Annotated in this window: 54 protein-coding genes (2 of these 54 running past the window's edge); 21 read left to right on the forward strand and 33 right to left on the reverse strand. The window is 42.9% G+C overall.

Going from position 1 to position 57,671, the window contains the following annotated elements:
* The 7 genes from F9Y84_RS00515 to F9Y84_RS00545 all read right to left on the reverse strand — a co-directional run.
* Nucleotides 1-1,154, reverse strand: partial view of a GumC family protein gene (locus F9Y84_RS00515; RefSeq protein WP_147388771.1) — the 5' portion only. It extends 238 nt beyond the left edge of the window; the window shows 1,154 of its 1,392 coding nt (coding positions 1-1,154); its start codon is at nt 1,152-1,154; its stop codon lies off the left edge, out of view.
* A gap of 12 nt (nt 1,155-1,166) precedes the next feature.
* A complete protein-coding gene (locus F9Y84_RS00520; RefSeq protein WP_128730894.1) occupies nt 1,167-2,441 on the reverse strand; it encodes a polysaccharide biosynthesis/export family protein in 1,275 nt (424 codons plus the stop codon).
* A 308-nt stretch (nt 2,442-2,749) separates the two neighbouring features.
* Nucleotides 2,750-3,772: a glycosyltransferase family 2 protein gene (locus tag F9Y84_RS00525; protein ID WP_128730895.1), complete on the reverse strand. Its 1,023-nt coding sequence runs from the start codon at nt 3,770-3,772 to the stop codon at nt 2,750-2,752.
* Nucleotides 3,773-3,791: 19 nt separating this feature from the next.
* Nucleotides 3,792-5,033, reverse strand: a complete 1,242-nt coding sequence (locus tag F9Y84_RS00530) for an oligosaccharide flippase family protein (protein ID WP_128730896.1) — start codon at nt 5,031-5,033, stop codon at nt 3,792-3,794.
* A 203-nt stretch (nt 5,034-5,236) separates the two neighbouring features.
* The gene (locus F9Y84_RS00535) at nt 5,237-6,691 is read right to left on the reverse strand and encodes a sigma-54-dependent transcriptional regulator (protein WP_147388772.1); all 1,455 of its coding nucleotides are present in this window, start codon (nt 6,689-6,691) and stop codon (nt 5,237-5,239) included.
* Between the two features lie 359 nt (nt 6,692-7,050).
* Nucleotides 7,051-7,572 (reverse strand): hypothetical protein, encoded by a 522-nt coding sequence (locus F9Y84_RS00540; protein ID WP_168756737.1) that lies wholly within the window; start codon nt 7,570-7,572, stop codon nt 7,051-7,053.
* A gap of 9 nt (nt 7,573-7,581) precedes the next feature.
* Entirely contained in the window at nt 7,582-9,213 is a 1,632-nt protein-coding gene (locus F9Y84_RS00545) for an LruC domain-containing protein (RefSeq protein WP_147388774.1), read from the reverse strand.
* A 348-nt stretch (nt 9,214-9,561) separates the two neighbouring features.
* Here F9Y84_RS00545 and F9Y84_RS00550 point away from each other — a divergent pair, with 348 nt between their 5' ends.
* From F9Y84_RS00550 to F9Y84_RS00580, 7 genes are all read left to right on the forward strand, one after another.
* A complete protein-coding gene (locus F9Y84_RS00550; protein ID WP_147388775.1) occupies nt 9,562-10,296 on the forward strand; it encodes a hypothetical protein in 735 nt (244 codons plus the stop codon).
* A 186-nt stretch (nt 10,297-10,482) separates the two neighbouring features.
* Nucleotides 10,483-11,724, forward strand: a complete 1,242-nt coding sequence (locus F9Y84_RS00555; RefSeq protein ID WP_147388776.1) for a WecB/TagA/CpsF family glycosyltransferase — start codon at nt 10,483-10,485, stop codon at nt 11,722-11,724.
* Between the two features lie 2 nt (nt 11,725-11,726).
* Nucleotides 11,727-12,413: a sugar transferase gene (locus F9Y84_RS00560; RefSeq protein ID WP_147388777.1), complete on the forward strand. Its 687-nt coding sequence runs from the start codon at nt 11,727-11,729 to the stop codon at nt 12,411-12,413.
* A gap of 293 nt (nt 12,414-12,706) precedes the next feature.
* Nucleotides 12,707-13,846: a polysaccharide pyruvyl transferase family protein gene (locus tag F9Y84_RS00565; protein WP_147388778.1), complete on the forward strand. Its 1,140-nt coding sequence runs from the start codon at nt 12,707-12,709 to the stop codon at nt 13,844-13,846.
* On the forward strand, nt 13,803-14,720 hold the full coding sequence (locus F9Y84_RS00570) for a glycosyltransferase family 2 protein (RefSeq protein ID WP_167508206.1): 918 nt from the start codon (nt 13,803-13,805) through the stop codon (nt 14,718-14,720). The genes F9Y84_RS00565 and F9Y84_RS00570 overlap by 44 nt, the downstream gene beginning before the upstream one ends.
* Nucleotides 14,721-15,086: 366 nt before the next feature.
* Nucleotides 15,087-16,463, forward strand: a complete 1,377-nt coding sequence (locus tag F9Y84_RS00575) for a diguanylate cyclase (protein WP_244297215.1) — start codon at nt 15,087-15,089, stop codon at nt 16,461-16,463.
* A 147-nt stretch (nt 16,464-16,610) separates the two neighbouring features.
* On the forward strand, nt 16,611-18,416 hold the full coding sequence (locus F9Y84_RS00580) for a sensor histidine kinase (RefSeq protein ID WP_147388780.1): 1,806 nt from the start codon (nt 16,611-16,613) through the stop codon (nt 18,414-18,416).
* Between the two features lie 263 nt (nt 18,417-18,679).
* Here the strand turns inward: F9Y84_RS00580 and F9Y84_RS00585 are convergent, their stop codons facing one another.
* The 7 genes from F9Y84_RS00585 to F9Y84_RS00615 form a co-directional block, all read right to left on the reverse strand.
* Nucleotides 18,680-20,512: a DUF885 domain-containing protein gene (locus F9Y84_RS00585; RefSeq protein WP_147388781.1), complete on the reverse strand. Its 1,833-nt coding sequence runs from the start codon at nt 20,510-20,512 to the stop codon at nt 18,680-18,682.
* A gap of 82 nt (nt 20,513-20,594) precedes the next feature.
* On the reverse strand, nt 20,595-21,731 hold the full coding sequence (gene hemW / locus F9Y84_RS00590) for a radical SAM family heme chaperone HemW (protein WP_147388782.1): 1,137 nt from the start codon (nt 21,729-21,731) through the stop codon (nt 20,595-20,597).
* The gene (locus F9Y84_RS00595) at nt 21,728-22,321 is read right to left on the reverse strand and encodes an XTP/dITP diphosphatase (protein ID WP_125250549.1); all 594 of its coding nucleotides are present in this window, start codon (nt 22,319-22,321) and stop codon (nt 21,728-21,730) included. The genes hemW and F9Y84_RS00595 overlap by 4 nt, the downstream gene beginning before the upstream one ends.
* 5 nt (nt 22,322-22,326) lie before the next feature.
* Entirely contained in the window at nt 22,327-22,761 is a 435-nt protein-coding gene (locus tag F9Y84_RS00600) for a DUF4426 domain-containing protein (RefSeq protein WP_128730909.1), read from the reverse strand.
* 9 nt (nt 22,762-22,770) lie between these two features.
* Nucleotides 22,771-23,304, reverse strand: a complete 534-nt coding sequence (locus F9Y84_RS00605; protein WP_125250547.1) for a YggT family protein — start codon at nt 23,302-23,304, stop codon at nt 22,771-22,773.
* Between the two features lie 10 nt (nt 23,305-23,314).
* Nucleotides 23,315-24,136, reverse strand: a complete 822-nt coding sequence (gene proC, locus F9Y84_RS00610) for a pyrroline-5-carboxylate reductase (protein WP_125250546.1) — start codon at nt 24,134-24,136, stop codon at nt 23,315-23,317.
* Nucleotides 24,137-24,149: 13 nt separating this feature from the next.
* A complete protein-coding gene (locus tag F9Y84_RS00615; protein WP_147388783.1) occupies nt 24,150-24,833 on the reverse strand; it encodes a YggS family pyridoxal phosphate-dependent enzyme in 684 nt (227 codons plus the stop codon).
* A 30-nt stretch (nt 24,834-24,863) separates the two neighbouring features.
* On the opposite strand from F9Y84_RS00615, the gene F9Y84_RS00620 reads away from it, so the two are divergent.
* From F9Y84_RS00620 to F9Y84_RS00630, 3 genes are read left to right on the forward strand one after another with little or no spacing between them, the layout of a single operon-like run.
* A complete protein-coding gene (locus tag F9Y84_RS00620; RefSeq protein ID WP_125250544.1) occupies nt 24,864-25,910 on the forward strand; it encodes a type IV pilus twitching motility protein PilT in 1,047 nt (348 codons plus the stop codon).
* Nucleotides 25,911-25,924: 14 nt separating this feature from the next.
* Complete coding sequence (locus F9Y84_RS00625; RefSeq protein WP_147388784.1) at nt 25,925-27,046, forward strand: PilT/PilU family type 4a pilus ATPase; 1,122 nt, start codon at nt 25,925-25,927, stop codon at nt 27,044-27,046.
* Nucleotides 27,024-27,899, forward strand: a complete 876-nt coding sequence (locus tag F9Y84_RS00630; RefSeq protein WP_225740753.1) for a hypothetical protein — start codon at nt 27,024-27,026, stop codon at nt 27,897-27,899. Before F9Y84_RS00625 ends, F9Y84_RS00630 begins: the two co-directional genes overlap by 23 nt.
* Before the next feature lie 21 nt (nt 27,900-27,920).
* On the opposite strand, the gene F9Y84_RS00635 is transcribed toward F9Y84_RS00630, so the two are convergent.
* The 7 genes from F9Y84_RS00635 to F9Y84_RS00665 form a co-directional block, all read right to left on the reverse strand.
* Nucleotides 27,921-28,958, reverse strand: coding sequence for an alpha/beta hydrolase family protein (locus tag F9Y84_RS00635; RefSeq protein ID WP_147388785.1), 1,038 nt, complete (start codon nt 28,956-28,958; stop codon nt 27,921-27,923).
* A 301-nt stretch (nt 28,959-29,259) separates the two neighbouring features.
* Nucleotides 29,260-29,709 (reverse strand): Holliday junction resolvase RuvX, encoded by a 450-nt coding sequence (gene ruvX, locus F9Y84_RS00640; RefSeq protein ID WP_147388786.1) that lies wholly within the window; start codon nt 29,707-29,709, stop codon nt 29,260-29,262.
* A 34-nt stretch (nt 29,710-29,743) separates the two neighbouring features.
* Nucleotides 29,744-30,301: a YqgE/AlgH family protein gene (locus tag F9Y84_RS00645; protein WP_147388787.1), complete on the reverse strand. Its 558-nt coding sequence runs from the start codon at nt 30,299-30,301 to the stop codon at nt 29,744-29,746.
* 19 nt (nt 30,302-30,320) lie between these two features.
* The gene (gene gshB, locus F9Y84_RS00650) at nt 30,321-31,280 is read right to left on the reverse strand and encodes a glutathione synthase (RefSeq protein ID WP_147388788.1); all 960 of its coding nucleotides are present in this window, start codon (nt 31,278-31,280) and stop codon (nt 30,321-30,323) included.
* Nucleotides 31,281-31,337: 57 nt separating this feature from the next.
* Nucleotides 31,338-32,072, reverse strand: a complete 735-nt coding sequence (gene rsmE / locus F9Y84_RS00655; RefSeq protein ID WP_147388822.1) for a 16S rRNA (uracil(1498)-N(3))-methyltransferase — start codon at nt 32,070-32,072, stop codon at nt 31,338-31,340.
* Nucleotides 32,073-32,193: 121 nt separating this feature from the next.
* Nucleotides 32,194-32,709, reverse strand: a complete 516-nt coding sequence (locus F9Y84_RS00660) for a hypothetical protein (protein ID WP_128730916.1) — start codon at nt 32,707-32,709, stop codon at nt 32,194-32,196.
* An 11-nt stretch (nt 32,710-32,720) separates the two neighbouring features.
* Complete coding sequence (locus F9Y84_RS00665) at nt 32,721-33,614, reverse strand: DUF350 domain-containing protein (protein WP_147388789.1); 894 nt, start codon at nt 33,612-33,614, stop codon at nt 32,721-32,723.
* A gap of 78 nt (nt 33,615-33,692) precedes the next feature.
* On the opposite strand from F9Y84_RS00665, the gene glnE reads away from it, so the two are divergent.
* Nucleotides 33,693-36,488, forward strand: a complete 2,796-nt coding sequence (gene glnE / locus F9Y84_RS00670) for a bifunctional [glutamate--ammonia ligase]-adenylyl-L-tyrosine phosphorylase/[glutamate--ammonia-ligase] adenylyltransferase (protein WP_147388790.1) — start codon at nt 33,693-33,695, stop codon at nt 36,486-36,488.
* On the opposite strand, the gene F9Y84_RS00675 is transcribed toward glnE, so the two are convergent.
* The 3 genes from F9Y84_RS00675 to tolC all read right to left on the reverse strand — a co-directional run bounded on the left by F9Y84_RS00675 (nt 36,485) and on the right by tolC (nt 39,490).
* Entirely contained in the window at nt 36,485-37,096 is a 612-nt protein-coding gene (locus tag F9Y84_RS00675; protein WP_125250534.1) for a TcpQ domain-containing protein, read from the reverse strand. The genes glnE and F9Y84_RS00675 overlap by 4 nt on opposite strands.
* Before the next feature lie 19 nt (nt 37,097-37,115).
* Nucleotides 37,116-38,039 (reverse strand): LpxL/LpxP family Kdo(2)-lipid IV(A) lauroyl/palmitoleoyl acyltransferase, encoded by a 924-nt coding sequence (lpxL, locus tag F9Y84_RS00680; RefSeq protein ID WP_147388791.1) that lies wholly within the window; start codon nt 38,037-38,039, stop codon nt 37,116-37,118.
* A 104-nt stretch (nt 38,040-38,143) separates the two neighbouring features.
* Nucleotides 38,144-39,490, reverse strand: coding sequence for an outer membrane channel protein TolC (gene tolC / locus F9Y84_RS00685; protein ID WP_147388792.1), 1,347 nt, complete (start codon nt 39,488-39,490; stop codon nt 38,144-38,146).
* 247 nt (nt 39,491-39,737) lie between these two features.
* Here tolC and F9Y84_RS00690 point away from each other — a divergent pair, with 247 nt between their 5' ends.
* The 7 genes from F9Y84_RS00690 to parC all read left to right on the forward strand — a co-directional run bounded on the left by F9Y84_RS00690 (nt 39,738) and on the right by parC (nt 47,505).
* Entirely contained in the window at nt 39,738-40,352 is a 615-nt protein-coding gene (locus F9Y84_RS00690) for an NUDIX domain-containing protein (RefSeq protein WP_147388793.1), read from the forward strand.
* 11 nt (nt 40,353-40,363) lie between these two features.
* Nucleotides 40,364-40,819 (forward strand): DUF1249 domain-containing protein, encoded by a 456-nt coding sequence (locus F9Y84_RS00695; protein WP_147388794.1) that lies wholly within the window; start codon nt 40,364-40,366, stop codon nt 40,817-40,819.
* Nucleotides 40,806-41,570 (forward strand): metallophosphoesterase family protein, encoded by a 765-nt coding sequence (locus tag F9Y84_RS00700; RefSeq protein ID WP_147388795.1) that lies wholly within the window; start codon nt 40,806-40,808, stop codon nt 41,568-41,570. Before F9Y84_RS00695 ends, F9Y84_RS00700 begins: the two co-directional genes overlap by 14 nt.
* Nucleotides 41,555-42,118: a YqiA/YcfP family alpha/beta fold hydrolase gene (locus F9Y84_RS00705; protein ID WP_125250528.1), complete on the forward strand. Its 564-nt coding sequence runs from the start codon at nt 41,555-41,557 to the stop codon at nt 42,116-42,118. The genes F9Y84_RS00700 and F9Y84_RS00705 overlap by 16 nt, the downstream gene beginning before the upstream one ends.
* Nucleotides 42,119-42,195: 77 nt before the next feature.
* On the forward strand, nt 42,196-44,085 hold the full coding sequence (gene parE / locus F9Y84_RS00710) for a DNA topoisomerase IV subunit B (RefSeq protein ID WP_125250527.1): 1,890 nt from the start codon (nt 42,196-42,198) through the stop codon (nt 44,083-44,085).
* A gap of 1 nt (nt 44,086) precedes the next feature.
* Nucleotides 44,087-45,196 carry a PQQ-dependent sugar dehydrogenase gene (locus F9Y84_RS00715; RefSeq protein WP_147388796.1) on the forward strand — a complete coding sequence of 370 codons (1,110 nt, stop codon included), beginning with the start codon at nt 44,087-44,089 and terminating at the stop codon, nt 45,194-45,196.
* Nucleotides 45,197-45,204: 8 nt separating this feature from the next.
* The gene (gene parC, locus F9Y84_RS00720; RefSeq protein WP_125250525.1) at nt 45,205-47,505 is read left to right on the forward strand and encodes a DNA topoisomerase IV subunit A; all 2,301 of its coding nucleotides are present in this window, start codon (nt 45,205-45,207) and stop codon (nt 47,503-47,505) included.
* A 94-nt stretch (nt 47,506-47,599) separates the two neighbouring features.
* Here parC and gltX read toward each other — a convergent pair whose 3' ends face one another.
* The 4 genes from gltX to proB all read right to left on the reverse strand — a co-directional run bounded on the left by gltX (nt 47,600) and on the right by proB (nt 51,872).
* Complete coding sequence (gene gltX / locus F9Y84_RS00725; protein ID WP_125250524.1) at nt 47,600-49,087, reverse strand: glutamate--tRNA ligase; 1,488 nt, start codon at nt 49,085-49,087, stop codon at nt 47,600-47,602.
* An 82-nt stretch (nt 49,088-49,169) separates the two neighbouring features.
* Nucleotides 49,170-49,535 (reverse strand): glutaredoxin family protein, encoded by a 366-nt coding sequence (locus tag F9Y84_RS00730; RefSeq protein ID WP_125250523.1) that lies wholly within the window; start codon nt 49,533-49,535, stop codon nt 49,170-49,172.
* A 167-nt stretch (nt 49,536-49,702) separates the two neighbouring features.
* Nucleotides 49,703-50,671, reverse strand: a complete 969-nt coding sequence (locus tag F9Y84_RS00735; protein WP_147388797.1) for a GGDEF domain-containing protein — start codon at nt 50,669-50,671, stop codon at nt 49,703-49,705.
* 88 nt (nt 50,672-50,759) lie between these two features.
* Complete coding sequence (gene proB, locus F9Y84_RS00740) at nt 50,760-51,872, reverse strand: glutamate 5-kinase (protein ID WP_147388798.1); 1,113 nt, start codon at nt 51,870-51,872, stop codon at nt 50,760-50,762.
* A gap of 199 nt (nt 51,873-52,071) precedes the next feature.
* Between proB and F9Y84_RS00745 the strand changes: the two genes are divergently transcribed.
* Entirely contained in the window at nt 52,072-52,293 is a 222-nt protein-coding gene (locus F9Y84_RS00745) for a hypothetical protein (RefSeq protein WP_125250520.1), read from the forward strand.
* Nucleotides 52,294-52,326: 33 nt separating this feature from the next.
* Here F9Y84_RS00745 and F9Y84_RS00750 read toward each other — a convergent pair whose 3' ends face one another.
* On the reverse strand, nt 52,327-52,827 hold the full coding sequence (locus tag F9Y84_RS00750; RefSeq protein ID WP_125250519.1) for a DUF1543 domain-containing protein: 501 nt from the start codon (nt 52,825-52,827) through the stop codon (nt 52,327-52,329).
* A 316-nt stretch (nt 52,828-53,143) separates the two neighbouring features.
* On the opposite strand from F9Y84_RS00750, the gene F9Y84_RS00755 reads away from it, so the two are divergent.
* On the forward strand, nt 53,144-54,784 hold the full coding sequence (locus F9Y84_RS00755) for an amidohydrolase (RefSeq protein WP_147388799.1): 1,641 nt from the start codon (nt 53,144-53,146) through the stop codon (nt 54,782-54,784).
* Here the strand turns inward: F9Y84_RS00755 and F9Y84_RS00760 are convergent.
* Nucleotides 54,781-54,993: a YgjV family protein gene (locus F9Y84_RS00760; protein WP_125250517.1), complete on the reverse strand. Its 213-nt coding sequence runs from the start codon at nt 54,991-54,993 to the stop codon at nt 54,781-54,783. The genes F9Y84_RS00755 and F9Y84_RS00760 overlap by 4 nt on opposite strands.
* Nucleotides 54,994-55,433: 440 nt before the next feature.
* On the opposite strand from F9Y84_RS00760, the gene F9Y84_RS00765 reads away from it, so the two are divergent.
* Entirely contained in the window at nt 55,434-56,090 is a 657-nt protein-coding gene (locus F9Y84_RS00765; RefSeq protein ID WP_128732651.1) for a Crp/Fnr family transcriptional regulator, read from the forward strand.
* A gap of 91 nt (nt 56,091-56,181) precedes the next feature.
* Here F9Y84_RS00765 and F9Y84_RS00770 read toward each other — a convergent pair whose 3' ends face one another.
* The 3 genes from F9Y84_RS00770 to F9Y84_RS00780 form a co-directional block, all read right to left on the reverse strand.
* Nucleotides 56,182-56,745: a phosphoribosyltransferase gene (locus tag F9Y84_RS00770; protein ID WP_125250515.1), complete on the reverse strand. Its 564-nt coding sequence runs from the start codon at nt 56,743-56,745 to the stop codon at nt 56,182-56,184.
* Nucleotides 56,746-56,950: 205 nt separating this feature from the next.
* Nucleotides 56,951-57,373 carry a MarR family winged helix-turn-helix transcriptional regulator gene (locus F9Y84_RS00775; protein ID WP_147388800.1) on the reverse strand — a complete coding sequence of 141 codons (423 nt, stop codon included), beginning with the start codon at nt 57,371-57,373 and terminating at the stop codon, nt 56,951-56,953.
* Nucleotides 57,374-57,671, reverse strand: the 3' portion of a protein-coding gene (locus tag F9Y84_RS00780) for a glutathione peroxidase (protein WP_147388801.1). 182 nt of this gene lie beyond the right edge of the window; 298 of the gene's 480 nt are visible here — the last part of the coding sequence; its start codon lies beyond the right edge, outside the window; the stop codon is at nt 57,374-57,376. It abuts the gene before it with no gap.

Below are 57,671 nucleotides of genomic sequence, written 5' to 3' on the forward strand. Positions count from 1 at the left end.
GCTAAGTCAAACTCTCTTTCTAGCCGATCTAATTCAGCGGCTTCACGTGCATATATTTTGATTTTCTCACTTAATAATTGTGCTGAATTTTCGAGTTCAGAGCGCTTGGCTTCGATGCCTTTTTTGGCAGCAAAAGCGCTTATAAGATCAGCAAACAGTTGCGCTCTATTTGGATTGCTCTCAAGATCCATTGTTTGGAAAGCATGTGCCGCATGTGGGCCTACCAAACCCTCTGAACGTGTGCGAAGGGCTTGTTTTGACTGCTCAAACCTAGCAAGTTCTGCTTTTACTTTTGGGTGTCCTTCATCCCAGCGAGAGCGGTATTCACTTAATTGTGATGAGGACTCTGTAAGTTCAGATAGGTAGGCTCTAAACTCACCATCGGATTGTAAAGCGAAGGCCTGTCCTGCCATAGACGGTGAGACACCAAGGTCAACGCTTAATTGCGTGACATAATATTCAGAGCGGCCAATCTCTGCTTTTGTTATAACAATTTGTTCTTTGAGGTTAGCAAGGGTGCCAATATGTTGTGTTAGCTGGTCTTTGGATACAAGTAAGGAGCGCTGTTGGAAGTCTGTAATATTATTTCTGGCAATGTTAAGGCGCTCTCTGTATTGATCTAACACAGCTTTAATGCTCTCGTCTCTGCGAGATACTTCATCAGCTCTTAAAAATTTAAGTTGCTCCTGCAGTGCGTTGAATAACGCCCATGCTTTTTGCTCTGCCAGCTTGGCTGACGAGGCGCTTATCTCGACATTTAGAATTGACGTTTGCTCAGTAAGTCTCACTTTTGGTCGACCAAAACTTTTTACGTCCATGCTGAGTGATGTTGCTGCACTTTCAAGTAAATTTCTGCTCATCAACATTTCTTTGTAATTGACTCTAGGGTTGTAACCTTTTCCAAAAGGAGCGCTGGTGGATGAAACGACTTGACCCACTTCATCCAGTGACACATTACTATTTGCACCTGTACCGGGTAAAACCATATCTAAATCACTGCTGTATTTTGGGGGCTGTTGTAAATAGAACAAAACCAGCAGAGTGATCACGCAATAGCTGATCAGACAAGTCACCAGATATGGTCTTCGTAATGTGCGATAGATTGATGCTCTAAAGCGACTATATGGAGTCGTAGTTTGTAAGTGGTTACTCATAACAAGTCCCCCTTAATTTAGAGCCGAAAACGGCGCGATTAAGTCAAGTAGCGTACCCGCGATGTCTCTAAGGTTAGTAACATCAGAGTCGTAGCAAGCAATGGCATCATTTGGCATGACATAGGGGTTAATTAAATCCCGATATGGCATTCTCATTAACTGTTCAACAGAGCGCTCTATTACTTGAGTTTGACCTGTAATTGGGTTATTGCTCACCAACGCCACACGTCGAGGGGCATTAGTGTAGGCTTTGCCACCAACACAGTTTGCAGAGATAGCAGCTTGAAGTAAACGCGTTCCATAGGGTAGGTTGCTAGAAAAACGTCCAATAGCTGCATTGGAGTTGCTCATTGCTGAGTCAATTAAATTTGACATAAACACCCTGAATCCTTTTGGTGTTATTTGTGACGGTCTAACTAAGTGCGGTTGAAAGCAACCAGTACTTGGCACTATCACTTGATCGCCAGCAATCAACGCATAATCTTTAACAGGTTGACCGGTTAGTATGCCGCTGAGGTCAGCTTCAATCTGCCAGCCTTGTCTGATTAGTATCACTTGATCAAGCTTTGCGTCAGGACGGATCCCAGCCGCAGCTCGGATAGCTTCAGACAGCAAGCGTTGGTTAGAATAATCACCAGAGGCACCAATGCGCTCTTCCATTACTTGCTCTGGTAAAGCAGAGTTAATAGTCACTCGTCCGGGTTGAAAAACAGCACCGGACACAGGAACTTCTATTGCTGCCCAATTTAACACTTTAACGCTGACATCAATGGTATAAGCTTTGAATATTTTTGCTTTCGTTAGGGTCAACTCTAATTTTTGTGCTAACTGGTGACTAGTTAAGCCCGACGCTTTTACTGCACCTGCGACCGGCAAGAAAATGGAACCCGTAGTATCGAGAATATAACGGCCGTTAAAGCCCTCACCATACTCCATGCTCAGTTCTATCAAGTCTCCAGGGCTTAAGGGGAGAGACTCTGATGAAAGTGAAGTGGTGATGGCATGTAGCATTTGTTTTGAGTCAGGTAAGAGTAATGGTTTGTCGACACGAAAATTAGTGGGGGCGGCGAATTGTTGTGCATCAACACAATCAATATTTGTGGCAAACACGGAACTTACGGCTTGGTGTTTGATTGCTTTACCTGTAGCGTTTGGATAGCCATAAAACTGCATATCGTCATCTTCAAGCTCCACTAATGCAGCGTTGTTAGCGCATCCCAGTAATATCCCACTCACAAGGGTAACTGTAAGTATCTTTATCCATGTGGCTTTATGTACATGTTTCATAGTGGGCTCCTTGTGGATGCGTTCACTTTGGTTGTTGCATTAATTAGACCAAGTTAATGGCTTGATACAATCAAAACCCAGTTGTATTACCACCATGTTGTTACTTCACCATTTTATATTAAATAAAAACAATAATTTATTAGTAGTTTGCTGCTAAAGGTTATGTGTAGTGTGCCTTTACGAGTTGCAACTAAGCTGCTGCGCTGAGAAGCCCACTTTTACTTCTATATTAGTAACTATATGCGGCATTTTGAGATTTGCATTGCAAAATGAAAAAGGCCAGCTGAGCTGGCCATAAGGTCGAGGGCTTATGCGGTAGTGCGTTTTTGTAATAGTCCGATGGTGCGCATCGTTAGTCGCTCAATGGTGGAATAGACTTTATTGGGCAGAATGCACAGCAGTGAGCAACACCAGGTTAATGTAGTTCTGGTTGGTTCTTCTGTGAGTATTCTCCAGTTAGTCCAAATCGCTTGATGAATAAGTTTTAATGCTTGGAATTTATTCCGTGACTGCAATGCTCGGCGGCTGAGATATCTAAGTTGATAGGCCTGAGCTAAAGAACCAAACTGCTCAAAAAACCAAGCATGTTTTTTACTATTTTTATTTATAGCGTACTGCCAGCTTTTGAATTGATTTGTTAAATTAGCAGACAAACCAGATGCGTTTACACGATAAAAAGTCAGTGGTTCTTCAATACCTTCAAATTTCCATTGCGTGTTTAGTGCTATGCGCAGCCATGTCTCGATATCTTCTGACTGTTTTAAATTTTCATCGAAATACTGGCGCCAGCTTCGTTTTCCATCATTAAATGCGATCTGGCTAAGTACATCTTTTCTAATGACAGGCGCAGAACCATTGCCGATAGGATTTCTACATAGTATGGTTTTAGCATTGATGTGCTTAAGTGATGGAAATTGTCCAATACCTAATGGTTTGCTCTGCTCATCGACAAATAAAGAAGGGCAGTAGCTAACCCCTAACTCATAATCACGATCTAAGTGATATACGTGCTTTTCAAGCTTTCTAGGATCCCAAAAGTCATCAGCATCAAGAAACGCAATATATTTACCACGTGCAACACGGATCCCAGTATTTCTAGCCCCGGAAAGTCCTCTATTTGGTTGGCGAACAATTTTTATCCGTGCGTCTTTATAGTCAGTCAAATAGTTCAATGTATTGTCTGTACAGCCATCATCGACACAAATAACTTCAAAATTCTTAAAGGTTTGATTCAACACCGAGCAGATACACTCATCAATATATTTTTCGACGTTGAACATCGGGATAATGACACTTACTTTTGGATACACCTTATTTTTTGAACTTTTCATAGTACTCTCCGATAAGATTTTAAGCTGGATCAGGCTGTAGATATCTTGATGTGATATCAGCCAAAGGAAATAGAAGCCAAACTATGCTGCCGCCTAATAAGGTAACAGCAAGTTGAACGGGTGAACTGGGCATGACAATTGCGACGCTAAGTAACGATACGACTAATGCAAACACGCAAAAGTGGCAATCTCGCTTGTACTGTGCTTCGCTTCTTAGCACTGTGGTGTAGGTGTCGACCCATACTGAGCTTACCGCCACAAGACACAGTAACGATGTGGTATCAAAACTGCTTTGCCATTGTGACGAAAATAAAATTGGCACGTATACTGGCACTGCTAGGGCTTGAATCATAAATATGCTTGATACTGCAAACGTTGTTATAAAAATAAGTTTTTGACTATTGTGGTCGCTGTTGTTTTGCAGTGCACGGCGGCATATAAACGGATATAGCGCGCTGGTGTAGGCTTGACTAATCGACATCGCCAGCCCAATTCCTGCGCTTTTTGCAAAACTGTAGATTCCAAATAACTCCGGCGTTAATAACCGTGCTGCGATAAAGGTATCCATGTTTATTCTTAAAGACCGCAAGATTTCGCTGATGGCGAGCTGCGATGAGGACTTAAGTAATAAACGAAAGGTGTCTTTGTGATAACTCAGTTTGTGTGAAAGGCAAGGTACGAACGAAAAACACGCGAGCCACAGAAGGGCGAAACACCACTTGGCTATGACTACAGCCATCATGTGCGCATCAAAGTAAAGAGCAACAGCAATAGTGACATTTTCAACAATAATGCACGCGCTACTTATTAGGCTAAATAAGCCCATTCTGTTACTACGTTGAAGAAGAAAAACACGGGTACTTACTGCGGGAAAGGCAAGATATGTGAGTGCCATTAAAGCAACTAAAGCGAATATATCATGCTCTGGAAAAGCCCATTGTGCACTCCATCCTATGGCAATTTGAATGAGACACAGCGACGTACAAAGCAGCCATTGTATCAACAAACCATTTCCTAAAAATAATGGGAGCGACTCATCCGAGGCGCGAATTATTTGCACGCCAGCGCCAGAGCGAAGAAGTAATCTAAGTACTTCATGGATGGTGAGAGCAAGCATCACTGCACCATACTCTGTGGGGGTGAAATACACCGCCATGGCCATGATGCTAAAAAGTCGAGAACCTTTTGCAACGATTTCAGCACCAACCAAATATGAGGTGTTGGATACAAGAATACTTGATGTGCTTTTTGGATTACTCATAGCAGGCGGCCTCTAGAAACTATCGGTATACAGTTCCAAGAAGCATGCCAAATGTAGGTTAGATAGTAACTTTTCTTATTCTATTGATTTTTATTGGTTTTTATTTTTTTCAGGATGGTGAAGCAAATTTGGAGAGGAAAATCGCACTTTGCGAATTTTATCTTTTGCAAAGTGCAATTCATTTTACGTGTACTAAATTAATGCTATGAAGTCGCCTCTGACCATTGTTGTATCTTTCTATATAAGGTAGAGGGGCTAACTTCTAATAGGCTCGCTGCTTTTACGACATTGTCATCACATAAAAGCAATGCTTGTTCAATGGCAACACGTTCAACTTCCGCTAAGGGCGCTACGTTTTTACTCTCTTTTTGAATGCTAGTGGAACCTTGTCCTATCGGTGGAATGTCAGCAGCCTTTGGGTTCGGTTCGGTTTTAGTAACCAAGGGGGTTGGGGTATCACCAGGAAGGTGCGCTTGAACAACATCATAATCTATTAATGGCCCGTCTGACATCACAACAATGCTATGCACAAAGTTTTCTAGTTGGCGCACGTTTCCTGGCCAGTCAAACTGTAATATGAGTTGCTCTGCACGGTCAGAAAACCCAACAAAAATTTTATTCTCTAATTCGCTAAATCGTTGTAAAAAGTGTTGTGCCAGTAGTAAGACATCCCGCCCCCTATCATGCAGTGGCGGTAAATCGATAGAAATAACATTGAGCCGATAATATAAATCTTCCCTTAGGTGATTATCTGCAATAGCTTGATAGGGATCTCTGTTGGTAGCACAAACAAAGCGCACATCGACTTTTTCAGTTTTTGCACTGCCCACTTTTTGAAACGAACCAGTTTGCACAAAACGTAAAATTTTAGCCTGTAAAGCAATATCCATTTCTCCTAATTCATCAAGAAACAGAGTACCACCATCGGCTTCGGAAGCTGCGCCATCACGATTGGCAATTGCACCAGAGAAGGCGCCTTTGATATGGCCAAATATTTCAGATTCCATAAGATCTTTAGGGATCGCGGCGCAATTCAAGCATATAAAAGGCTCATTACTGCGTTCACTTGAGTGGTGAATGGCCTCTGCTGCAAGTTCTTTACCCGTACCGCTTGGTCCCGTGATGAATACATTTGCTCTACTTGGTCCTGCTTTTTCTATTGCTCTATATACGGTTTGCATGGCGATAGAATCACCAACAAAGCGATGAAACCCTGTGCGGTATTCGCTTTTGTAGCGTGCAAGGCTAGAGCGTAGCATATTGCGCTCGGCAATCAGCATCTTAGTCTGTATCGCCTGTTCTATCGTTAATTTAATACTATCAACTTCGAATGGCTTTTGTAAGTAGCCCCAGACTTTTCCTTGGTTAATGGCATGGATCAACCCATCTAAATCTGTATATGCAGTAAGCATAATACGTAAAGTATCAGGATATCGTTCTGCTACTTCACCCAGGAACTCTATCCCTGACATATTGGGCATCATTTTATCTGAAATGACCACATCAATTGGGCGCTCCTCAAGTAGTGCAAGCCCTTCCTCACCACTGTTTGCAGTAAGAACTTCGTATGGCTCGTCTCTCAACGCCCTGATCAGGGAGCGAAGTATAAGCGGCTCATCATCTACAAATAGTAGCGTAATATTGTGTATTGGCTCCATTAATCTCTCACTACTTTGGCTTTCCTGTAACTTATTTATAGCAGCTCAACGGCTATCTAATCAAAAAGAAGTGCTGTTTAATTACACATATTGAATTATGGTCTATCTAAACCGAAAAAGCTGCACTTCTACTCCAGAAGCGCAGCTGTCATCGGGGCGAGGGATTATTGACCAGAGTTTTGCAGAATTAACGCGGTTCTGGTGACCGTCTTCTGTGCCAAATCACGTTAACACTATGCTCTTCGGTCAACTAGTGATGTATAACTTCATCAAGTTATCCCCAAAGCGCCACTACTGAGCAATAAGTTGATGAGAGCTTTAACACAATGCGTTACCTCATTCTTAACCTCCCTCGTTTATCAGTAAAACTGATGGCTAATCGTCGATTGCTTTTCTACTGGTACTAGTAAGTGATTGTTCTCCAACATGCCATCAACACTGATCAACAGGGTCTTATAGTGAGCAGGAACATCGAGGTTAAGGCCAAGTTGTCCTGCTGAGTTAAATCGGGTAGTCGCTAACAATGACTTTTCCACCATAGCTTGCTCATCGTACTGGCTTACGCGACTCTTTAACGCATAGACTTTTACTGTTTTAGTTGCCAAAGAGGCACCAAAAACATCATTGCCACTTAAATCTAACGTAACGGCACTACTGGTTTTAAAAGCAAACTTAGGTTTGACATGAAGCTGCTTGGATGTTGCTGCGGTCGAGCTTAGCAGCATGGGATCCGGCTCATACTGGTTGGTTTTAATTTGAGAAACAGGTTGAGATGCTGTTTTCATCTCAGTTTCGTTGTTTGTATCGCCGTCACTGCATCCAAGTAGTGCCAAGCTTACGAGCATAAATAATTTTGTCTGTTGGTTATGTATTTTCATCATAGCCTCCGATTACTGTTCACTATACGTATGTGTTGTTCTTTCGTTGGTGAGATACCAATCTTGTGCCTGTTCACCATTACTCTCGACCCACTGCTCATAGTCTGGATAAGCCCAAACAACATCAATATATTCTCTTGGGTAATTCCAGTCTTCACTGATCATTAATCCCCAAGATAGGTTTTCAGCTGTTCTAAAGTAGCGACCACTGGCAGCATCTGAGGTATCATCTTTTCTACCAAGTCGACTATCGTCAAATAAGTCAGTTGGTGGATAATCAGCCATATGTACTTCCCACGAGCGATCCCAACTGCGATATAAGAAAAAGTCGAAGTCTGCCAAAGCCAAAGCGGAAATGCTGTAGTCGAACTTTACATCTAGTGTAAATGGTACTGGGCTGAAGTTGTCACAGCTCATGACCGTATTAAAGTGGGAGCAACTGCCTGATTGTCCAGTTGTCGTAAACACATGAGTATTGCGCCAAAGTGTAATAACTGCATTTGATTGATATTCTTCTGCGCGTTTTTCATAAGTTTGCCCATCTATTTGGATACTTGCTTCTCCAATTAAACCTGGCTCTGAATCCATCAACCTCAACCCAAATCCGTTATTGTTAGCTGCCCCTCTGGCTGTTATAAAGCCATTTAAAATAAAGCCGCTAACTTGATTGTCAGCATCATAAGTTATACGGATTTGCTGTTTAACCACTAAATCGTTGAGGTCATGATCGCCGCGATTTGGCCAATTATCTTCAAATGCGAAAGTTGCTATACCCGATTCTGATGGGAAATACTGGCTGGATACACGATCATAATCGTTTGGAAATTCATCTTGGTCATCAGGCACGCCATCTGCATCACTGTCGTTCGACTCCGGCATGGGGTTTAGATTTGTGGCAGCAATAGCACTAGCGGGAGAGCTTTTCACACTGAACAGAGCGTCGTTAAAGTCGTTGTCACCCCATGTTCTTGGTAAGTCTTCAAAGCCTATTACGACTTCATCCTGCTCCTCGTCATAGAGTAACACACAGTGCTGCTTGAGAGACTCATCAGCTTCTGGATTTAAGTTAGATAAGGAGTAGTAGTAGGGAACCTTGAATGGTTTAACTCCAGTGTAATACCAAAAGCCATTAGCAGCGATAAAAAAGCCAATACTAGTACCGGCAGGAAACTCACCAATACTTACCCGGTGTCCATTGGTTAAATGTGGATAGCTGAGGTTGGGAAAGACGATGGTTTCTTGCACTTCTTCCGGTGACTGTGGTGGATTCTCAGGGTCAAACGTAAAGTAGCCGAATGAGTTTTTGTAACCAGCGCCTTCGTGGATGAATGTGATAAATACTTCTGCATCCTCAAATAGGTGGATTGTCGAGCCCTGGTCGCCAGTGATAAAAGCCTCGTTTACTCGGCTTTCAGGAAGTGCATTGGCGATCCGCTGAAAAAACTCCGGCGTATATTCCCCGCGGTTGTAGGTAAGTTGATCAGGCTTTCCGGTATTTTGGTTATAGCCTAGTGGCCAAGGTTGGCCAGAGTTGAATTGCCATACGTAGTTACCGCCTTGCTGCTCTACTGCAAGAGACGCTGTGCTCAAGCATAGTGTGCTTGCTACACACAAGGACTGCGGTAATAAAGACTTGTTTTTCATAATTGCCTCCGTGGGCACAAATGGAGATACGACTCACAACGCAGTTATCATGCCAAAATGAAAAGCTTATAATTATTAGGCGTTTACCTCTTCTAGTGTGCTTGTAATCTGAATTTTTCGCATTTTGCAGCGCAGTGTGGTTTGCACAATGGTGAAAAAGATTAGAAAGTCATGAAGAGTGTCAATTAGCTTTCTGTATTGCGACTCTAGTTATTGAGTTTGTTTGAAGTCAGAAATAATAAAAGTATTTTAAATCAGTTTGTTACTGTATTTTGTTTTGTTCGAAAGGTTTGTTATTGGCAGCTGGAGTGGTATTTGCATACCTTTATATCACCTTGGAGGTGATCTATGACAAACGACAACATACTAATATTCAGCATAGCTTTGAATGGTTATCAAATTCGATACCGCCGCCATCTTGCAAGCCAGCGGCGTTACGCTGAGCGCATGGGGTACGACTACACTGTGATCACAAAGCCTTGGGTGACAAATCTTGGTGCGGAGTGCTGCTGGTTAAAGCTGTATCTATTACGCTCAGCGCTGTCGGCTGGCTATGATTATGTGTTGTTTGTCGATGCCGACGCTTACATTCAAGACTCTTGCCCCAACCTATCGAGTGTTATTAAGCCTGATAAGTTTTTGTTTATGGCAAATGGTTATAGCGGCAGGCTAAACTCAGGGGTGATGTTAATGAAGGCCTGCCCCGAAGCGTTGTTGTGGCTCGATAGTATTATCAACGCTATCACTGAGCCTGTTGTCGATATTGAGTCAGTAGGGTGGGGAGAAAATGGTCATGTCATTCACTTTGCGAAAAATTGTGATGGACTTGAGCTATTAAACGAAAAATGGAATAACACTAAAAGCCCACAGTGTTCAGACTATATTAGACATTATAATTACGGACCGATGAAAAATTCAGTAGTCGACCGATTATTTCACAAATTAATATTTAAGCTTTCAAAGCTATTGCTCCACTGCAATTTAAATAATAAGTCAGAAATGCCGCTTAAATTAAAAACGGTAAAAGAACGCATTCCGATATTATTCCATCGTGTCATTTCCGAGTACAAACACTTTTCCTGAGGCCCTATAGGCCTCTTTTGTTATCTGGTATTTGTTTTTTAATTTCATTTTTTAATTCGGAATTGCTTTTGCATTTTGCAACAAATTTACTCTGATATTTATCTATTTTTATTTATAAACAATGAGTTATAGGTTTGGCACGGTAATCGCAAAACTAAGACAAAGCAAACCACACTGAGGTGGATTATGAAAGTCTTAGATTTTGAAACTCAAGTCTCTAGTTCAAAAAGCACACGCATACTCGCGGTGATGATAGCTTCTTTGCTACTGGTACTCCTTATGCCTCTATATGCCGTTAATGTGGTCATAGCGGTTTTATGCTTTTGTGCACCGATAAAGAAAAGATCTTGGATGGACATAAGTGGATGTAGGGTAGAGTTGTACCAGTGGAGTAAAGGCATATTTGCTGATAGCGCTGCATTATTTAATGTCATCAAAGGAGACATTGAGTTCGTGGGAAACCCGTTGGTGAGAGACAATGTTTCTATCCCAAAAGTAGATAACTTCCGCTCGCCGTGTAGCAAATCAGGATTATTTGATTATCTACAGCTTCATAGCCTTACCGGATTAAAGGCCGAAGACCCACAGGCACTGCTTAATAAGCAGGTACAACAGAGTGTCTTGGCCGACCTTGTCATGGTGTTTAAGATTCTCATCTGCCGACTGCTTTATTCAGGCAAGACACTTGACCACACGTCGCGTCCCGTTTTTGGTCTGTCATTCAGTAATTGTCAGATGGAAGAGGCGGTTTCTTGGGTACTTGACAGCACGGCATCGCAAACTTGTCGTACCGCGTTTTTTATCAATGCGAATTCTATCAACCTTGCGGCCGAAAACTCTGCGTTACGCTCAGCGTTGAAAAGCAGCAACCGTAATTTTATCGACGGCTCGGGTATGCGCTTAGCTGTAAGAAAAGTTGGAGTGCAACTAGCTGATAATTGCAATGGTACAGATATGCTCCCGCAACTTTGCGAACGCATGGAAGCGTCTGGAAAATCAGTATTTTTACTTGGTGCAAAACCCGGTGTTGCTGAAAAAGCGGCGCAGTCCCTACGTCAAACATATCCCAATTTGCGGATCGTAGGGTCACACCATGGCTACTTTGACGACGATGAAGCTGTCATTGCGCAAATCAACCAAAGTAAAGCTGATATCGTGCTGGTGGCATTAGGCTCCCCTCGTCAAGAGATATGGGTAGATAGCAACAAACATAAGCTTGAAGCCAGCTGTGCGCTAGCGGTTGGTGGATTATTTGACTTCTTTTCCGGTGATGTTCCAAGAGCACCACTTTGGCTGCGTGAGCTAGGACTTGAGTGGGTTTGGCGATTAATACAACAGCCTAAAGCTAAGTTTCACCGCTACGTTATTGGAAATCCGATATTTTTATTCCGTGTTTATATTCTGAATCAGGCATTGAGAGGGCTTTAATCATGACTACTATCAAAAAATTATCAACCAATATGGCATTTTCTCAAACTGCAACCGCGCCCGACTCAACCTCTGTGCGCGACGGTCGTCACCACGGTATCCCTGTTATGCTACAAAGAGCAATAGCTGGACTCGGTATGCTATTTATCTCACCATTACTTTTACTGGTGATGTTGCTGATCAAACTAGAAAGCCAAGGGCCATGTGTGTACAAGCAAGTGAGAGTGGGTAAACTCGGTCGTCGCTTCACTATGTATAAGTTCCGTTCTATGTATATGGCAGATGACCCAAAATTCAAAGCGCCAGATCCAAGCCAAAGTAACCGTGATGGCGTATGTGCAAAATTTCATAATGATCCTAGGATCACGCGAGTAGGGCGTTTTATTCGTAAGTACTCGATTGATGAATTACCACAGTTATTCAATGTTGTATGTGGGGACATGCTGCTAATAGGTCCACGACCAGCGCTAGAAAAAGAAGTAAGTGCTTATCAAGTGAGAGAGCTTACGCGTTTAAACTGTGAACAAGGGCTTACAGGTCTCTGGCAGGTAACTGGGCGCGCTGACACTACTTTTGAGCAGCAAGTTATGTTGGATAAGCAGTATATAGATAACCAGAGTATGGTTCAGGATATTAAAATTATATGCAAAACAGTTCCATGTGTATTAGGAGCTCGCGGTGCATACTAGTGCGTAACTGAGACTATTGACACTGGTAGTCTGTGTATCACAGCAGCAGTATTCGAGCCGACAGTAAAGCGTTTCATCTGCCTCAGCTTAGACTACATACTGCTCGTCAAATAAAACATCACCTAAACAGGGCGACCGGTTATCTCGGTGGCCCTGTTTTCATTTTAATAATATGCAATGCAATCTGCGAATAACGCCAAGTGAAATGCAATATAATTCTTTAAAATCAATATCTTAAATTTTGGCATGCTAACTGCAGTACCAAGTTATCTTCTTGAATCGGTGGAATTAGCATGATGAAAAATTTGGACGCGTATCTAGTCGGGTACTACGGCATGAGAAACAGCGGTGACGATGCCCTCATGCAAGCAACAATGCTAGGTGCTAAGACATTTCTTGGCAGCGCTTCGATTGCGGTGAATGCCCCAATCAATAATCCCATAGTACGAGAGTCAGGATGTATAGGCCAAACTGACGTAGTATTTCGCGGTCATCAACGGCTTAAACATTATCACAGATCGCTACACTCAAAAGCGGTGATATTTGGTGGCGGGTCGGTGTTACACAGCTGTCGCGATATCGCGCAGAAGCGTCATATGATAGCACTTGCCGGCGCTAAAAATTCAATGGCGTTAGGTGTAGGGATTGAAGGCTTTAGTGATATCAATGCTGAAAGGCAGTGTAAGAAGTTTTTGAATGAGTGTGGACTTGTCACTGTCAGAGACAAGCAAAGCTATGAGATTGCGACTTTACTAGCGCCGCATGCCAATATTAGGCATACATTTGATCTAGCTCCGTCTTTACTACATTACTTCGCTGATAGACTAAACCCGGTTGAGCGCCAAGGCATCGCTTTTAATTTTTGTCCAAAAGTGATCACACCATTTGGTGATGTTAATGAGCAAGCAGAAGCCAACCGTGTCAACAAAGCTGCCAAGCTGATCACGGCAACTTGGGAAGCCACACGAGAGAAAATCTATTTGATTGAGCTGAATGATCAGCCGCTGATAAGCGATAGGTTAGTTCACGACAAAATTATGGCTGCGCTGCCCAGTTGGGTGGAAGTCCAGCGCATAAGTTATGTTGCCAACCCATTAGCGACACTTAAATGTATCTCCATGTTCAAAGCCCTGATAGGGATGCGCTTACATGCGCTGGTTTATGCTTACATGATGCAAACACCTTATCTTAGTCTTGAATATCACAATAAATGTGCACAGTGGTGTATGCAAACAGCAACGAGTACTGACAATCGTTTTGATGCCAATGAGTTTAGTGTTGCTGAAATACATAATCGAATTACCCACGGGTTGAGATATGGCTTCATACAGCCGAAGTTTCCTCTACATCAAGCAATTTCTTTATCAATTTCTAATTGGAGCGAGAGCCATGAGCAAAATACAATTCTCCGTCATTATTCCCCTATACAATAAAAGCAGCTGTATTGAGCGTGCGTTAACAAGTGTTATGGCGCAAAAGCATCCCGCAGCTGAAATTATCGTAGTCGATGATGGCTCAACAGATGATAGTGTAGACAAAGTACGAGCATTGGACTTGGATAACCTAAAGCTGATCCAGCAACCAAACCAAGGCGTTTCAAGTGCGAGAAACAACGGGGTAAGACAGGCATCAAGTCGTTATATTGCATTTTTGGACGCAGATGATACTTGGTCCCCCTTCTTTCTTGCGAAAATAGCTCAACTTGTCCAGCGCTTTCCTAACGCAGGGCTTTATGCTAGCCGCTACCAAAAAGTGAGAGGAGAGTGTGACTATCTTGATGCAAAAATTGCGTTAACGCACTGGAACCCTGATGGTTATCAAATGGATAACTATTTTGAAATTGCTGCCAATGGTGATTTGCCATTTACCGCTTCAAGCATTGTGTTAGATAAACAGACTTTTCTGAAAGTCGGTGGTTTTCCTGAAGGGGAGTGGATGGGAGAAGACCAAAGTTTGTATGTGCAAGTTGCATTGAATTCAACCATCGCGTACACACCTGCAATCGAAAGTTTTTATTATATAGGTATTGCTGACAGTGCCTGTGATAAAGCTCCCCCAAGCACCATTTGCCCCTTTGCTGAGCGTTTGATGACAGAGATTACACTAGGCAAAGTAGCCGATCGCACCGCTAGCATGGCGAAAAAGTATGTAGGCGCACATTTGTGTGATTTGGCCAAGCGTAACATTAAACATCGCAGCTATCGAGCCGCACTTGGTCTGTTGGCTCACCCTGCAGCAAAGAGCAGGGCATTACATTGGGGGCTTTATAGTTTGATAGCAAAGCCTATGTCATTACTTAGCCGATAATTAAGAATAGTTTTACTACGCCAAAACAGAGTCATTGATTTGTCCCTTTTTGGCGTAAAACTCGCTATTTTCTTATCTTTGCCTATGCTTCAATAAAGCCAGTTGTTGCGATACTAAGTTTTAGTTTACAGTGAGTTAAGCACATACTTTTGGTAATAATATCTCAGTATACTCGGTCATATTAGTAAATTGCAGTTCAAAATGTGTCTGGCGTGATTGCAAGTGGCATCAAAAAATACGCTTTTTACATAGTCATGGTCTCGCATATGCGGTGGCTGTGTAGCATGTTAAGTGAAGAGCATAGGACAACTGTTTAGTTTTGAGCTGGCGACATTAACCTCATTAAGCGGTCATGAGTAAAGTACGGTGATAAGAATAACGATAGAAAAACCAACCATAGCGCTATTACTTTTATTTAGCTCGGTATTTTGGGGGCTTACATTTTATGCCGCAAAGCATATTGCCCACTCGATTGTCGTGCAGGAGATAAGCGAGAGAAAAGAAGTCGTGCGCTCAAATATTGCCCTAGTTCGAGCCAAAATAGAAAATGCAATCTTTATGGATACATACTTGGCTGAGAGCTTAGCTACATTTGTGACGATAGATTCGGACTTTGCTATTGAACATTGGTCTCTTGTAGCTGCAAAAGTGGTAGATGAATCGAGGTTAATTCGTCATGTCGGTCTAGCGCCAAATAATATTATCAGTCATGTGTATCCTGCTGAGGGAAATCGCGCTGCAATTGGATTTGATTTTCGAACTCGCCCCGAGCAGTTTCGTACCGTTGAGTTAGCTCGAACTTCAAAGCGCGTATTTATTGCCGGACCGTTACAATTAGTACAAGGGGGAGAGGCACTTATCGCTCGGTTTCCGGTCTTTTCTGATTACCCGCTAAACACTGATTATTGGGGGGCTATCAGCGTTGTACTAGACTATCAGAAGTTACTTGATTCTAGCGGGATATTGGCACTTGATGACGCGAAAGTGGCTTTGCGTGGACGGGATGGTCAAGGGCAAAACGGAGCTGTGTTTTTTGGAGATAGTGCGCTGTTCGGCGCACCAGACGTTACGATTCCGATCAGTTTGCCATCAGGTCAGTGGCAACTTGTTGCTGATTACCAAATTGACCCGAGCACTTATTCAAAATCTGAAAATCAAGTACGACTTTTTGTTCATGTGATAGCACTCGTACTTTTTTTATCTTTACTGATCCTTTATCGCGCTTACTATCTTGCACGTACGGCTTCGTTGCAAGACGAGCTCACAAAATTACCTAATCGTCGTCATGCTATCCGTCAACTGAGCTCATTACTTGGAAGAACTGAGCCACCATCATTTGCACTACTCAATTTGGATTTAAATGATTTTAAGCTAGTAAATGATAAATTCGGTCATGAGGTTGGTGATAAATTGTTGCTGCATGTGTCGTCGATATTGAGGAGCTCAGTAAGGGTGTATGACTTTATTGCTCGGTTTGGAGGAGATGAGTTTATCATTATTGTTCATCGTGTCTCAGAAGAAGAGCAAGTAAATTCTATAGTTCAACATATAAAGCAGCAAATCCAGCAGCATCCTTTTCAAGTCGATAGGCACTTGATAGCAATTTCAGTGAGCATCGGACATGCTTTCCCTCAAGCTGGTAATACGAGTGTTTCAGAGTTAATGGCGCGAGCCGACCATAATATGTATTACGATAAAAGTGTGTTTCGACAACAAAATCACAATGCTTTAGAAATTGATTAGCGTAGCTATTTAGACCGAATTGGTATTACTACCCATTTTTTCAACTCGGCCAATATTAATCCCTATTTGTACAAAAGTGCGATAGGGGTCATTAAAGCACGTTTGAACTGTACTAAGCTTATAGAAAACGCGGATAGGAGTTGTGTTGTGCAGCTAAAACAGTCTGTATTATTTTTTAAAGTCGCAGCGTTGGCATCGGCTCTTGTGATTATTTGCACGAGTTGGTTTTTGTATTACGAAGTGCATCTCAGTGCTCGGCTAACCACAGAGCTTGGTGATGTGCAAAAGGCGTTACAACGGGCAATGGATAATGCGGAGTTACTACATCAGCGTGGAAAGAAAGAACCAGCCTCGGCGCTACCCCAACTTAAATACAGCTACCAAGATAGTTTTAGCAACCTGCTTAATTCACTGTCACACGAGCAGCAGTTATTGCCGTTACTATTACAGCTAGATACAGTCTCTAAGTCATATTTTACCAAAAAAGAAGAATTGACCCAGCTCTACGAGCAACTTGGCTATGATGAGAACTCTGGCATTTATGGTGAATTTAGGCGCAGTGCCCACGCATTGCAGGCTAGAGTGTCTGGGCAAACGACAGCAAAATTAGAAATTGCCGTACTAGAGTTGCGGCGTCGCGAAAAAGACTTTTTGTTAAGAGCGGATCTGAGCTACTTACAAATGCACGAGCAGTTGGTTCAAGAAACACAGCATTTACTTGAGCAAAACCAATCAGATGTTGAAGTTAAAAACTTGCTACAACGCTATGTTACGGGGTTTAACCACTACGTTTCTGCATTACAGAAATTAGGACTTCACAGCGCACAAGGGGTGAGAGCTGAATTACTAACTGAAAAACAAAAGCTAAGAAGTCAGTTTGAACTGGTTGCAGTAAGAACACAAACGCTGGCACAGGAGCGAAAAGAGAATATTATCGTGTATGGTCTCACGCTCATTATATTAATGAATCTTGCGGTGCTGATTCTACTCAATTACCAAAACAGTAAGGTGACGCGCCATATTTTGGCTATTAATAAAGTGCTCGTAAAAGTAGCCAAACTTGAAGATTTTAGTCTTCGGGTTGGAATAGAGGGAAACGATGAGATTGCGCAAATCGCACATCACCTAGACGATTTATTGTCGTTTATAGAAACCTTATTAGCACGCCTCAGCGCAGCGCAGCAGCGACTTATAGAAGAAGCGAAAATGGCGAGTTTAGGTAATATGGTCAGTGGTTTTGCCCATGAATTAAATACGCCGCTGGGCGTGGCCATAACCAGTCAATCACATTTAAAAGAACAAGTTGCGACGCTTAAGTCACAGCTTGAGCTTGGCAAACTGCAACGTCAGACACTGACAACCCTAATTACTGAAGCTGAAGCTGCTCTGTATCTTTTAGAAAATAACTTGCATCGTACCGCTTCGCTTGTGGATGACTTTAAGTTAGTGGCTGTGAACCGTGAATATGAGGAGCAAAGTCGCTTCAACCTGAATCACTTAGTACAAAGCGTATTTGACTGTTATCAGTCAGAGATGGAGCGAGATGATTACTCTGTCGAAATAGAAATTCCGGAAAATTTAGTTTTGAATAGCTACCCCTCTGTATTCAGTCAAGTTGTTGGATATTGCATCAATAATTGTATTAAGCATGCCAAGGTAGCCGGTCAAAAACTCAACATTGTGGTGTCAACCGTGGTGATAAACGATTATCTTCATTTTTATTTTAAAGATGATGGAGCGGGGATAGATAAAGCGCTTTTACCAGTAATTTTTGAGCCGTTTGTAACTTCTAAGCGCTTTTGTGGTGGCACGGGACTGGGCCTAAGCATTGTGTATAATTTAGTAACTCAAAAGCTCAAAGGGGAGATCAAAATGCAGAGCCCCGCACATGGTGGCGCATGCTTACACATTATTCTAAGTGGAACCGAATTTTTCTTGAATGATACCAATTAGCTTAATTCAGCTTTCTATTGTGAGGTGAAATCAACCTAGCTAATGTTGAAACTGGTTGGAAAAAGGCGTTAATCATTAATTGGTTTAGATTGTTTTTTGTTCTAAATAAGAAACTTTTAATGCAGCTAGTATCAGATTTACTCCTTCAAATTGAGCAAGTATAAAGGCTAATTGGTATATGTATTGATTGGCATGAAAAACAAGCACAACCAAAAAGGCCAGCTTTATCTTGCTGGCCTTATGTTGAAGGCGGCTTGCGAGTGTTAGTCTTGTTTGCTCGCTACCCAGCCATCAACAAATGATTCAAGTACGTTAAGTGGCACTGGGCCATTTTTAAGTACAACATCGTGGAATTCTCGAATATCAAACTTGTCACCTAGTTCTTTTCTCGCCGTTTCACGAAGTTCCAAAATCTTCAACATCCCAACTTTGTATGCGGTCGCTTGTGATGGCATGACAATATGACGCTCAACCATCTTCACAGCATCTGATTTCGCATTTGGTGTGTTGTTTACATAGTAATCGATGCCTTCTTGACGTGTCCATTTCATAGCATGAATACCGGTATCTACTACCAAGCGACAAGCACGCCATAATTCCATCGCTAAACGACCAAAATCAGAATATGGGTCTTCATACAATCCCATTTCTTTAGGTACAAGTTCAGAGTATAGACCCCAGCCTTCAATATACGCAGTATAGCCACCAAACTTACGGAACTTAGGCATATCTTCCAGCTCTTGCGCGATAGCTATCTGCATATGGTGACCAGGAATACCTTCGTGGTAAGCTAGGGCTTCCATTTGGTAGGTTGGCATGGCCTCCATATCGTATAAGTTAGCGTAGTAAATACCTGGGCGAGAGCCGTCTGGTGCTGGTTGCTGATAGAACGCTTTACCCGCTGACTTTTCGCGGAATGCTTCTACACGCTTCACTATCATGTCAGCTTTTGGTTTCACGATAAATAGCTCATCTAGGCGTGATTTCATATTATCGATCATCGCTTTTGCTTCTGCTAAATATTGCGCTTTGCCAGCTTCTGTATTTGGAAGATAAAATTGCTTGTCGGTTTTCATGAACTCCATAAAGGCTTGTAAATCACCTTTAAAACCAACTTTATCTTTAATAGCGCGCATTTCGTCATGAATTCGAGCCACTTCCGCTAAACCGATATTATGAATCTCTTCTGCACTTAATGCTGTTGTTGTGGTTCGCGCCAGAGCATTATTATAAAACTTTTCACCGTCAGGGAATTTCCATGCACCATCGCGATTATCTGCTTTTTTCTCCAGTTTATGTAGATAACCGATTAGCTTGTTATAGGCAGGTTTTACTGAGCTAGTTAACGCTGCGGTGGCTTCGCTAATTAATGCTGACTTTTCTGTTTCCGTAATTTCAAGCTTAGCAATTTTACGCTTAAAATCTGCCAATAAGGTTGAATCATCACCTGAGCCAAATGGTGCGCCTTTGATGATGTTTTCACTTGATTCAATAACGTGAGGAAATACAAACTTTGGTGCAATAATACCTTTGTCTGCGCGCGCTTTTAAATCAACAATTAGCTGATCAAACACGGCTGGCACGCCATTCAAACGTGAGATGTACGCTTTTGCATCTTTAACATCAGCGATTTGGTGCTGGTTGATCAAAAACGCTGGCACCATAGAATGTGTACCAAACATTTGATTTACTGGGTAAGTGTGATGACGCCATTTGAAGTCTGCAATGGTATTTTCTAAACTTTGCTTGAATAAGTCATAGCTAACTTGCGTATTTGCGTCTAACTTGCTGCGATCAATGGCTTTCAGAGCGGCTAGGTCTTGCTTTGTTAATTCAAGGTTTTCAAGCTGGCGAGCTTCACTGCTGTCATCCCACTTGTCATAGTCCTGTTTGATACCCATATAAGTTTGGTAAATTGGACTGCGCATAACGCCACGCATAAAAGATGCTTCAAAAAGCGCATTGGCTTTTTCAACTTCACTTTGCACGACTTGTTGCTCAGCGTGTTGCGCTGGCGCTTGAGAGTGTGTGGTTTGTTGACAGCCAGCAAGAAGCGCGACGCTTACCGCTGCTGCTAAAATGGTTAGTTTACGCATTTTATACCCTTTTATTATATTTTGCCTAAAGGCGGTTTTCATACAGGAGCCAAGAATACTCCTGCATAATTTTGAGTTCTGATTAAACAAATAACTCTAGCAGATCGTTAAGATAGCGGTGGCCTTTATTTGTAACTAGCCATGAATCCGCTGTTTCTTCAAGAAGCCCCTTATTTACAGCAGTATTAATTTGCTGGGAAATTGCACTGAGTTGAAGACCCGTGTACTCGACAAACTGCTGCTTCGATGCTGGTGCTTTCAAGCGAAATACGTTCATAAAAAACTCAAATGGTTTGTCATCGTTTGCAACATGCCACTGCTCGTATAAATAAGGCTTGCTCAGATCCATGTAGCCACGAGGGTGCTTTACTTTTACTGTTCTGAGGATTTGCTGTTGCTCTGGTAATGTAATTTTGCCATGCGCACCACAACCGATCCCAATATAATCGCCAAACTGCCAATAATTCAGGTTGTGTCGACATTGCATTTCAGTTTTGGCATACCCCGAAATTTCATATTGTTGATAACCGTGCTCTGCAAGCAAAGCCTGGCCGCGCTCTTGGATCTCCCACAGTGTTTCGTCTTCAGGTAAGACAGGAGGTTTAGAAGCAAATTGCGTATTTGGTTCTATTGTTAATTGGTACCAAGAAAGATGTGGAGGAGACATTGCTATGGCTTTTTTCAAGTCCTCCATTGCATCATCAACTGATTGATTGGGAAGGCCGTGCATTAAATCAAGATTAAAGCTGTTTAGGCCCGCTTGATGGGCTTCTTGTGCTGAATTGAGCGCTTCTTGTTCGCCATGAATACGACCAAGTTGAGTTAATTTATCTTGCTGTAAGCTTTGTACACCAATGGAAATACGATTAATGCCAGCAGCAACATAGTGTTTAAACTTGTCAGTTTCGACTGTACCTGGGTTGGCTTCTAGTGTTACTTCAATATCGTCTTCAAACCCAATTAGGGTTTTTATTTCACTCAGTAAATAGCGATAAGCCTCACCAGAGAGTAGGCTTGGCGTACCACCGCCAATAAAAATACTACTGAGCTTTCGACCCTGCACATAATGTAGGTCTGCTTTAATATCATGAAGTAAGTGTTGAATATATTCCGCTTCTGGAATATCTCCTTTTTTTCCATGACTGTTGAAATCACAGTATGGACATTTTTGCACGCACCAAGGTACGTGCACATAAAGACTTAATGGAGGTAGTTTCACGCGAGGCCTTGAAAGTGACTGACGAGTTGTTTAAGTGCTTGTCCTCTATGGCTAATTGCGTTTTTCTCTTCCTTAGTTAATTCAGCAGATGTGCAGTCTAAACCACCTACTTTAAAGATAGGGTCGTAACCAAACCCTTCTCTGCCTTGTTGGGTTTGAGTGATTTCACCTTCCCAGCTCGCTTGGCAGATAATAGGTGTTGGATCATCAGCATGTCGCATGTAGACCAGCACACACCAAAAGCGCGCACTGCGCTGCGTTTGCTCACCAAGCTCGGCCAGTAAATGGTCGATATTATGTTGATCACTGGCATCAATGCCTGCGAAACGCGCCGAGTAAACACCAGGAGCACCGTTGAGGGCATCTACTTCAAGTCCTGAGTCATCCGCAATTGCTGGTAAACCTGAAATTTTAGCTGCGTGACGCGCTTTGATGATGGCATTTTCTACAAAGGTAGTGCCAGTTTCTGCTACTTCAGGGACGTCAAAGTTACTTTGAGGTAACACTTCAATATTGTATTGGCTTAGCATCGCGCTAAGCTCATTGACTTTACCTTGGTTACCTGTGGCAAGAACCACTTTATTTGCCATATTTTCTACTCTTCATAAAACTTTTGTGAGAACGTAAGCTTGCGTGTTTGCTTATCTTTGGTTATTTCGACATTAAAACGAAAAATATCTTCATCGTCATAGTCTAATTGAGCAAGATAATAGACCGCTTCACCTTCAACGACCTCTTTAAAATTTAACGGAACAACTTTGCCCAGTAAGTTTTTAGCACTACCCGTAACCTTTGCTTTAATTGCAGGCTTACCGGGTTTATCTGCCAAAACAGAAATATTTACAATCGCTTTGTTGCCACTTCGAGTTAAATTATATGCTTTAGCAATGTTGGGCTGCACAAATGTGGATGGAAAAGCGATGTAGTGCACTTCCCAAGGTCCTAAGTCTTTAAATTGGCCACCTTGCTGTTCACTGGCATAAACAAAAGGGGAAAGTAGTATAATAAAAGCAGCAATCAGTTTTCTCATTTCTCGCTCCTATCTTAACAAGTCCATCATCAGAATTTGTAAAAACTGCATCCCAATGATAAGCACCAAAATAGATAAGTCTAACCCACCTAAAGGTGGAATAACTTTACGGATAGGTCTTAGCATTGGCTCTGTTAATTGTTCAAATACTGCAGCGACCGGGTTGTAACCTTGCGCTACCCAGCTTAAGATTGCGCGAATTATTAGAATCCAAAAAACTAGGCTAAACGCTTCTTTTAAGACGGTAATGGCACCCCCAACCAATGCACCGAGCGCATCGAAGTAACCACCAAACAATGTCATCAGAGCCGCCATTTTGGCAAAGCCAACGATGAATGCCAGTACTAAGGAAGCGAGATCTAATCCACCAACGCCGGGGATAATTTTACGCAGTGGGTTGACTGCAAAAGAGGTTGCCTTAACCACGGCTTGGCTAAGCGGGTTATAAAAATCCGCTCTTACAAGTTGCAGCCAAAATCGTAGTAATACGACCATTAAAAACAGATCAAATACGATCCCAACTAAAAATTGCATGGCATTCATTGGTCACCTTTTAAATTTCTTGTTCCATTGCTTCAGCGCGCGCGATACAAGCATCCATCGCGTCTGCTACGGTTTTTGGTAATTGTTGCGCTTTTAAATGCTCAACAGCCGCATGTGTTGTACCACCTTTTGAAGTGACGTTAGCACGTAATTGGGCAATACTAATATCAGGCTGAGAAAGTGCCATTTCAGCAGCGCCAAGCGCGGTTTGTTGAACTAATTTTCTCGCTTCTTCACGACTAAAGCCAAGTGCAATTGCTTTTTCTTCTATGGCTTCCATAAATAAGAAAAAGTAAGCTGGCGACGATCCAGTTACGGCAATCACATCATTGATTTTTGACTCTTCATCAAGCCAAAGCGCAATGCCTGTAGATGAAAATACTTGTTCGACATAACTTTTCTCTTCATCGCTGATGTCAACGCCATACAAGCCAGATACACCTCTACCTAACAATGAAGGAGTATTTGGCATACAACGTACCATTTTTACTGGCTGTCCTAGCATCTCTCTTAAGCGCGCAACTGTGATACCTGCGGCTACAGAAATAAATAGCTTACTACTAATATCAATATCTGCATCTTGAAAGGTCTGACATAGGTCGGCCATCATTTGTGGCTTGACGGACAACACTATGACGTCAGCAGCAGCGACAGCCTCTAAGTTGTTCTGCGTTGTTCTTACCGATAATTGTGCTGCGACGTTGGCAAGTTTCTCTGCATTACGGTTGGTGGCGATAATTGACTGGGCGTCAAAGCCACTTTTGATCATGCCACCGATAATGGCATAGCTCATGTTGCCTGTTCCTATAAATGCAATTGTCTTGTTTGACATTATATTATTCACCTCACTGTCGTTTGCCAAAAATATCAGTACCAATGCGAACCATAGTGGAACCTGCTGTAATGGCAGTTTCTAAATCACCACTCATTCCCATCGATAAGGTATCTAACTGTGGATATTGGTGCTTTAGTCTATCAAAGCAAGCGCGCATTTGCTGGAAATATTGCAATTGCTTTTGTTTATCATTGGTTTGTTCGGTAATTGTCATTAAGCCGCGCAGGTCTAATTGACGACATTTATGAATAAAAAGGGCGAGTGATTCAACGTCGTCCGGATGGCAGCCTGACTTTTTATCATCACCGCTGATGTTTACTTGCAGCAGTACGTTAAGCGGCTTGAGGTTATTTGGTCTTTGTTCATTTAAACGCCGTGCAATTTTTTCTCTATCCACGCTTTGCACCCAGTGGAAATTCTCAGCAATCAATCTCGACTTGTTTGACTGAATAGGGCCAATAAAGTGCCACTCAAGCGCTTTGTTGTCTTTAAAGTGTACGACTTTGTCAACGGCTTCTTGTACATAAGACTCTCCGAACTGAGTCTGGCCTGCGGCAATCGCCGCTTCGATGTCAGCAATTGGTTTAGTTTTAGATACTGCGAGTAACTTTACTGTTTCGCTGAATTGACAGTTTTGCTTGGCTTTTTCAATCCTGCCATAGGCGTTATCTAAGCGTTCTGCTATTGTAACCATATAGTACTTGTGCTCATTTTGGAGTTATAAATGGATATTACAGAATTATTGGCTTTTAGTGTGCAACACAAAGCATCTGACTTACACCTTTCGTCTAGTGTCTCCCCTATGATCCGTGTTGATGGGGACGTGCGTCGGGTTAATATTCCGCCGCTTGAAGCAAAAGACGTTAGTAGCCTCATCTACGATATTATGAATGATAATCAACGTCGTGACTATGAGCAAAACCTTGAAGTTGACTTCTCATTTGAAGTGCCGAATTTAGCACGTTTTCGTGTTAACGCCTTTAATTCAAATCGTGGACCCGCTGCGGTATTTCGTACCATTCCAAATCAGGTCTTAAGTTTAGATGAACTGGGTGCGCCAGATATTTTCACCAAAATATCGGATACACCGCGTGGGCTAGTACTGGTGACAGGCCCTACAGGCTCGGGTAAATCCACCACCTTAGCTGCAATGGTTGATTACATCAATAACAACAAACATCATCACATTCTTACTATTGAAGATCCGATAGAGTTTGTTCATCACAATAAACAAAGCTTGATTAATCAGCGCGAAGTACATCGTGATACACATAGCTTTAATGCGGCGCTGAGAAGCGCACTGCGTGAAGACCCAGATGTTATTTTAGTTGGTGAATTGCGTGATTTAGAAACTATCCGTCTAGCTTTAACCGCAGCAGAAACCGGCCATTTAGTGTTTGGTACTTTGCACACAACCTCTGCTCCAAAGACGATTGACCGTATTGTTGATGTTTTTCCTGGAGAGGAAAAAGACATGGTGCGCTCTATGCTTTCAGAGTCGCTGCAAGCAGTTATTTCACAAACACTAGTGAAAAAAGTAGGAGGAGGGCGAATAGCTGCACATGAAATTATGCTTGGGATCCCCGCTATTCGTAACCTTATTCGAGAAGATAAAATTGCGCAAATGTACTCGGCAATTCAAACAGGGGCAATGCACGGCATGCAAACCATGGATCAATGTTTAACGAATTTGTTAAATAGAGGCTTGATCACTCAGCAAGATGCTCGTGCTAAGGCTCATGATAAAAACCAGTTTAGCGGCGGCTATTAAACAGTGGTGTGGTAATGAATATAGAACCATTTTTACAAACTATGGCAGATCAGCAAGCGTCTGATCTCTTTGTCTCAGCAGGCCTTGCTGTGAGTGCTAAGATTGATGGCGAGCTGAGGGCGCTAAGTGAAGAAAAGCTCGATGCTGAGCAATCACTAAACCTTGTTACCTCGGTAATGAGCGAGAAACAAAAGCAAGAGTTTTTCAACGCCAAAGAATGTAACTTCGCAATCGCTAATGAGATTGGTCGCTTTCGTGTTTCTGCATTTTGGCAACGAGATTGTGCGGGAATGGTGTTGAGGCGTATTGTTACTGCTATCCCTGATGTCAATGAGCTGGGCTTACCTTCGGTGTTAACTGATGTCATTATGTCAAAGCGTGGCTTGGTGCTATTTGTTGGAGGCACTGGAACCGGTAAATCTACCTCGCTGGCAGCATTGTTGGGCTATCGCAATCGTAACCAACGAGGGCATATCTTAACGATTGAAGATCCCATAGAGTTTGTGCATCAACACCAAAAAAGTATTATCACTCAGCGAGAAGTCGGAATTGACACGGATAGCTTTGAATCAGCACTAAAAAGTTCACTGCGCCAAGCTCCTGATGTCATTTTAATTGGTGAAATCCGTTCACAAGAAACCATGGAATATGCGCTTAGCTTTGCGGAAACTGGTCATCTGTGCGTAGCGACGCTACATGCTAACAATGCTAACCAAGCGATTGATCGCATAATGCACCTAGTGCCTAAGGAAAAGCACGACAAGCTCAAATATGACTTGGCACTCAACTTGCGCGCTATTGTAGCGCAGCAGCTAGTCCCCTCGTCAAAAGGGGAAGGAAGAGAAGCTGCAATTGAGGTGTTGCTGAACTCTCCCCTTGTTTCTGAGCTAATTAAAAAGGGCGATATTGGTTCTATTAAAGAAGCCATGGCAAAGTCAAAAGAAATGGGAATGCAAACCTTCGACCAAGCGCTGTTTGAACTGTACAAGCAACAGCGTATCAACTATGCAGACGCGCTGCACCATGCTGACTCACCAAATGATTTGCGTCTGATGATTAAGCTTCAAAACAACGATCAAAAAGGTGCAGGCTTCTTACAGGGAGTGACGGTTGATGGCTTGGATCCTAAAAGCTAAATACCGTAGCGCTATTTTTAGTAGCTTAATGTGCTTCACCAGCACGTTATATGCCGGTGAAGCGATTAACGTATTCATTCGTGATGATGTACTCACAGCCTATGAAGACTTTGTCGGCGATCGCGACGTTACGACAATCACTGATTTCAGTGGAGAGTATGTACGCCGTGATGTAATAGATATGGTTATCGCACTTCAAGCGTTAAGGATAGGTGGGTTCAATCTCCAGTTGAAATTTACTCCTGGTTTTGTGAGCTTTAGAGAATCAAACCTACTTGAGAAAGGAGAGCAGCTCCTTCATTTTGATAGTTATTGGCAAACAGATTTAACTGCCAAAGCGCACCTGCTCTTTATCAGTGCGCCAGTTATCAAAAAAGGACAATATTATGCAGGGATCTTCCATGCGCCAAGTAACCGCGCTGTAGAGCAACTTAAAGATGCAACGGGATTGAGTAAGTTAACCGCAGTTTCCAGTCCAAAGTGGCACACTGATTGGCAAACCTTGCATTCGCTTTCACTAAAAAAGGTATTTGCTGAACCTGAATGGATCTCTCAAGCGCGCATGGTGAGCAAGGGCTGGGTTGATTTCATGTTAATGCCACTGCTACCAAGTCTAAATAATCGCTTTACGTTATCAGAGGTGGAATTAGTGGCAAACAAACACTTGATTGTATTACTAAATGATAGCCGACATTATGCGGTGTCTAGGCTTCACCCTGAAGGCGAGCGAGCATTTGCAGCGTTACAAAAAGGCCTAACTATATTACGCCAACAAGGCCGAATTACAAAGGCATACAAGCAGGCAGGCTTTATTCCCAATCTAGATGACTACCAAGTTGTTAATCCACAATAGCGGGTATGTTTAGCATGTTATTTATTGTGCGTCACCTGGATGTTGTCTTGTTAGCCAGTTCACTATCGTCTCAATGGCATCTGGAGCAAAATGTTGCTTTTCAATTGAAAATAACGCATCAAACGGAAGCTCTGGCTTGAGTAAACTGTGACTTGCATTAGGAATAGTTACTTGTACTAAGTTTGCTTTGGATGACATTGAACTTGCATAGGCAGTGGCGAATGCTAATTGACTGTGTTCAATATCGACATGGATATCGCTATCGCCGAAAATAGCAAGCATAGGCACTGTGAGCTGACTAAATCCCTCATGGACATCGGCATCAATATTATTACGAATAAAGTTAAATCGTGCTTCATCGGCGATGGGATCAGACATAAAAGGGTGTTGGTGTAATGGCGATGAAAGGTAGTGGTCGTAGCCTGTTTTGATAAGGTGATACTCTTGTTGGCTCAATTCTTTGATCTTAGCGATGGCTTGCATATCATTAGCATCGATTTTTTCCTCTTCAAGTAAGCGTATCCACATGCTGTACTGGCTTTGTGCCAACCAGTTTGCGGCACCACCGACCAAGATCATCGAGTCAATATTCGGTTCGTCATATAAGTGAGCAAAAACCCAACTGGCTTGACTAAAACCCAATAGATGGATTGGGTTATATTCATAGCCATTACGCTTCAGGTAGCTAATTACGTCTTTTACTTCAGCTGCTCTTTGCATCATTGATTGTGTCAGCCAGTGCCCTTGAGACTGTCGTACGCCTGGTTTATCCCACGAAAAAGCTGCGATGTTTTCGCTGAGCAATGATTGAATTATAGGTAAATAAAACCCGTTTGCGGTGCTATCCATCGCACCGTCACCATGTACGAGAATAACGATTGGATCAGAGTCTGTATGACCATCTGGTAGATAAAGTCGCCCTGTTAACTGATTTTCCTGGGAGTGAAAGACGTGTATTGAATATGGGTAATCGCTTTTATTTGATTTGCCATTACATGCCGATAGCATGCAAAGCAGACAAAGTGTCAGTAATATTTCACACCATTTAAACTTCACCATTGCTAGTTTTTCCTTAACAAATTTAGGGAGTTAAACTATACCGATATGAGTTGTGAAAAACTGTCATTTGTCGTCAAATTGTGATGCGTTTTGGTAGACAAGCCAATGGACGGGGTGTGAATGCTTTTTAACCGAACCTGAAAACACTATTATGTATTTATGAGCCTGTTGTTCTGTGTCACTACTGCGTTAAATTCGTTTGCAACAGGCTAGCTATTGGCGCACAGACGCCTTCTTGAGCGTAGGGTAATTACTATCACCTTGAAGTGAAATCTAATCTTAAGATTACAGAGTATGGGGTTTATTCCCACATTGCTTCAAAGTAACTTTCGAGAATAATACACGCAGACATGCCATCGACCTTGCCTTTTGCGAGGTTTTTGTAACCACCTTGTTCAAACAGTCTAGCCCTTGCGTCCGCTGTGGTCAGGCGCTCATCTTGCGTTTCAACCGGTAGGCGGAAGTGATTATGGAGTCGATTAGCAAACTTTTTCGCACGAAAGGTTAAATCCTGAGTGGTGCCATCCATGTTGAGTGGCAAACCAACAACAAGCAAATCAGGTTGCCACTCATTTATATATGCGGCGATATCATCCCAATTTGGAATACCATCATTCGCTTTAACTGCGCCTAAACACGAGGCTGTGGCTGTAAGTTCTTGGCCGATAGCAAGGCCGATACTTTTAGTGCCAAAGTCAAAGCCAATCACACTGCGCTTGCCTTTTTCGACCTTATCTTTTTTATTTTCCATGAATACTTCGTATGTTAGTTTTTGCGTAAAGCGGTTATGCGTGGCCGGCTTGTGAGCTTAACTGCGCGACGTCAATGCCGAGTATTTGTACGGCTTTTTCCCAACGCTTTTCAGGCGGTGTATTAAAAATGATCTCAGGGTTAGCTTCAACCACTAACCAAGTGTTTTCTTTCAATTCTTTTTCCAATTGGCCTTGAACCCACCCGGCATAACCAAGTGTGATGATAAAGCCCTCTGGCGATTGTGGGGAGGTGAGCGAGGCCAGTACGTCTTTTGAGGTGGTGATCATAATATCAGAGCTAAGTTCTTGGCTAGAAGCATAGCCCAACTTCGGCGTGTGTAGCACGAAACCTCTGTCGGTATGGACAGGCCCCCCAGCATAAATCTTTACTTTTGATGTTTGACTCGACTTGTCGTTATCAATATCGATTTGGTCGAGTAATTCTCCAACCGTGACGTCAATAGGGTGGTTAACAACCAGCCCCATAGCACCGTCTTCGTTGTGCTCACACAGATAAGTGACTGTGTGATTGAAAAAAGGGTCATCCATGCTAGGCATTGCTATTAAAAAGTGATTAGCGAGTGATTTCATAATCAGACCCCCTCAATGATTAACTTTCAGTATGGTCGAGTTTTCGCTCGATCGCATCATAAAACTTATCCATAATTGAAATATCGTACGCGGCTTCAATTTCTTTAACACAGGTTGGGGCAGTCACATTAATTTCGGTGAGCTTGTCGCCGATGATATCAAGCCCAACGAAAATTAAACCTTTCTCTTTTAGCGTCGGGGCAACGGCTTCGGCAATTTTACGATCTGATTCGTTAATTGGTCTAGCTTCACCGCGACCGCCCGCGGCTAAATTACCTCTGGTCTCGCCCCCTTGAGGGATACGCGCAAGGCAATATGGCATCACTTCACCATCAACCACCAAAACTCTTTTATCGCCATCTTTAATTGCTGGAATATAATTTTGCGCCATTGCGTATCGTGAGCCGTGCTCGGTGAGCGTTTCGCAGATCACCCCAATGTTAGCGTCGTCTTGTCGAACCCTGAAAATCGAAGCGCCACCCATGCCATCCAAAGGTTTTAAGATAATGTCACCATGCTTGGCTAAAAATGCACGAATTTGAGATTGGTCACGGGTGACAAGGGTGTCTGGTGTGTGCTCGCTAAACCATGCTGTAAATAGCTTTTCATTGGCATCACGGAGGCTCTGGGGTTTGTTTACAACGAGCGCACCGGCAAGTTCTGCACGTTCTAAAATATAGGTGGCATAAATATATTCTGTATCGAAAGGAGGATCCTTACGCATTAATATTACATCAAGATCGCCCAAATCGATTTCTTGTTTTTCAGCAAGCTCATACCAGTGAGAAGTATTATCAAAGACCTGTGCTTTGGCGGCAGTTGCTTTGGCAACTCCTTGGTATAAAAACAGATCATTCATTTCCATATAATACAATTCATAACCGCGTTGCTGTGCCGCCAGCATCATTGCGAATCCCGTGTCTTTTTTAATGTTAAAGCCACTGATTGGATCAGAAATGATCCCTAACTTAATTGTCATAAATACTTCCATTGAACTTGCTGAATGTAACCATGATATGGGGGTTACTCTGTGTATTTAAAGAGCCAAATCACCAAATTGTAGTTGCAGTGCGCTTAGTACTGTTAAGGCCGCGGTTTCTGTTCTTAGCACGCGAGGGCCCAAACGTACATCAATAAAGCCTTGCTCTGCGGTGGCTACCAGTTCTTCATCAGTAAAGCCACCTTCTGGGCCGACTAAAAAACGTATCCCAGATTGAGTGTAAGGTAGCGTTTTAATAGAGTGCTCAGCACGTGGGTGAAGGGTAACTTTTAGCTCATCACTATGTTGTTTTAACCACTGTGACAGCTCTATTGGAGGGTGGATCACTGTGATGGTGTTGCGTCCCGACTGCTCTGCTGCTGCGATGGCGATTTTTTGCCATTGCTGATGCTTTTTAGCTAGGCGTTCTGCATTTAATTTTACACCGCAGCGGGTTGTGAATAAGGGGGTTATTTCACTGACACCAAGCTCAACTGACTTTTGAATAGTAAAGTCCATTTTATCACCTCGGGAAATGCCTTGACCAAGGTGTATGGCAAGCGGAGACTCTACATTATTGTCTTGAAATGTTTCAGGGACAGCAATAACTTTCTTTTTACTCACTTCGCTCAAATGACACAGATACTCTCCACCTTGACCATTGAATAAGCTTACTTTGTCCTTGGTCGTCATTCTTAAAACGCGGCCGATATGGCCAGCAGCATCATCATCTAAGGTTACAGGAATACCAATTTCGAGCGGTGAATCTTGATAAATATGTGGAATACGCATAATTGAAAATTGAGTGGCTGTTTTTGGCAATGGTAAGCGCTTGTGCTTCGTTAGTCTATATCAGCGCTTGTTTATATCTCAATTTGAGTCTGGCACTTAGAATATTTGCACGTAATGGCTATCATTGATCTACAACAGGGTTGTCCAGTACTTTTTCCTTTGAGCATAACAAGCCTGTGAGCTTAGCAAGAATTAAATCCGGAGCTGGTAAGCTTACAATGTTGGGGTGGCATGATAAGTGATTTAATGTGGTAGAAGCCCGAAGCATATTTAAGGTAAAGCCTTGTGGTGACTGCTCAATTAAAAATCGGTGCGGGTGAAGGGAGTCAAAAATAAATCGTTGTTCTTCGCTTGCAAGGTGGTAGTCAAGGGAGTATAGCAACACTGCACTAATATTATGGTGGCGATGCAGGTACGTCGCGAGTTCAGAGACGCTGATTTCATTATCAAAGTCACAATAGCAGTAGTCTTTAATCTGTTCATTAAACATCATTTTGAGCATCTGTTTGGTGTTATCGCCAGCAATGATAATGTTGCTGGCAAGACCCTCATGTAAACTTTGTATATGCGCGACGAGTTCTAGGCTAAAGTCCCAGTTGGAATCAACTAGCAAAAATCCGTCACTTTGTGCATTCATACAAGGCCATGTTACGCCGAAAACAAGTTAATAAGTAAATAGCCCATAGAACAAAAAACCGCAAACTCTAAACAGGCGATCCCGACATTGTCTTGGTGATCGACTTCAAGGCCAATGTTGACCTTTGGCAAGGATAGATGCAAAAGGACATGACTGCCCAGATACAGAAATATCCACATCACACCGCAATGAATAACGACAGAGAATAAGTTTTCGACGACTTTAGCCCCATGGTAGGGGGCACTATGAAGACCTGCATAAATGGCTAAAGCTAGGCCAATGGTTTTCCCTGCATAGCGGATCCCAATCGAGGTGTTTCGCAAATTAAAGTTTTGCTGCAAGGACGCGCCCTGATTGAGTTTAGCAAAGCGACTTTCTCTTACTTTACTGTCTAACGTAAATAAAAGCTGTAGCAGTAAAAAGCCAAGTGCTACCACAAGCAAATCACTCCAGCCTTTCGGATGCACCCAGTGATACAAGCCTAGCACCAAAATCGTATTGCCCAGCAACATACCCGAGTCAACCATCGCGGCGCAGATATTCTGTTTTAAAATCGCTTCTTCTTCATTGAATTGATATAAAATCCACTTGCGATGGATCCATTGCCCAAAATATATAAACGCGACAACTAAGCTGATGTGGAGTCCGACTTGCAGTGGATATGTTTGCGCTCTCACCACACCTAGGTCATTGAATAAATAGGCGACACAAATACACAACATGGTTATTTGACTTGCATAACTGATCCCAAGAGCAAAGTTGTCACGTTGGGCTAGCTCTTCTTCAAGTAGGTTATTGGCAATGCGTTGGATCATTAAACGTAACAAAATAGTGAGTGCACAGACGATAACAAAGCAAATTAAAATCGCCAAAAAATTGATATTGTGTAAAGACAAATAACTCATACTCGGTGTAAGGTTGTGTTTTAGATAGAGTTACTATAACACTGCTCACAAAGAGAGCCAGTTAACCGTGGAGTTTTTATGTCGGAATTGTTTTCACAACAGGCATTAAATGCGCTTGCGCTTGAACGTTTTAAAATTATTTTTGGCGATAAAATGGTGCAGCCCAAACTGGCTCGTTTGCTCGCTTTGAGTGACTTTGCATTTCGTATCTTGTCGCGATTTCCCGAATGGGGCGCATGGCTTCTTGATGATGCACAGATGAAAAGACGCGATTGCCCAGCGGTGTTTGACTTTTCTGCCCCACTGCCTGATGAGCAACAAGCCTTTGCACAATTACGTCATTACCGGTTGAAGTATTGGTTGAAGGTGATGTGGCTGGATTTGGTAGCAGATAACCCAATTGATGACAGTATTGGCTATATTTCAGCCCTGTCAGACACCTTGATAGCCAATGCCTACCAATGGGCGTACTCATCTTGTGAAGTACAGTCAGGTTCTCCAAAGGATGAAGCTGATAATCCACTTCCAATGACAGTATTGGGCATGGGCAAGTTAGGTGGTAAAGAGCTGAATTTCTCGTCTGACATTGATCTTATTTTTGCTTACCCTCGAAGTATTTCGACTACAGGAGGGAGACGTAGCATCGAAGCACAGGTGTTTTACACTCGTGTGGCTCAAAAGTTAATTGCAGCACTAAACCAAGTGACTGTGGATGGCCAAGTGTTCAGAGTTGACATGCGGTTGAGACCTTTTGGCGATAGCGGCCCGCTGGTGATGAGTTATGCGGCAATGGAAGACTACTATCAAGATCAAGGTCGTGAGTGGGAGCGCTACGCCATGTTAAAAGCGCGTCCCATTGGTGAGCTATCAGCGTATTGGCAAGAGTTTTATGATTTGATAAGGCCTTTTGTTTATCGCCGTTATATTGACTTTTCAGTAATTGACTCTTTGCGCAAAATGAAACAGATGATAGCCCAAGAAGTTAGACGCAAAGGCTTAACAAATAACATTAAGCTTGGTGCTGGTGGTATCCGCGAAGTGGAGTTTATCGTACAAGCATTGCAGCTTATTCGAGGAGGGCGTGAAACACCATTACAAACGTCGTCGTTGTTAACTGCGCTTGAACAACTAGAAGCGCTAGATATAGTGCCTAAAGAGGTTAAAAACACGCTCTACAATCATTACCTGTCACTTCGAAAAGTTGAACAATACTTACAAGCATTCGATGACAAACAGACTCAAACTTTACCCGATGATACACTTGCTTGCTTACGCCTTAGCTACTTACTGCAGTGTCAGGATTATACTCAGGTCGAACAAACACTTCAGCGAATAATGGAAGAGGTTCGAACTGAGTTCAATCAAGTTATTGGTGAGCCGCCTGAAGAGGCGGTAGAAGATGATGACAGCGCAGTTTATGCTTGGCAAAGTGCGGAAATTATGCAGCTTGGTGAGTGTAATGCGACACCTTGTTTTCCACAGTGGCAGGCTGATCTGGAAGCATTTAAATCCGGGCTAAGTAAAAAACAAGCCGGTACCCGAGGCAGAGATATTCTAGATAAGTTGATCCCTGCGCTATTACGTGAATTGAGCAAACAGAACATCGAACCTGCTTTGGCACGTGTATTCAGTGTTATTAATAAAATTGTTTCTCGAACTGCTTATCTAGAGCTGCTATATGAAAATCATGGTGCGTTAACACAGCTAATCAAACTTTGTTGTCACAGTGCCTGGATTGCAGAGCATATTGCAAAATACCCCATCTTACTCGATGAGCTAATAGACCCACAAAGTCTATATAAACCACTGCCATTAAGTGCTTATCACAGCGAGATCCAGCAACTTTTTTTACGTATTGACGAGCAAGATGTAGAAACACAAATGGAAGCGCTGCGCCAGTTTAAGCAAACTCATCAGCTTAAGATCGCAGCAGCAGATGCCACAGGAGTGCTCGACATAATGAAGGTGAGTGACCACCTTACAGCCTTAGCCGAAGCGATTATTGCAAAAGCGGTAGACATTGCTTGGGGGCATATGGAGGCTCGCTATGGTGCGCCACAAGGAGCTACGATTACAGAAAAAGGCTTTGCTGTCATAGCCTACGGTAAGGCTGGTGGCTATGAATTAGGTTATAACTCAGACTTAGATTTGGTCTTTGTACACAATCGAGATGGTGAAAGCTACACGCAAGGTGAAAAGTCGATTTCATCGAGACAATTTTACATGAAGTTGGCACAGCGTCTTATGCACTTGTTCAATACCAAGACGCTATCGGGTATGTTATATGAACTTGATACCCGTCTGCGCCCAGAAGGAAATTCAGGTTTACTGGCGATTAACCTTGAGAGCTTTTATCAGTATCAACTTGAGCAAGCTTGGACTTGGGAGCATCAGGCTTTAGTGAGGGCACGTATGGTACTCGGTGAAGAAACAATGCAAACACGTTTTACTGAAATTCGCCATGGGATCCTGACGCAAAAACGCGATAGTACTAAATTAGTCGATGATGTGTGTAAAATGCGTGAAAAAATGCGTCAACACCTAAATCAAGACAACGAGCAACGGTTTGACCTAAAGCAAGGCGTTGGCGGCATGACAGATATTGAGTTTATGAGTCAATACATAGTGCTCCAATATAGTCATACCTATCCTCAACTGTGTAAGTATACGGATAACATCCGTATTTTAGAGCAAGCAGGAGCCGTTGCTATGATAGAAAAACTTGAGATGGAAACACTGGTTTCAGCGTATTGCCTATTTAGAGATAGGTACCACTTTAACAGTTTGAATCAGCTCGGTAGGGCGGTTGAGCGTAGCGAATTTACACAGTACGCTCAACAGGTTACACAAGTTTGGCAGCGCTTATTAGGCTAACCGGCCAACTTGCGACAATTTTCACGTACGTACAGCGGTGGGTTTTGAGTGATCACCGCAGCACGCTCCCGTGGACAGAAGAAAGTATATACTTGAAATTCGAAGTCATCGTTAATCGCCGTGCCTACCTGATATAACGCGGTGACAAAGTCAGTATCAAGGCGGAAGTTATACTTCACCACGTAATCTCGTTCAAGATACCAAAACAGCTCTACACCTTCTTCCTTTGCTTGTTTTGACAGCACATCTTTTAATGTATCTCCGGTGTCGAAGCGTCTTGGTTGTTTTTCGCCTGTCCACTTCGAGTTTGAAGGTTTTACTGCCAATGCTCTTTGGGCGAGTGCATCATCTAACGGGTAGGTTGGCTTGCCTAATGTGATCACGTATTTTTCGCGATCGGTATCGCGGTCACTCATTCTATTTCTGAAGCTTTCGTAAAATTGTGATAACCCTTGGGCGGCAACATTTGTGGTTTCTTTAAAATTTAAATTCTTTGATGCGCCAAAAAGAAAATAGTAGGCAGCCCATATCAATAGCACACCCAAAGAAAGGTGCTTGGTCCAAAACCAAATTGCGGATACATTGCTTTTTCTTCTTTTTTTTGCCATAAAAAACTACTCCGAGCTGCTAGTATAGCGAAGGTGCTTTCTCATCTGGACGCGTTTTAAAGCGTCGATGTACCCACATGTATTGATCTGGTGCGCAATTGATTGCTTGCTCCATTCTCTCGTTAACACGGGTGACATCAGCAAGGTTATCACCGCTTGGAAACGCTTCCAAAACAGGTTGTATTTCTAGATGATACATCCCTTTGTTGTCCCTCGTACAGTGTAAGCTTAAAGTCTCAGCATTTTTACTAGCAGAAAATAACAAAGTACCAGTAGTAGTCGCTGCATCAGGTACTGCAAAAAACGGTGCAAACTCACAGCGCTTGCGGCCATAATCCTGATCTGGTAGGTAATAACACACGCGCTTACTTGCCAGGGTTTTTAGTAGTCCTTTTACGTCTCGTTTGGTGACTAGGTATTCGTTAGAACGCAGTCGACCACGAGTCATGAAAAACTCCATAAGCGGATTGTTATGGGGACGATAAAATCCAACCCCTTGTATTTTGGTACCCAGAACTCGACTAACCATTTCTAAATGCAGCATATGGGGCACCAGCATGAGCACACCTTTACCTTGTTGCTGTATAGCCTCAATATGTTCCATTCCTTTGATTGAGCCAACAACTCGGTTTACACGCCATGTAGGCCACCACCAAGCCATGCCGGTTTCAAGCGTTGCTATAGCGGTGTTCTCCATATTTTTTAGCAGCATGGCGTGATGCTCAGCTTCAGTAAGATGCGGAAAACACAGTTTTAAGTTGACATCAGCAATGTGGCGGCGTCGTTTCATATATTTGTGGATCAGGCGACCAAGCCCCTTTCCAATAGCAAACTGCCAGCGTTGTGGTAACCAAGAAATGAGATAAAGAAAAAAGACACCCAGCCAAGTTAGCCAAAATTTAGGTGCTAGAAATGACCATTTAAAAGGTGAATGCGTAACCAAAGTAATATACCTAAGACTTAATTGAAGCGGCTAGTTTATCTATATTGCTGTAAAAATACAAAAAGCCAGCATAGCTGGCCTTTCAGAGGTAATAATTAAAGTGCTTAGCCTTCAATCAAACCTTGGTTAATTGCTTCAAGATCAGCACGAGACAATGTCCCTGATGCTTGCTTTAAACGAAGCGAAGACAACACATAGCGATAGCGAATATCCGCTAAGTTACGTTTGGCGTTATACAGGTTTTGTGTGCTTACTAGCACGTCAACAATAGTACGAGTACCTACATCAAATCCTGCTTCTGTGGCTTGCAATGCGCTTTCTGCAGAGACTACCGCTTGCTCAAGTGCACGATAGGTTGCAACATCAGAAGCCACTTGGTTATATGAAGTGATGACCGAGCGTGTCATGTTGCGCATTGCCGCTTCCATATCTTCGCTACTAGCTACAAAATTAGCACGAGCTTGATCTGTCGCAGCCACCGTTCGACCGCCAGAGTAAATTGGCACGTCGAGCGTTAGTCCTACCGTGGTTTCATCACCACGAGGGGCATGTTGTCTGCCGGTTAAATCAGTTAAGGAGTCGCTGTATGTTGCGCTCAAATTTAGCGTTGGATAATGGCCTGCATTTGCAAGGTCAATCTGATCTTTTGCAATCTCAACCGCAGACTTAGCAACTTGTAAGTCTAGGTTTTTACCTTTTGCAATTTCAATAAAATCAGAAGTATCTTGCGTTGGCTTTACAGTTGAGAACGTTTCTGTATTAAGCTTATCCAACTTAGCATGGTACTTACCCGTAATGGTACGTAGTGTCTCTCGAGCAGTTTCCACTGCATTGCTCGCGATTATCTCATCGGCGACTGCACGGTCAAACTGAGCTCGCGCTTCATGAACGTCAGTAATTGCTGTTAAGCCCACCTCATAGCGCTGTTTTGTTTGCTCAAGTTGGCGTTCAATCGCGCGCTTTTCAGCTTGGACAAACTCTAGGCTATCTAACGCACTAAGCACATTAAAGTAACCTTCAGCGATACGAACAATCAGAGATTGCTTTTCACGCTCATACTGAGTCATAGCCTGCATTGCACGTTTTTCAGCGATAGATAAGCTCTGCCACGAAGCCATATCAAAAATGGTTTGATTGAGTGTAATCGAACGGCTAAACGTATCGCTGTCTGATTCTACTAACGTATAATCTGTGGCATCGTTTTGACTATTAGGAGCACCTTCAGAATTGGTATCTGAGTAGCTCATTCTAAAACCAAGTTGAGGTAACAACACCCCTAGGGCCTGGTCTTGGGCATACTTCTGTGAATCTGCTTGTGCTTTGGCTTTTAATACCGTGGGATCGTTAGCCGTTGCAATGTCGTATACTTGCAGTAAGTCTTCCGCGTGGGACAGGCTGCTTGAAAGTGCGCACGACAACCCAACAACCAACGATAGTAGAGTTTTTTTCATTTTTCGCTCAGTCCTTAGACAATTTTTATACTGTCAGCATGTTACCCTGTTTTTACAGCCCAATTAAAGACTTAATGCGTAAAACATCGCCAACAAGTGTAACAGAATATATTAATACCTTCAGGGTATTGTAAAGTGGAAAAAGTTAAAGGTAAACGACTTCGTTTACTTTTTAGAGTATGAAGCTAATATAAGGGCGATTGGTTAGCTTTTAAACCGTTGCTGTCAAAAATAACAGGATTATTTTATGAAATCTTTGAGTCAGTTTAATAAAGCCGATGTCACTGTTTCTTCAATGGAAACAGTCTTTGATGGCTTCTTTACCATTCACAAATACCAATTTAGTCATGCTCTATTTGCCGGTGGAGTCTCACCAACCGTTACCCGAGAGATACTTGAGCGAGGGCATGCCGTTGCGGTATTACCCTATGATCCAGTAACAGATAGAGTGCTACTTATTGAGCAAATTCGAATAGGTGCATTGGCATCTAAAAACACACCATGGTTACTGGAATGTATAGCGGGCATGGCTGAAGGAAGCCAAGATTATGAAGCCGTAGCGCGAAAAGAAGCAAAAGAAGAGGCAGGGCTTGACCTTAATGAAATGATTTATATGCGTTCTTACCTATCCAGCCCCGGTGGCACAACGGAGCGATTGTATTTATATCTGGCGCTTACCGACTTGACTGACGCAGGTGGAATTTTTGGCCTCGATACAGAACATGAGGATATTAAAGTACATGTTATTCCCTTTGAAGGCGCCTTGGCTCGACTGGATAATGAGGAAATCGATAACGCTGCGACTGTTATTAGTCTACAATGGTTGGCACTAAATAAAGCGCGAATTGTGCAAGCAGGATAGGAGTTGTATTTTTGTCACAGGTGCTCAGTTCAAAGCAGTATATTCAATCTCTGCCTCGCTACATTACTCTGTGTGAGCGTAATTATTTACGGATGCTTAAATTGCTGCCTGAGGAAACGCCCAGGGAGTGTCGTATTATTGATCTGGCCTCTGCTCGCTACAGCCTGACAGTAGAAGGGGTAAGTAAGTACACCACAGACATTTTAATTGAACAAGTTACGGTGGTGAGTGAGCATTTACCACATTTTTCTTTGTCTGTGCGTTTATATCACGATGCGAAAGTCGCTGAAGTTATCCATCGTAATTATCATCGCCGGATCAAACCCTCTTATGGCTACCCAAACCCTGATATGCATCAGAAGGACGAAAAGTATCAAGTTAATGCTTTTTTGGCTGATTGGTTAATGGTGTGCTTAGAAAAAGGCCGAGTACAACTAAACTGGGATGTGAATAATGGCATGGTTTGAGTCTGCATTAACAATCAACAAGCAGCAAATTAGGATTGGACACTTCAGCGATAGTCATTTATTTGCTGACGATTCGGGTGAGTATTTTGGTGTGAATACTGCAGCCAATCTACAACAAGCATTGGCTGCGATGGCACAAGAGCATTGCGATGTGGTCATATTTGGCGGCGACTTAACTCAAGACCATACGACTGAGTCGTATCAAGCTTTCGCCCGTTTGGTCACTAACAGTGAGCTGCATTGCCCAGTATTGTGGGTGCCAGGGAATCATGATGACATCGCCTTACTTGAGCAAATTAGTACTGGGAAGATTTTTCCCCACAAGAGGATCACAGCCCCGTTTGGTGAAATACTGTTGGTAAATTCAAAAGGCGAAACACCGGCAGGGTGGTGTGAAAGGGCGCATCTCGACGCGCTAAAACGTCATATAACACAACAAACGATTGTGTTTACACATCATCACCCTAAGCCCATTGATGGATATTTAGATAAACACATGCTTGAAAATGGACCTGAACTGCTCAACACGTTAGTGGATACCAAGCAGGTCATAGGGCTGTTTCACGGTCATGTACACCATGAGTATCAACAAACATTTCGTACATTACCTATTTATGCCACGCCTGCAACTTCAATTCAGTTTGTAAAGCATACTAAAGAGTGGCAGCAGTGTGATTTAGGGCCCGCATATCGTCTAATAACCTTTAATAACAACGGTATAAATACAGAGGTCAAATGGCTCGACAGGTAGTCTACATTCATGGCTTTAACAGCTCAGAGCTATCCTTTAAGGCAACGGAGTTTGGTGTGTATATGCGTGGAAAGCCAGAGCGTTATATAACCCCTAGGCTGCATTTCGATCCTCGAGTTGCACTCGCACAGTTGGATAGCATCATTGATTCTGATACTGTGTTATTAGGTAGTTCACTGGGTGGATACTATGCCACCTACTTTTCACAGCTAAAAGGCTGCAAAGCTGTGGTGATAAACCCTGCTGTTAGGCCTTTTTTATTACTTAACGACTACCTTGGGCCACAATACAACCCATATCAGGATTGTCATTATGAGTTACTGTACGAGCATGTTGAAGCGTTAAAAACAATATACACACCAAAGCTTAGTAATCCAGAAAACTTGCTATTATTGCAACAAACAGGTGATGAGGTGCTGCCTTTTGAAGAAGCGGTACGCTATTATAGTCATTGTCGTCAAATTATAGAGTTTGGTGGGGATCATAGCTTTGTCGAGTTTTCACGCTATTTTACTACCATCGCCAAATTTTTAACTATCACAAATTGAAATCTGTGCACAAATATCTGCGTAAATCGTCATGTTGTGCATATACTAGCGGATAAAAAGATAACCAGAACTAGCCTATGAGTCAGCAAAACTATAATGCCGAAGCTATTGAGGTACTCAATGGCTTAGAGCCAGTTAAACGTCGCCCCGGCATGTATACCGATACCACAAGACCAAATCATTTAGGTCAAGAGGTTATTGATAACAGTGTCGATGAAGCCTTAGCTGGGCATGCCACTAAAATAGATGTGATCCTACATGAAGATAACTCGTTCGAGGTCATTGATGATGGCCGAGGAATGCCCGTTGATATTCACCCTGAAGAGGGAGTACCTGGGGTTGAGTTGATATTAACCAAGTTACATGCCGGTGGTAAGTTTTCCAATAAAAACTATCAATTTTCAGGCGGTCTTCATGGCGTTGGTATCTCGGTGGTGAATGCGTTATCGACTCGGGTTGAAATTACCGTTAAGCGCGATGCTCAAGTCTATGAAATGGCATTTGAAAATGGCGATAAGGTAGAAGACTTGAGGGTTACAGGCAGCGTCGGTAAACGCAACACTGGAACCTCAGTGCACTTTTGGCCTGACCCCAGCTATTTTGATTCTGCCAACTTTTCACTTACCAAACTGAACCATTTACTCAAAGCCAAGGCCGTATTATGCCCAGGGCTGCGCATTCGTTTTGTGAATAAACAAACGAAAGAGACACAAGAGTGGCATTACGAAGCTGGGTTAGAAGATTATCTAAAAGACAGTGCCGAAGGGTACGAAGTGTTACCAAAGTCTCCTTTTACTGGGAGCTTTAGCGGTTCTACTGAAGGCGTCGATTGGGCGCTTCATTGGCTACCGGAAGGTGGCGAGTCTATAGCTGAGAGCTACGTAAACTTAATCCCTACCGCGCAAGGTGGAACGCATGTAAATGGCTTGCGCCAAGGCTTGCTTGAAGCCATGCGTGAGTTTTGCGAATTTAGAAACTTGATCCCGCGTGGTGTTAAACTGACACCTGATGATGTGTGGGATCGCTGTAGTTATGTTTTATCGGTAAAAATGCAAGATCCGCAGTTTGCCGGTCAAACGAAAGAAAAGCTGTCTTCGCGCTCCTGTGCCACTTTTGTGTCAGGTATCGTCAAAGATGCTTTCAGCCTCTGGCTAAATGAGCATACAGAAACCGCGGAGCTACTGGCTGAGCTGTGTATAAGTAATGCTCAAAAGCGTTTGCGTGCAGCAAAGAAAGTCGTTCGTAAAAAAGTCACTTCAGGTCCAGCCTTACCCGGTAAATTAACCGACTGCTCAGGCAGTGAAACAGAGCGCTCTGAAATCTTCTTAGTGGAAGGGGACTCAGCAGGTGGCTCGGCAAAACAAGCGAGAGACCGTGAATTTCAAGCAATCATGCCACTACGCGGTAAAATCTTGAATACTTGGGAAGTCGAGTCGGGTCAGATCTTAGCGTCACAAGAAGTGCATGATATTTCTGTGGCATTAGGCATCGACCCAGATTCTGAGGATTTATCTGGTCTTCGCTACGGCAAAGTATGTATTCTTGCGGATGCTGACTCTGATGGACTTCACATCGCCACTTTATTATGTGCTTTATTTGTAAAACATTTCCCCGAGCTTGTTCGCAAGGGCCATGTATTTGTTGCCATGCCGCCACTGTTTCGTATTGATGTTGGTAAAGAAGTTTATTACGCCCTAGATGAAGACGAGAAAAAGGGCATTTTAGACCGCATCGAGGCCGAAAAGAAACGCGGTAAAGTTAACGTGCAGCGCTTCAAGGGGTTAGGTGAAATGAACCCAATGCAACTACGCGAAACTACCATGGATCCGAATACTAGACGTTTGGTGCAGCTGACATTAGATGAGCCAGAGCAGACGCTCGAAATGATGGACATGCTGTTAGCAAAAAAACGCTCTAGCGACCGCAAGGTATGGCTTGAGCAGCACGGAGATAAGGCAGAGGTTTAAGATGAAAAAACAATATAAACTGACCACAATAACGAGTGCATTTGCCGCAGTTTTGCTCAGTTCACAAGCACTTGCAAGTGACATTCTATCACGCCTAGTGGTGCCAGACGGTTATAAAGTCAGCTATTTTGCCAAAGATGTTGAAAATGCAAGGCAAATGGCTGTAGGTAAAGACGGCACCGTTTATGTCGGGTCGCGCAAAGCTGGTAAAGTTCATGCGCTTATCGACAATAATCGTGATGGTATTGCTGACAAAAAAATCCTAGTGGCAGAGGGGCTTAATATGCCCTCTGGTATCGCATTAAAAGACGGTGATTTATACGTTGCCGAAGTGGAGCGTATTATACGTTTCAAGCAAATTGCAAAAAATCTCAAAGCCCCAGTAAAGGACGTGGTATTTGATGATTTACCTGATAAACGCCATCATGGCTGGAAGTATCTCACGGTATCGCCAGAGGGGGAGTTAATTATCCCTGTTGGTGTACCTTGTAATATTTGTGCTGAAGACCCTAAATTTGGTCGTATCTTCTCATTAAACCTAGAGACGAAAGCGTTTTCGACGGTTGCTAAAGGCGTGCGTAATACGGTGGGGTTTGACTACCACCCCGTGACTGGAAAGTTGTGGTTCAGCGACAACGGCCGAGACATGATGGGAGATGATATTCCACCTTGTGAAATCAACCGCGTGGATGAAATTGGTCAGCACTTTGGCTTTCCTTATGTACACGGCGGTAGCGTGCTTGATCCTGAATTTGGCAAAGGTAAGTCCGTGACTGACTACACGATGCCTGCACTGGCGTTGCAAGCGCATGTTGCACCGCTGGGCATTCATTTCTATCGTGGTGAGCAATTTCCAAAAGCAATGAAAAACCAGTTGTTTGTTGCTGAACACGGCTCATGGAATCGCAGCAAAAAAGTAGGTTATCGGGTGATGCTTGCCACAATAGAAAATGACCAAATTACCGGTTATCAACCTTTCCTTAGTGGTTTTATGGAAAACGAAACAACCTATGGCCGTCCTGCTGCCGTAGCTGAACTTAGCGATGGTAGCCTACTCGTTTCCGATGATTACGCCAATGCAATTTACCGCATCAGCTACAACAACAAGTAAGGTGTAACATGACAGATCCTCAAGCTTTGTCATTACAAGGCATTGAACAACTTGCAATGGGACGTTTTACTGAAGACGCCTATTTGAATTACTCCATGTATGTGATCATGGATAGGGCGTTACCGCATATTGGTGATGGCCTAAAACCTGTACAGCGTCGTATTGTGTATGCGATGAGTGAGTTGGGTTTATCTGCCCAAGCTAAATATAAAAAGTCAGCTCGTACTGTTGGTGACGTACTCGGTAAGTATCACCCACACGGTGATAGTGCTTGTTATGAGGCAATGGTACTTATGGCACAGCCTTTCTCATACCGCTATCCGCTCGTGGATGGTCAAGGTAACTGGGGAGCTGCGGACGATCCTAAGTCTTTTGCCGCAATGCGTTATACCGAAGCGCGCTTGTCTAAGTTCTCTGAAGTGTTACTAAAAGAATTAGGACAAGGGACAGTAGATTGGACGGCTAACTTTGATGGCACCTTGGATGAGCCAAAAGTATTACCTGCTCGGTTACCTCACATTTTACTAAATGGTGTTACAGGTATTGCGGTTGGTATGGCAACCGATATTCCACCACATAATGTGCGTGAAGTAGCACAGGCCTGTTGCTTATTATTGGATAAGCCAAAAACTGAGCTAGAAGAAATTCTAGAAATAGTGAAAGCGCCTGATTATCCAACCGACGCTGAAATTATTACCCCGCAAGAAGAGATCAAGAAGCTATACACTACGGGGCGTGGCTCAATCAAAATGCGCGCTGTGTACACTGAAGAGCAAGGCGAAGTGGTGATCACAGCTTTACCACACCAGTGCTCAGGTGCCAAGGTATTAGAGCAAATCGCTGCCCAGATGACGGCCAAAAAGCTGCCGATGGTAGCTGATTTACGTGACGAGTCAGATCATGAAAATCCGACGCGTATTGTTATCGTGCCGCGTTCTAATCGGGTTAAGGTTGAGCCATTAATGGCGCATTTATTTGCCACCACAGATCTTGAAAAGAACTACCGTGTAAATCTGAATATGATTGGTTTGGATGGTCGTCCACAGGTCAAAGATTTACGTCAGATCTTATCTGAGTGGTTAATATTCCGCCGTGAAACGGTGCGCAGACGCTTACAGTATCGCCTAGACAAAGTACTGGCTCGTTTGCATATTCTTGAAGGCTTGATGATTGCGTTTTTGAATATCGATGAGGTCATCGAAATCATTCGTAATGAAGACAAGCCGAAAGAAGAGTTGATTTCACGTTTTGGCCTCTCAGATAAACAAGCGGAAGCGATATTAGACCTAAAACTCCGCCACCTTGCAAAGCTGGAAGAAATGAAGATCCGTGGCGAGCAAGATGAGCTAGAAAAAGAGCGTGATGGGCTGGAAAAAACCTTAGGTTCTGAGCGCCGCATGTCAACCCTGATGAAAAAGGAGATCCAAGAAGCGGCTGAGCTCTATGGTGATGACAGACGCTCTCCAGTCGTTGAGCGAGGCGAAGCCAAAGCGCTGAGTGAAAAAGATTTAATCCCATCAGAAGCGGTCACTGTGGTACTGTCTGAAAAAGGTTGGGCACGGGTTGCTAAAGGCCATGATATTGATGCTGAAGGCCTAAACTACCGCTCAGGAGATAGTTATAAGGCCTCCGCTAAAGGTAAAAGCAACCAGCCTGCGGTATTTTTAGATACCTCTGGCCGCGCTTTTGCGACGGATGCACATAGCTTGCCATCGGCTAGAAGCCAAGGTGAACCGATGACGGGCCGCTTTAATCCTGCGCCCGGGTGCAACTTTGAGCATGTCGTTATGGGTGAGGAGAAGTCTACATATTTAATGGCTACAGATGGTGGCTACGGCTTTATCAGCGACTTTGCTGATATGGTCAGTAAAAATAAAAATGGTAAAGCATTTGTAAGCGTACCGAAAGGCGCACACTTGATTGCACCTATAGAGGTATTTGATGTTGCCACAGATAGGTGTATGGCTATCTCAAGTGAAGGTCGTATGCTGCTATTCCCACTGCGTGACTTACCCAAGCTTGGTAAAGGTAAAGGAAATAAGATCATCTCTATTCCAAGTGCCAAAGTGCAAAGCCGAGAAGAGTTCGTCAAGGTGCTTGCAGTGGTACCAGAGGGGGTTTCCGTTACCCTACATGCAGGTAAACGAAAGTTGACCCTTAAACCGAGCGACTTAGAACATTACTATGGTGAGCGCGGACGACGAGGCAACAAGCTACCGCGAGGCTTACAGCGTGTTGACAGTTACGATTTAGAGAAAAGTAGTGCTGATTTAACTGAAGAAAGCGCAAACCCAGACAGCGAACAATAGTAAAAGTACTGCCTTTCCTGAGCGTAAACTCAGCTGTCTAAGTCGAAGCAAAGAAAAAGCCGCTACATGAGCGGCTTTTTTATGCAATATTGCACTACGCAATCGATGGATATTCTCGATATGCTTTTTCAAGCTTTTTAGCTTGCTTTTTAGAAACACCAACATGCTCAAGCGCTACTCTTAAGCGCGCACGAGAAAGGTCAGAGCCTAACACTTCCATTGCATCAACTACTGAGGTTGATGATGTTTTGCCTGTAATAGCAACAAAAATAGGCTCTAAGAACTCTTTTATCTTAAGCTCATGATGTGTAGCCACTGATTTTGCAATAGCGAAAATCTCAGACTTATTCCAAGTACGCAGCTTTTCCAGTTCCCAAATAAAGAATTGAAGTGCCTGACGAACGACTTCCTCGTCCGCTTTACCCGCTGTTAATAACGCTGGGTCGTACTCAGGTATACCGCCAACAAAGTGACCAGCTAGGCCAACTAAGTCAGACAAGGTGTTAATACGCGCTTTGGCTTCAGGTAGTACTCGGGCTAACATATCGCCATTGAACTTCCAATCAACAAAACGCTGGATCAGCTCGGCATCAGTTAAATTTTCACGGATCCAAAGTCCATTTAACCAGTTTAGCTTATCAATATCAAAAATAGGCCCACCAAGTGACACACGCTTCATGTCAAAGTGCTCAATCATCTCAGCTAGGGTAAACTTTTCACGCTCATCAGGCATTGACCAACCCATACGGCCTAAATAGTTAAGCAGTGCTTCTGGCAAGAAACCCATTTCTTTATAGTAGTTAATTGAAGTTGGGTTTTTACGCTTTGATAATTTTGACTTATCAGGGTTACGCAGTAGCGGTAGGTGACCAAGTACTGGTGCTTGCCAGCCGAAATCTTCGTATAGCTTTAATAGCTTAGGTGCTGAGTTAATCCATTCCTCTCCACGGAAGATATGGCTTATTTCCATGTGGTGGTCATCGACTACGTTAGCAAGGAAGTAAGTTGGGAAGCCATCAGCTTTCAACAATACTTGCATGTCTACGTTTTCCCAAGGGATCTCTATTTCGCCGCGTAGGTAATCGTTAAACTTGAAGGTACCTTCTTCTGGGATCTTCATACGAATAACGTACGGTTTGCCCGCTTCTAGATTTGCCTTTACTTCTTCTTCAGATAGGCGTAAACCACGGCCGTCATATTTAGGGCGTAACCCCTCTGCCATCTGCGCTTCACGCATCTCATCTAATTCTTCAGCCGTTGCAAAACAATAGAATGCTTTGCCTTCATCAACGAGTTGATGGGCAAACTTTTTATACAGTTCAGAACGTTCTGATTGACGATATGGGCCAAACTCGCCACCGACATCCGGACCATGATCCCAGTCAAGTCCTAACCAGCGCAGGCTGTCCATGATAGCTTGCTCAGACTCAACAGTACTGCGCACCTGATCGGTATCTTCAATACGTAGTACAAATTCGCCGCCTTGTTGCTTGGCAAAACAATAGTTGAATAAGGCAATATAAGCCGTTCCTAAATGCGGATCACCCGTAGGAGAGGGTGCGACACGAGTACGGATAGTCATCAAAATTCTCTTAAAATGGATTAGTCGATTGATGGGGCTATGCTAGCATAGCGCCCGATTGGCGCAAAGCGAGGTGCGCAATTTAAGCTGCTTTTTCCAGCTTTTCTAAGTAGGCAACAATGTCATTAGACTCGTATAACCACGTGACTTTGTTTTGCTCTTCAATACGTAAACAAGGTACTTTAATTTTTCCGCCTTGCTCAAGTAACTCTTGGCGGTACTGTTCATCGTTTTTAGCATCTCGAGTTTCTAGCTTCAGCCCTTCACGCTTGGCTGCACGGCGGACTTTGACACAAAATGGGCAAGCTTTAAACTGATATAGCTTTAAATTTGCTGTCATTGCATCTAGCTTTTGCTGCTGCTCTGCGGCACGCTTTTTACTGCGTGGGGTAAAAATAAAATCAAAAAGTAAAATTAGACGTCCTAAAAACCATCTCACAAATTGCATAACTTTTCCCAAACCTGTTGCTTAAAGTAGTACCAATAATACCAATTAGCGCTAAAACTGGCTGCTAGAAAGGCATTAATTATCCGCAGCTCAGGTTAATTAAGATAATTGGTATAAATTAGGCAGGGGAGTTTAGCATATTCTTTGAACGCTATATATAATACGAGTTAAAACAACTCGATTTCTGCACATTCGTAGTGTGACTCAGATAATCCTAATGAGAGGTAGTTAGTCACTCGATTACGACCATTGTCTTTAGAGTAATAAAGCGCTTGATCGGCTTTGTGTACTTGCTCTGACACTTGCAGTGTGTCAACTACTTCTGTAAAGCCAATACTCACGGAGACGTGTTCGACCTGCGGGAAGCGGCTGGTGGCAATATGCTCTCTGAGCCTTTCTAGTGCTATAAGCGCAGCATCATCATCAAAGCTTTGAAAGAGTATCGAAAACTCCTCACCGCCGTAACGAAAGGTATAATCCTCGGTTCTGAAATTCGCCTTAATAATTTGTGCTACTAACAAAATAACTTCGTCGCCAATAACATGGCCAAAGTTGTCATTAACTTGTTTGAAATGATCAATATCGATCATGGCTAAGTACCACTTGCGCTCATCACTGGCTTCTCGGCAGACCGTAAAACCTTCTCCATTGGTTATTTCAATTACTTTCTCATCAAAGGTTTGGCGGTTTAATAATTGTGAAAGTGGGTCGATTCGAGCAAAATGTAACGTTGCCATTTGATGAATAAAGACATTGAGTAAGTGCTTTAATAGAGTCGCCAAGGTAAAGTTAAGTTGACCTTTAACATACAAGAAACCGACTAATTCGGTGTGATGCCATAGCGGTATGATACTATCACCGCCATGTTGAATAAGGTGTTTATCTCCCTCTATTTTATTGGTTTTGTTCAGCACTGAGGTTGTTGAATCGATGCTAAGGCAGACATCGCGATGGCTTACAAATAGGGGTTTAGGTATTTCATTTGCACTGAGGCTTTTACTAAAGTAAAAAGCATAATGGGTTTCACAGGCATCGGCGACAATATGTTCCAACGCTTGTGCTAGTTGCGACTCACTTTTTTGTGCCAAGAGCTGTACAGTAAGTTCATGACCACATGGTGAATAGCTAGTTGACATAAGTAGCCTCGTGATTGCATTAATACCTGCTAAGTGTAGAACAACCAGCCAAAATTTCAGCGATATTGATGCTTTTATTGGCTTCCTTTTATGTCAAAATCACCATGTTGTCGCGATGAATGATCTCCTCTTCGGTCTTAAACCCCAAGCGCTGTGAAAATTCGTTACTATGACAGCCAAGCACGAGACTCAGGGCTTGACTGTCTAAGTTGGTCAAGCCTTGCGCTTGAAGCTTACCATTTTGACAAAAGACTTGGATCAATTCACCACGTTGAAACTGACCTTCAACGGCAACAATGCCTTTTGCGAGTAAACTTGCGCCTTGATGGCACACCGCCTTGATAGCACCGGTATCACAAATAATGCGACCTGATGATTTGGGACCCGACAGTAGCCAACGTTTGCGCCCACCCACAGGCGCATCAAATTTCAAAAAGGTGGTAGCGGGGGCAGTCTGCGATAGTACCTGAGGGATAATGTCATATTCGCTACCCTTAGCAATTACTACATCAACACCGGCTCGCTGTGCAATATCAGCAGCTTGTAATTTCGTGGCCATACCGCCAGTACCAAGTTGAGTGCCGCTATCTCCCGCCAGTGCTCTTAGCTCATCGTTTATCTGGGTTACTTGCTCGATGAGCTTAGCTTCAGGGTTAGCGCGGGGATCTGCGGTGAAAAGTCCATGCTGATCGGTTAACAGCACCAGCTTATCGGCATTGGCTAAAATGGCAACGTAGGCAGATAAGTTATCGTTATCACCGACCTTTATTTCTGATGTTGCTACCGCATCATTTTCATTAATGATAGGTATAACGTGATGCTCTAATAATTTAGTGAGCATATCCCTTGCGGTTAAATAGCGTCCACGGTGCTCTAAATCTGCCCGGGTGAGCAACATTTGCGCGACATTGACATCATAAATACCAAAAAGTGACTGCCACAAGTGGATTAACTGGCCTTGGCCTATCGCTGCAAGCATTTGCTTTTCTGCCAGTGAATGCCCAACTTGTTGCGACAACACACCACGACCTGCCGCAACTGCTCCACTCGACACAATAATGATCTGATGGCCTGCTTCTCGTAATGTAACACACTGTCTTACCAGTTCTACCAGTCTTGGCTTGTTGAGTGTTTGGCTGCCTGCAGTTAATACACTAGTACCAAGTTTGATCACTATGATTTGTTTGTTATTTTTGGTCATGGTTAGTTGACTACGTTTTCAGCAATACCTGCTTTTATACCACGGACATTGGGCGCTCCCAAGTGATAAATACGCGAATTTTATTTCTAACTTTAGGCAAATTGGTATAATTGGCAGCACTGATTTCGATCAAAGCTTTTTTACACTGTGTGTGAGAGAGTAATGTCATGCAACGAAAGAATAACTAGCTGAGTTCACAATGAAAAAACACAAGAAGAACAAAGAGATTATGATGTTACCACTACTTTTTGTGGTAATCGTGATGTGTGTTGGCGGCCATTTTATTCTTCAGCCTAGTTACAAAGATAGCCATTTAGTTGAATACTCTCTTGCAGCGCTACCTTTTCTAATGTTTGCCGTCGTTATTATCGCGATAAAAATCGCTATTAAAGCGGATAACGACGAAAATAACGAGGGTTAGCGCTGCGATTAAAAATGTGACCTACATACACGATTATAGCGGGTGGTAGCCAAACCAAATTGGTGTAAGGGGAGTGCTTTGGCCGCTGTGGGTGAGTTTTATATTTAAGTTTTGGTCGAACAAATCAATAGCAAAACAATCATCGACTTCATGCAAATCATCCTTATGAATATGGCTAAATCCAGCCAGTAGGCGTGCCTTTGCTTTTGTTTTTGCTTCATCAGCACTTGTGGCAACAAACAAGCCAAAGTCGTGTGCCTCCGCTAAACTATTCGGCTTATACCCGCCTAAATTAACAAAATACAAATGTTCAGCTTGTTGCACAGCCGCTTCAGTAAGCTCTACGGCATAACCATCAGCATGCTCTATAATTGTGTAGCTATCCATGTGTACAGCGTTTTTATCACCAACCCATTGCTGTTTTAGCTTAGGGTATGCTTCTTCAATCGAGTTTGCGGCAACAAACCGAACATCGTGCATTTCGATATGGCAACCTTTGATACGACCACCGAGATAGACAATAAATAATTTCACTACTATGGTTCCCTATTTCGCAACGTTAACAAACTTAAGGTAATAAAGTTAAGTATACAATTAACGCAAAGGCTTGGCTTTAGTCCTGTAGATGCTTATGCTGAATAATACTAATTAACCTTAATTCTAGGTCAATTTGAAGGCGTATATCTAATACTAACTGCGTTAAGAACTTCTTATTTAGAACTACTAAATAGCAAGGTTTTTCCTTGCCTACAGGACGCGGAAGCGGTGTTGTCGACAAGACTTTCTCGCCTCAAAATAGACGATTTAATTAAGAGAATTGGTATAAAAATTCTCAGTGAAGGACACGAAAATGAAAAAAACATTCCTCGCGCTTTTGGCTGTTTTTAGCCTCTGTGCAACAGCACAAGTCACGGTTATACATAATGTAAATGGCTACACGCCAACTAAATCACAAGCAGTTACGCGGTTTTCCTCGTTAGTGATAAAAGATGGAAAGGTCGTTAAAACCAGCGAAAAGGACCTCAGTGAACAATACCCCAATGCAATAAAGTTTAATGGTGAAGGCAAAACTTTATTACCAGGATTAATTGATGCGCACGGGCACATTATAGGGTTAGGTAACAATTTGCTGACCCTCGATGTACGTGGTAGCAGTTCCATTGCTGAAATAGGTAAACGGCTCACTGCTTACGCTAAAACACATAAAGGGGCATGGATAATAGGCCGTGGATGGGATCAAACTTTATGGCCCGGTGGGCAATTTCCAACCGCAGCGGACTTAGATAAGTACGTTAAAGATAAACCCGTCATGTTAACTCGAGTCGATGGTCATGCGATTTGGGTCAATACTAAAGCAATGGAGCTAGCCAATATTTCAAGTGCAACCCAAACTCCTGAAGGGGGAGAAATCATAAAGCTTAGCACTGGGCAGCCGAGTGGTATCTTTATCGATAAAGCTGAGGAGCTAGTTCGTCGCCAAGTCCCAACACTGTCTCAAGAACAAGTGAACTTAGCTTTAGATAAAGCCGCAGAGCACTTGTTGAGTCTTGGGATCACATCAGCGCATGATACAGGAATTGACCACACCACATGGCAGGTTTACCAAGCTCGAGCAAAACAGCGCACTATGCCGCTTCGCGTCTATGCGATGCTCAGCGCCAGCTCACCTAAACTGGGTGAAATGTTGGGGGCAGGGATAATCAAAGACACCCAAGATCAATTATCTATCCGCAGTGTGAAAATCTATGCTGATGGCGCACTGGGTAGCCGAGGTGCTGCATTAATTGGTGACTATCATGATCGTAAAGGTCATCGCGGGCTGATGCTTGAAAACCAATCCACGCTTGAATCTCTGATAGTACAAAGTATCCGTCATGGATACAGTGCACATACCCATGCTATTGGTGACAGAGCGAATCGTATCGTACTTGATGCTTATAAAAATGTGTTTACTAAAGTGGGCGGGAGACTACTGAGAAATCGGATTGAGCACGCACAAATTGTTCACCCTGATGATATACCACGTTTTAAAACCTTGGATATTATCCCCTCGATGCAGCCTGTGCATGCAACATCGGATATGCACATGGCAGAAAAACGCTTAGATGATAAGCAGCTTCGAGGAGCGTATGCTTGGCAAACATTTTTGAAGCAGGGCAGTAGAGTAGCTGCTGGATCTGACTTCCCCGTTGAATTGGCTAACCCATTTCATGGTTTACATGCTGCTATTACCAGACAAGATCACCAGAACTTACCCGAACAAGGCTGGCGTCCGGCTGAAAAGCTCACCAAGGTGCAAGCACTACGAGCGTTTACCTTAGATGCTGCCTATAGTGCATTTCAAGAGTATAAATTGGGGAGTTTAGAGCAAGGTAAATGGGCTGATTTTATTCTTATTGACCAAGATTATTTTACCGTAAACGACGATGTTATTGACGATATTCAAGTTGAGCAAACGTGGATTGCGGGTGAATTAAAATACCAGCGTTAGCGCTTTTGCAGTTTTACCAAGTGGTAGGTGTTAACGAGAGCCAGTAAGCCATTCGTTAATGCCACCGGCCACGCTTGAATAAGTGCGCCGTAGGCAGTAAAACAAATACAGCCGATCAAATTAAACCAACGCAACTTGGTCACATCACTCATCATTAAAGATAAGACCAAAAAAGCAGAGGCTAAATAGCCTAAATATTCCCAACTCATTTGTTCTCTCCCCTAAGTTGCGTTAGCATATAGTTTATGCTCGAATTTGTGTCTCGTGCAGAATAATATCGATTAGTCTTAATACTTGCTCAATATGAAGGAGTCAATCAGGCGCTAACGGCGTTCAAAATTTTTTACTTTAGAACCTCTAAAAAGTAAAATTTTTGCCTTGTTATCGACAAGATTTTCTCGCCTCACAGTAGGTCACTTAATTAAGCAAATTGGTATAAAAAGGCTAACCCACAAACCCCTAGAAATTAGCACCAATCACTTAGCTCTAACACGGGAAGTGGGGGTTTAAAGGTAATATCATGCAATAAATTCGCGCAGCGATGTAATGTGATACTACTTAAACAGTGTGAGTTAGCGTAAAACTTAAAAATTCATGCTAACGTCATTATAGTTTAATAAATAGGACATTTGTCCGAAGAGCCATCTAGATGTTTCAATATCATTTTTCAACCAATTTGGTCGAACAGTTACTCGCTTTTGCTGGTAACAGTTTTCAACACAGTAAAAAGGAAGTCTTGATCCACCAAGACGAGCCGCTGAGTAAGCTTATATTAGTCACCAGTGGAACTGTATCTTTTAGTTATGATGTCGGTAACGGTCGTCGTTTGTTGCTTGGCCAACTAGATTGTAACAATACTTTGATTGGGGAAATTGAGGCACTGAATCATCAGCCTTGTATTTACACGGTAACGTGTTTGAGTGATGTGACATATCACCTAATCGAGCTAAAATACTGGCGAAAGTTACTGCTTGAGCAACCTGAGCTGAGCTTGTACACAGCACAAACCATTGCGGCAAAATTCACCGAAAATCAGAAGATAAACTTAGACAAATTATTATTACCTTTGAGCTATAACATTGCTAAAGATTGTTTGTTGCGCGCGGAAAACTCTAATCCGACACTATTACGAGCCTACTCAACGGTTAGCGCCGAAGCTGAACGATTTGCTACTACCGAGCGTGCTTACCGTCGAGTGGTGAGTGAATTAGTAGAAAAAGGACTTATAGTGCGCAGTAGTGAAGGATTAAAACCAGTAGACATTGATACGCTTGAAGCGTTTGTAGATAGCTTTGCGCAGGCTTGATGGGGATCATAGCCAAAATACAATAGATTATCGGAAGTTTAGGTTAATAAAAAGGGCGAGTAACACTCGCCCTCATTGCTTTTATATTAAACTACTTAGCGAACAAGTGCTTAATATTAGCGAGATCTGACTTACCCTCGATTAACTCTTCAGGGGTTAACCCCGAAAGCTCATGAGGAAATACTAGCCATTCATCAGACTCATGAATAAAGTAATCTGGTGTCATGGGCACCTTCTTATTCGCAGGCTTGTAGTATGGACAAGCTACGCGAATATCTCGCGGTAAGTTTAACCGCATTAGCTCTTCAAGTTTTTCCTTTAATGCGAAAATACTGCGACCAGAATCAAAGACATCATCAACAATCAGTAATGAGTCGTCAGCATTCGCATTTTCGACTATATAGTGCAAGCCATGTACTTTGATTTCTTTCGATTGCTTGCCAATGCCATAGTAAGAGGAAGTACGCACTGCAATGTGATCGGTTTCGATGCCTTTATAGTCGTAGAATTCTTGCACTGCAATACCAATAGGCGCACCACCACGCCAAATACCAATAATAAAGTCAGGTCTAAACCCATCTTCATAAACTTTAGCGGCTAAGCGAAATGAATCTTCTAGCAATTGTTGCGCTGTGATATAGCACTTATCTGACATAAATACCCCGTTAGGAAGCCCGTGTGATGGTGGTAAGCAGCAACTGCTGCCAATTGATACCAACTACAATTATTCGCAAGTCACAGGAACTTGCGTAACTGGTATAACCGAATATTTTAACGTAAAGCAGTCGAAAATGCTGTAATATTGATGTCTTTTTATTTTCATTTTTTGATTTAGGTCTTGGTTTGACGCTAAGTCTAGATCATTGCAACAAATCGAGTGCGCTTTTTAGCAGCTGCATTTGCTCCATGCTTAACCCTGACTTTTCCAACATTTGGGCTGGAATGCAGGCGCAGGATTGTTCTAGTTCTTTTCCAGCTTTAGTTAAGTGAATAATTGTGTGTCGTTCATCATCCGGTGTTTTGTTCCGTGAGACTATTCCATGCTGCTCAAGCCTTTTCAGCAAAGGGGTGAGTGTGTTGCTATTCAGCCCCGCTCGCTTGCCGATTTCTTTCACTAGTTGTCCGTCTTGCTCCCACAGAATAAGTAGCACTATATATTGCGGGTAAGTGAGCCCAACTTCTTTGAGTAGCGGCTGATAGAGCCTTGTAACTTGTCTCGACGCGTTATAAAGCTTGAAGCAAAGCTGGTTATCAAGGTTGAGCTGAGGGTTGGATTTACTCATTTAACGCAGCAGCTCTTCAATGTCTTGTGCAATTTGTGCCGGTTTTGTTATTGGTGCGTAGCGCTTTACGGGTTGGCCTTGTTTATCGAATAAAAATTTGGTGAAGTTCCATTTTATTTTGTTACCAAACATTCCAGGTAATATAGATTTTAGATACTGATAAAGCGGATGTGCGTTATCGCCATTAACTTCTATTTTTTCCATCATTTGAAAGTCAACACCATAGTTGATCAGGCAACCTTCTTGAATTTGCTTTGCATCGCCTGGCTCTTGTTTCCCAAATTGATTACAAGGAAAT

It is taken from the genome of Pseudoalteromonas peptidolytica, from assembly GCF_012641745.1.
GTDB classification, from domain to species: Bacteria; Pseudomonadota; Gammaproteobacteria; order Enterobacterales; family Alteromonadaceae; genus Pseudoalteromonas; species Pseudoalteromonas peptidolytica.

What these genes read in the sequence shown, in the direction of transcription:
- F9Y84_RS00520 (WP_128730894.1), bottom strand. Translation starts at nt 2,441, where the DNA reads ATGAAACATGTACATAAAGCCACATGGATAAAGATACTTACAGTTACC.
- F9Y84_RS00525 (WP_128730895.1), bottom strand. Translation starts at nt 3,772, where the DNA reads ATGAAAAGTTCAAAAAATAAGGTGTATCCAAAAGTAAGTGTCATTATC.
- F9Y84_RS00530 (WP_128730896.1), bottom strand. Translation starts at nt 5,033, where the DNA reads ATGAGTAATCCAAAAAGCACATCAAGTATTCTTGTATCCAACACCTCA.
- F9Y84_RS00535 (WP_147388772.1), bottom strand. Translation starts at nt 6,691, where the DNA reads ATGGAGCCAATACACAATATTACGCTACTATTTGTAGATGATGAGCCG.
- F9Y84_RS00540 (WP_168756737.1), bottom strand. Translation starts at nt 7,572, where the DNA reads ATGATGAAAATACATAACCAACAGACAAAATTATTTATGCTCGTAAGC.
- F9Y84_RS00545 (WP_147388774.1), bottom strand. Translation starts at nt 9,213, where the DNA reads ATGAAAAACAAGTCTTTATTACCGCAGTCCTTGTGTGTAGCAAGCACA.
- F9Y84_RS00550 (WP_147388775.1), top strand. Translation starts at nt 9,562, where the DNA reads ATGACAAACGACAACATACTAATATTCAGCATAGCTTTGAATGGTTAT.
- F9Y84_RS00555 (WP_147388776.1), top strand. Translation starts at nt 10,483, where the DNA reads ATGAAAGTCTTAGATTTTGAAACTCAAGTCTCTAGTTCAAAAAGCACA.
- F9Y84_RS00560 (WP_147388777.1), top strand. Translation starts at nt 11,727, where the DNA reads ATGACTACTATCAAAAAATTATCAACCAATATGGCATTTTCTCAAACT.
- F9Y84_RS00565 (WP_147388778.1), top strand. Translation starts at nt 12,707, where the DNA reads ATGATGAAAAATTTGGACGCGTATCTAGTCGGGTACTACGGCATGAGA.
- F9Y84_RS00570 (WP_167508206.1), top strand. Translation starts at nt 13,803, where the DNA reads ATGAGCAAAATACAATTCTCCGTCATTATTCCCCTATACAATAAAAGC.
- F9Y84_RS00585 (WP_147388781.1), bottom strand. Translation starts at nt 20,512, where the DNA reads ATGCGTAAACTAACCATTTTAGCAGCAGCGGTAAGCGTCGCGCTTCTT.
- F9Y84_RS00595 (WP_125250549.1), bottom strand. Translation starts at nt 22,321, where the DNA reads ATGGCAAATAAAGTGGTTCTTGCCACAGGTAACCAAGGTAAAGTCAAT.
- F9Y84_RS00600 (WP_128730909.1), bottom strand. Translation starts at nt 22,761, where the DNA reads ATGAGAAAACTGATTGCTGCTTTTATTATACTACTTTCCCCTTTTGTT.
- F9Y84_RS00605 (WP_125250547.1), bottom strand. Translation starts at nt 23,304, where the DNA reads ATGAATGCCATGCAATTTTTAGTTGGGATCGTATTTGATCTGTTTTTA.
- proC (WP_125250546.1), bottom strand. Translation starts at nt 24,136, where the DNA reads ATGTCAAACAAGACAATTGCATTTATAGGAACAGGCAACATGAGCTAT.
- F9Y84_RS00615 (WP_147388783.1), bottom strand. Translation starts at nt 24,833, where the DNA reads ATGGTTACAATAGCAGAACGCTTAGATAACGCCTATGGCAGGATTGAA.
- F9Y84_RS00620 (WP_125250544.1), top strand. Translation starts at nt 24,864, where the DNA reads ATGGATATTACAGAATTATTGGCTTTTAGTGTGCAACACAAAGCATCT.
- F9Y84_RS00625 (WP_147388784.1), top strand. Translation starts at nt 25,925, where the DNA reads ATGAATATAGAACCATTTTTACAAACTATGGCAGATCAGCAAGCGTCT.
- F9Y84_RS00630 (WP_225740753.1), top strand. Translation starts at nt 27,024, where the DNA reads ATGGCTTGGATCCTAAAAGCTAAATACCGTAGCGCTATTTTTAGTAGC.
- F9Y84_RS00635 (WP_147388785.1), bottom strand. Translation starts at nt 28,958, where the DNA reads ATGGTGAAGTTTAAATGGTGTGAAATATTACTGACACTTTGTCTGCTT.
- ruvX (WP_147388786.1), bottom strand. Translation starts at nt 29,709, where the DNA reads ATGGAAAATAAAAAAGATAAGGTCGAAAAAGGCAAGCGCAGTGTGATT.
- F9Y84_RS00645 (WP_147388787.1), bottom strand. Translation starts at nt 30,301, where the DNA reads ATGAAATCACTCGCTAATCACTTTTTAATAGCAATGCCTAGCATGGAT.
- gshB (WP_147388788.1), bottom strand. Translation starts at nt 31,280, where the DNA reads ATGACAATTAAGTTAGGGATCATTTCTGATCCAATCAGTGGCTTTAAC.
- rsmE (WP_147388822.1), bottom strand. Translation starts at nt 32,072, where the DNA reads ATGCGTATTCCACATATTTATCAAGATTCACCGCTCGAAATTGGTATT.
- F9Y84_RS00660 (WP_128730916.1), bottom strand. Translation starts at nt 32,709, where the DNA reads ATGAATGCACAAAGTGACGGATTTTTGCTAGTTGATTCCAACTGGGAC.
- F9Y84_RS00665 (WP_147388789.1), bottom strand. Translation starts at nt 33,614, where the DNA reads ATGAGTTATTTGTCTTTACACAATATCAATTTTTTGGCGATTTTAATT.
- glnE (WP_147388790.1), top strand. Translation starts at nt 33,693, where the DNA reads ATGTCGGAATTGTTTTCACAACAGGCATTAAATGCGCTTGCGCTTGAA.
- F9Y84_RS00675 (WP_125250534.1), bottom strand. Translation starts at nt 37,096, where the DNA reads ATGGCAAAAAAAAGAAGAAAAAGCAATGTATCCGCAATTTGGTTTTGG.
- tolC (WP_147388792.1), bottom strand. Translation starts at nt 39,490, where the DNA reads ATGAAAAAAACTCTACTATCGTTGGTTGTTGGGTTGTCGTGCGCACTT.
- F9Y84_RS00690 (WP_147388793.1), top strand. Translation starts at nt 39,738, where the DNA reads ATGAAATCTTTGAGTCAGTTTAATAAAGCCGATGTCACTGTTTCTTCA.
- F9Y84_RS00700 (WP_147388795.1), top strand. Translation starts at nt 40,806, where the DNA reads ATGGCATGGTTTGAGTCTGCATTAACAATCAACAAGCAGCAAATTAGG.
- F9Y84_RS00705 (WP_125250528.1), top strand. Translation starts at nt 41,555, where the DNA reads ATGGCTCGACAGGTAGTCTACATTCATGGCTTTAACAGCTCAGAGCTA.
- parE (WP_125250527.1), top strand. Translation starts at nt 42,196, where the DNA reads ATGAGTCAGCAAAACTATAATGCCGAAGCTATTGAGGTACTCAATGGC.
- F9Y84_RS00715 (WP_147388796.1), top strand. Translation starts at nt 44,087, where the DNA reads ATGAAAAAACAATATAAACTGACCACAATAACGAGTGCATTTGCCGCA.
- parC (WP_125250525.1), top strand. Translation starts at nt 45,205, where the DNA reads ATGACAGATCCTCAAGCTTTGTCATTACAAGGCATTGAACAACTTGCA.
- gltX (WP_125250524.1), bottom strand. Translation starts at nt 49,087, where the DNA reads ATGACTATCCGTACTCGTGTCGCACCCTCTCCTACGGGTGATCCGCAT.
- F9Y84_RS00730 (WP_125250523.1), bottom strand. Translation starts at nt 49,535, where the DNA reads ATGCAATTTGTGAGATGGTTTTTAGGACGTCTAATTTTACTTTTTGAT.
- F9Y84_RS00735 (WP_147388797.1), bottom strand. Translation starts at nt 50,671, where the DNA reads ATGTCAACTAGCTATTCACCATGTGGTCATGAACTTACTGTACAGCTC.
- proB (WP_147388798.1), bottom strand. Translation starts at nt 51,872, where the DNA reads ATGACCAAAAATAACAAACAAATCATAGTGATCAAACTTGGTACTAGT.
- F9Y84_RS00745 (WP_125250520.1), top strand. Translation starts at nt 52,072, where the DNA reads ATGAAAAAACACAAGAAGAACAAAGAGATTATGATGTTACCACTACTT.
- F9Y84_RS00755 (WP_147388799.1), top strand. Translation starts at nt 53,144, where the DNA reads ATGAAAAAAACATTCCTCGCGCTTTTGGCTGTTTTTAGCCTCTGTGCA.
- F9Y84_RS00760 (WP_125250517.1), bottom strand. Translation starts at nt 54,993, where the DNA reads ATGAGTTGGGAATATTTAGGCTATTTAGCCTCTGCTTTTTTGGTCTTA.
- F9Y84_RS00765 (WP_128732651.1), top strand. Translation starts at nt 55,434, where the DNA reads ATGTTTCAATATCATTTTTCAACCAATTTGGTCGAACAGTTACTCGCT.
- F9Y84_RS00770 (WP_125250515.1), bottom strand. Translation starts at nt 56,745, where the DNA reads ATGTCAGATAAGTGCTATATCACAGCGCAACAATTGCTAGAAGATTCA.
- F9Y84_RS00775 (WP_147388800.1), bottom strand. Translation starts at nt 57,373, where the DNA reads ATGAGTAAATCCAACCCTCAGCTCAACCTTGATAACCAGCTTTGCTTC.